This is a genomic window from Streptomyces roseus (genome assembly GCF_001044425.1).
Taxonomy (GTDB): Bacteria; Actinomycetota; Actinomycetes; order Streptomycetales; family Streptomycetaceae; genus Streptomyces; species Streptomyces roseus.
In genome coordinates, this window is record NZ_LFML01000060.1 from 1 (window position 1) to 54,676 (window position 54,676).

Below are 54,676 nucleotides of genomic sequence, written 5' to 3' on the forward strand. Positions count from 1 at the left end.
CCCCGATGCCCGCGTCGGACTTTCGTGGAACAGGTGGTCGGCCTGACCGAGCCGCGGCGCCGTTCTTCGATGGCGGCGCGGTCGGCGAGGCGATCGGTCGCGGTGGAGCTCGGCGGCCGCCCGGGCGCACGTCTCTGCGCAAAGCTGCGGCTCTACGGCCGGCGGGCGGCGGGATGATCACCTCGCCGCCCGCCCCCCCCGTACCTGCACCTCGACCTGCTCCCCTACGTCACCGGCGACCTCCACGGCGGCGGCGGACCACCACCACCAGCCCGGCGATCACAGCGGCGGCCGCCAGGAGCGGCGTCCGGTTGACGCGTGCGACCCTCGCTGCCCGACCCGTCTTCTCCAGCAGCGGGTCAGGGGACTTGTCCGCCGCGTACCGCCCGGCGCGGGCCGCGCTGTCCCATGCGTGCGCGGCGGCCTGCGCGGTCTTCTCCAGCAGCGGCTCGGGGGTCCTGTCCCGTACCAGGTGGGCGGCGCGCGCCGCCTTGTCGCGGATCTGATCGGCGATCAGGGAGGCCTTCTCGGCGGTCTGATGCATCATGACAGCGGTGTTCTCCTTGTGCGTGTCGTGGTCGAGGCGCGCTTACCCTGTCATCGCCTCAACACCCCCGACGCGCGGGAGCTCTGTGCGGGTCGGCAGGGGAACAGGCCAGGGGACCAGCCGGTCGGGACGGTGAGGGAGGTCGCCGCTCCCCCATTCGGAGGGCCTGCCGTTCGGGTAAAGGCACGGCCGGGCCGGGATGGCGGCAGAACAGCGGGTACGTGTGGGGTATGAACTCACGCTCACGCACCTTCGACACCTCACCGACGTCCGGGCCGACCACGGTTCTCGACGCTGCCTCGACATGCTGGCTGAAGTCCTTGGACCGGCTCGAACGGACCACAGTGGCCGATCCCGCCATCGGAGCGCTGCAGCGGGCGATCCGCTCACTCCCCCTGGGCACCGTGCGGGATCTGCTGCGCGGCAGGCCGTTGGGGCACCCTGTGCATCCCGTGCTCGTGCAGGTGCCCATCGGGTGCTGGCTGTCGGCCTCGGTACTCGATGTCGTACCCGGGACACACCACGCGACGACCACCCTCACCGCTGTCGGACTGGCCGGTGTCGGACCGGCCGCGGTCGCCGGGTGGGTGGACTGGGCGGACCTGCCGCCCGAGCAGGCCCGGGTCGGCCTGGTCCACGCGGCCTCCAACTTCGCCGCGGTGGGCTGCTACGCCGCATCGCTGGTCGCGCGGCTCCGCGGCCGCCCGGCGAAGGGCCGGTTGTGGGCCCTGGGCGGGATGGCTGCCGTCGCCGTGAGCGGTGCGCTGGGCGGGCACGTGGCCTACCGGCAGAGCGTCGGAGCGCACCCCGCTGCCTGAGTACCCCGCGCCCGCCGCGGCGCGTATTCCGTCAGGAGGAGGGCGTTGCGGTGTGGTCGGGATGGTCGTGGGTGCGGCGCATCGTTTTGAGGCGGGCCTCCAGGAGGTGGTCCCGCCCGCCGGCCACCTCGTCGACGATGTCCCGTTCCAGTGCGCTGAAGGGCTGGTAGTAGGTGGAGTTGTAGGCCTCGATGATCTGGAACGTCCAGTGGCCCGGAATGACGTTGCGGCCCACGATCTCACGCTTCACTCGGTCGGCCTGTTCCTCGTGCCCCGCCTCGCGCAGGAGCTTGACCGCGTCGTCGAGCTCGAAATCCGCCGTCCCGGTCAACTGGTGGAACCCGTAGAGGTGCCCCCGGGCCCGCTCCGTGGTTTCCAACGCCTTGGAAAGCGCGCCCAGAGCACGCACCGTCTTCTCGTCGACGCCGTCCGGAACCTGGTGTGCCGGATCCATCTCGTTATTGCTGTCCATGGAGGACGTTCTTCCCGTAAAGCGCTTCACTTGTCCGGGGATTGGGCCAACCGGCGGAAGGTCTTTTTGCCGACTGGTGCTGTAGGACGAAGTGCAGTTCAGACACTGCACGGTGGCGGCCGGGCACCCCTCCCACCGCCAGTGGTCGATGGCCGCCCCGGACCGGCATTTCGATCGGGGTGCGTGAACTCGCAAAGGCGGGGAAGGCGGAGTCTGGGCGGAACGCAGCACTACCGCCGAACACGACGTACGGAACAGGGAGACCGGTGGAGAGTTCGTCCTTTCGCCGTCCCCCGTTGACCGGAGGAGTTGTTTTTCGCGTGACTGAGAATGTGTGGAGCTACCAGCCGACCGCAGGCCACCTGGCCGGTACCGATCTGACCGGCTACAAGGTCGAGGCGACCGACGGCAGCATCGGCAAGGTCGACAAGCACTCCGACGAGGTCGGTGACGCCTACCTGGTCGTGGACACCGGTGTATGGATCTTCGGCAAGGAGGTCCTGCTGCCGGCGAGCACGGTCATCAGGATCGACCCGGAGGAGCGACAGATCTTCGTCGCCAACACCAAGGAACAGGTGAAGAACGCGCCCGAGTTCCACCGGGACAAGCACCTCGGTGACGCCGGCTACCGGGAGGAGCTGGGTACGTACTACGGCACCGGCGCCCCCTTCGGCGGCCGACCCGCCTGATCGCCTTCCCGTACGACGACGTAGGTGCCCACACCCGGGCGGGTGTGGGCACCTACGTCGTCTGCCGGGGAACCGTACCCTCAGGGCCGGCGCACGGGGCACTGGCTGGCCCCCGCCACCATCGGCCGTGCATCCCCGCAATGCGACGGCAGCCGTGCTGGGCCAGGCATTCATCGGACACCGGCATCGAAGCGGTCTGGCGGCTGAACCGCTCCGCGGGCCAACTGATCGTTTCAGAATGAGATGGGCGCGTCTGCCGCGTCGGAGCGCCGACCCGGGGCCCACGCGCGAGCCCGCAGCCTCTCGATCAGCATGTTGTCGTCCCTCTCCCCAGTCTTGGGCTCAGGGAGGGGCTCGCGGCAACGTGTCGCGGGCGTGTCGGATGGGGGGTAGGTCATGCGCCGGGAGCTTACTGCCGGGCTGTGACTGCGTGCCGGAGCCGCCGGTGGCAGATGATGCTGCAGGCGAGTTCGAGCAGACCGTGATGAAGGTGGGCGCGCTGCTCGTATCGGGTGCGAAGTCGTATGAACTAGTGGAGCCACGCGAAAGTCCGCTCTACGACCCATCGGGTGCGCCCGAGTCCAGAGAAGTGCTGCGTGCAGGCGGGGCCAGAGGTCAGCCTCGGTCCAGTCCCTCAGACGACGCCAGGCGGTCACGCCCGAGCAACCCGCAAGCTGGATGGACACCTCGCGCCAGGCCACTCCCGTGCGCAAGACGTAGAGGATGGCGCTCAGCGCGACCCGGTCAGGCACAGGGCACGCAGAAGGTCTGACGGTCCGGGGGCCGGGGGCCGGTCAGCGGGTGTGGCGGTGCCTTCCGTGCCTGTGGTGTTCGCTGGTCGTCAGCAGCACGAGGGCCAGTCCGAGAGGCAGCAGGAACAGCAGCATCAGAGTCATGCCACTGCGTGTGCCCACTCGGGAACGGCCGACACGGGGCCAACGGGCATCCGCGGAGCGTGCACCGGATCCCGCGGCCTCACGGCGTGGGCCGCTCCGGCCGGCATCCATGGATCATGTGGGTGGAGTCAGCTGTCGGCGCAGCCATTCGGGATCGGGGTTGACGTGCGGCCGGCCTGCGACGACGACGGTCGGCACGGTCTCGTCGCCACCGTTTGCCGCCCTCACCGTGACCGCCCCCGCCGGGTCGCTCCAGATGTCGACCCAGTGCAGTCGGCGCGCGTCGCGGCCCAACCGGACACGCAGACGCAGGCAGTACTTGCAGCCCGCCCGCCAGTAGACGATCGGTCGGCCGTCAGCTTCGCTGCGGCGTTGCGCCTCCACCGCGCCGAGCGAGCGCGGGAACGCCAGCGGCGAGAGCAGTGCCGCGAGCAGGACGAACACCAGCAGGAGCGCAGTGGCAGCGGCCGGGGCCCCTCGGGCGAACAGAGCGGCCACGGCAAGTGAGCCGCAGACCGAAAGCAACGTCGGCAATGTCCAGGCGCGCATCATGATGACGCAGGTTATCGGGCCACCGCTGAGGGGCCCGGCCGTCGGCGGTCAGGCGACCAGTGCGTAGATGCTGCGGGCCGTCAGCCACAGGCCGGCGAGCAGGGAGAGCGTGACGACCAGCTGCTCCTGGTGCCGCTCCAGCCAGCTCCGCAGGGCGTTCAGCCGGGCGTCGGCCGCCGCGGGGGCGCGGAGCGCGTACGTCTCCATGACGATGAGGCTGAGCGTGGCGAGCAGGCAGTAGCCGGTGAGGGCGAGCCAATCGGTGGGAGTGGACAGGTCCGCGTCGATGGCGGTCGCGGCGCCGGCGCCGACCAGTGCCCAGGGCTGCAGCAGCCACGCCAGGCCGGCTGCGGTGGCCGGGGAGGCGTTGTCGCTCCGGGCGGCCCACCGAGGTGGGCCGCCCGGACGGGGTGGGCGGCGGTGCCGGTGGACGCCGTACAGCACCAGAACCACGCCGATGGCGAGTTTCGCGGCGATCGCGGCGGTCGAGGGCGCGCTGTGACGGGCCGGGGGCTGTCCGCCGGTCAGCAGCATCACGCAGACGATGACCGTGATCAGGTTCGCCAGCCACGACAGCATGAACGCCAGGCCCTGGCGGACGCCTCGCCGCGAGGAGAGGAGCAGGATGAAGGCGCTGTTGTGCAGGGGTCCCAGGGTGACGGCCGTACCGATCACCACCAGGTCGAGGACCATGGAATCACCCGCTCCTGAACGTCGGGGCCGTCTGCCACGTGGGAATGGGCGGGAGCGGTCAACAGGGTCGCTGTGGTGGGGTGGTGGTGCCCCGACTCTGCCGGTGGCGGCCCGGCTGGTCAAGCAGGCCACGCCCGGGTCTTCGTCCTCATCCATCCGGTCCCTTCGGACCTCCGCCCGGGAGTCCGGTGACGGCGGAGGCCGAGTCCTCGGCGTAGTACCGCCGGAGGAGTTCCCGCTCGGCGTCCCGGTGCGGGAACATGAAGAAGACCAGCAGCGCACCCAGGGCGATGGCGGCCAGGCCGACGGTGTACGCCCAGTCGTCGCCGTGGAGGAACGACTGCCGTGCGGCCGCGACGATCTGGTCGGCGTACTGGGGGTGCTGCTGGGCGACCTGCCCGGCGGAGGCGAATGACTTCGTCAGCTCGCTCTGGACCTGGTCCGACACCTCCTTGCTCTCGGCGGATGCAGCGATCGCCGCGCTGAAGGCCGAGGCGTATCCGGCGGTGAGGAGCACGCCCATGACGGACTGCATGACGGCCCCACCGAGGTCCCGTTGCAGGTCGGCGGTGCCCGAGGCCATGCCGGCCCGTCGCACGGGCACCGATCCCGTCAGCGAGTGGGATGCGGGCGTCCCGGCGAAGCCGGAACCGATGCCGATGAACACGTAGGCGAGGCCGATCTGCCAGTAGCTGCTGTCCTCGCCCCAGAACAGCAGCATCCAGGCGAAGGCGAGGAAGAGGAACGCGTAACCGGTCAGCAGGGTCGCGCGGGCGCCCCGCGTCTCGACCAGCTTCGCGGACCTCGGTGCCACGAGCACCATCATCACGGCGAGGGGGAGGATGGCGGCGCCGGCTTCGACGGGGTTGTACCCGAGCACGTTCTGCAGGTACTGCTGGCTGACGAACGCCGACCCCATCATGGAGCCGAACACGATGATTCCCGCGCATGCGGCGACCCAGAAGGTGCGCCGGCCGGCGATGTGGAGGTCGTACAAGGGGTTGGGAGCCCGGCGCTGACGCCAGACGAACCCCGCTCCGGCAGCCAGGGCGATCACGACGAGGCCGAGGACCAGTGACCCCTCGCCGGGGACGACGGCGAAGTTGATCGCCAGCACCAGTCCCGCGATCAGCAGGACGGACAGGATGCCGCCGAGGTCGTCCACCGGTTCGGCCGATTCGTTGGCGTGCGCGGGGACGAAGAGCAGGGCCATGACCAGCGCGACCACGGCGAGGGGCAGGGTGACGAGGAACACCGACCCCCAGTAGAAGCGTTCGAGCAGCGCGCCCGCGATCACCGGCCCCAGCATGGAGATGCCTCCGCCCAGGGCCGACCACAGCGCGATCGACTTCGTCCGTCCCGCCCCCGACCACAGGGCCGTGATCAGCGCCAGGGTGGTGGGGTAGGCCATGCCGGCGGAGAGCCCGCCGAGGATCCGGGCCCCAGCGAGGACGGTGTCGGTCGGGGCGTACGCGGCGAGCAGGCAGGCGGGGACGGACAGGGCGATGCCGAGGAGGAGCAGCAGCTTGCGCCCGTGACGGTCGCCCACCGCGCCCAGGTAGAGCACGGATGCTGCCAGGCCGAGCGAGTACCCCACGGCGATCAGGTTCAGCGCGGTCTGGGAGGAGTCGAAGGCCCTGCCGATCGCGGGCAGTGCCACGTTGGCCACCGACAGGTTCAAGTTGGCCACCGCGGCGACGACGATCAGGGAGGCCAGAACGAGCGGCGCGCGCGCCGGGGCCTCGGGCTGAGCATCGGTGCGGGGCGCGCCGCTCTTCGACATGGAACCTCCGGGACGGGTTGGGGCCGGCCAGAGTCAGGCCTGGTCCACCGTGCCGTGCCGCGCGTCGCCCCACGCGGATGACACGCCCACCGTCGCCGGCGGGGACGTGGTGGCCTCCCGGACCGCGGTCCGTGGACCGGCAGCCTCCGCGCCGCACGTCAGCCGCCTGCCGCCTGCCGCCCCTCCCCCACCAGCGTTCGCCCTTGCGTCAGGTGGGGGTGTGGACCGCCTTGTTCGTCGTCGTGCCGTCTTCGTCCTGGGCCCCCGACGCACCGGGCTGCCGCGAGGCGGGCGGGGTACGGATCAGCAACGCGACCAGCACCGCCAGGGCGCCGAGCACCGCGCCGACGCCGAATCCCCACCGGACGCCCGTGGCGAGGGCCGCGGTGGTGTCCGCGCCGTCCGCTGCCGCCGTGGCGGCGTGTCCCGACATGACACTGATGACCAGGGCGGTACCGGCGGCGGCCGCCACCTGCTGGAGGGAGCCCAGGATCGCCGAGCCGTGGGGGTAGAGGTGCGGCGGCAGTACGGACAGGCCCGAGGTGAAGACGGGGGTGAAGACGAACGCCATGCCCGCACTCAGGGCCACGTGAAGGGTCAGGACCAGCCACGGCGAGGTGTGTTCGCCGGTGAAGGTGAACAGCGCGAGGCAGAGCGCCGTGAGTGCGGCTCCGGGTACGACCAGGCGGGGCGCGCCGAGCCGGTCGTAGAGCTTGCCGACCTGGGGTCCGAGCAGGCCCATGGTGAGGCCGCCGGGGATGAGGAGCAGCCCAGTCTGCAGTGAGGTCAGGCCGCAGACCTCCTGAAGATAGATCGGCAGCAGGATGAACGCACCCATGAGGGCCATGAACGACAGGCACATCAAACCGAGCGACACCGAGAAGTGACGAAAGGTCAGGGCACGCAGGTCCAGCAGCGGGGCGGACGAGCGCTGCAGTGCCAGCTGTCGCCATACGAACAGGCCTACGAGCACCGCGCCGACCAGGGTGATGGCCAGCGGAGGCACGGGGGCCTGGCCCGCGTTCTCGGCGCCGAGCCCGCTCAGGCCGTACACCAGGGCGCCGAAGCCCGCTGCCGCCAGGGGGACGGACATCCAGTCGATCGGGACGGCCCGGGGCGCTCCGATGTTCACCAGTTCGCGCCGACCGAATATGGCCATGGCTCCGGCGATGGGAATCACGGCCAGGAACAGCAGGCGCCATGAGCCGAGCTGCAGCAGCACACCGGAGACGGCGGGGCCGAAGGCGGGGGCGACGGAGATGACGAGGGTGACGTTGCCCATGACCCGGCCGCGTTCGTGCGGGGGCACGAGGGTCATCAGCGTCGTCATGAGCAACGGCATCATCACGGCGGTGCCACTGGCCTGGATGACACGGGCGGCCAGCAGTACGGGGAAGGCGGGCGCGGCCGCGGCCAGAGTCGTACCGGCGAGGAACAGTGCCATGGCGAGCCCGAAGGCGGTACGGGTCGTCACGCGCTGGAGGAACCACCCCGTCACCGGGATGACGATGGCCATGGTGAGCATGAAGGCCGTGGACAGCCACCCGGCGGCTGCCGCGGTGACCTCGAAATCACGCATGAGTCGCGGGATCGCGTTGACCATGATCGTCTCGTTGAGGAGGACGACGAACGTGGACAGCACGAGGATCCGCAGCACGGCGGTGACGCGGGCGGGCGGTGGGCTGGGCGTTTCGTGTGGTGCGGACATGATGCCTTCCGTCATGTGAGTGTCCTCCGCGCGTGGCGGTCACATGACAGACTGCGGCGCCGGGAAGAACTCATCGGTCTTCCCCGATCCTGTCGGCGCCGCTGCCCGAGCACACCTGATTTTGCCGATCCAGGACGGGCAGGGGGGTGGATTCCGGAGCCGGCCGGCAGTCCGCGACAGCGCGTCCATGCCGTGTCAGTCAGGGCCTCAGCAGTCCGCCCACCCACCAGTCGTGCGGCTTGCCGTCGTTGGCGATGCTGCGGTTGCGCAGTGTCCCTTCGACGGTGAAGCCGAGCTTCTCGGCGACGGCACGCGAGCCGGTGTTCCCGGCCATGGCCCACCACTCGATGCGGTGCACGTCGAGCGTGGCCCAGCCCCAGTCGCACAGGGCCCGAGCGGCCTCCACCGAGTACGAGCGTCCGCGCTGCTCCTTGACCGCCCAGTAGCCGAGCTCCCAGACGCCGCGACTGATGAGGGTCAGGCAGTACGAGCCGACCAGGGCACCGGTGTCCTTGCGGAACGCACCGAGGGTGTAGTCCTTGTCCTCGGCCCACTGGGCGGGCAGTGTCTCGCCGACGAGCTTCTCCGCGTCCGCACGCCGGTACGGCACCGGTACAGGGGTGTAGAGCTGGATGTCCTCGTCCTGGCAGGCTTCGTACACCGCGTCCACATCGGCAGGCGTGAAGGCCCGCAGCAGCAGACGGTCGGTCTCGAGCGTCACTGGATCCATTGCCGCAGTATGACCACCACCGACAAGTGGCGACCAGCGAATATCCCGACCGAGCACCGCCACCGGCTGACGTCGGTACGGACGGCAGCCGTACCTCGGGCGCCGTAAAGACCGGTCGCTCGCCCCGGACCGCTCGCACCGGCCGCAGCGGGTCGGGACAACTCCCCTCCAGGGCTGGGAAGTTCACGCACTCGCCAGTAACATCCGGGGCCCGCAGCACGCTGCCCGAGCTGCCACCCTCGAAGGGGTCTCTCCCGCATGCGCTTGACCTCCCGCGTCGCCCCCGGCACCCGTATCGCCCCCGGCGCCCGCCCGGCCCCCGGCACCCGTATCGCCCTCGCCGCGGCCTTGGCCGCCCTCCTGCTCGGCTTCCTCCCCGCTCCGGCTCAGGCCCGTCCCGGACGCGCCCCCGACCGGGTGACGGTCGGCGACCGTACCTTCATCGCCGACGGCCGGGGCCGCGCGCTCCAGTGGCGCGGCTTCAACCTCGCCGACAAGACCAACCGGGGCACCGACGCGTTCGCCGACATCCACGAGAGCGACCTCGAAGGGATGGCCGCCCGGGGCTTCAACCTCGCCCGCCTCGCGTTCTTCTGGGACGACCTCGAACCCAGCCCCGGGCACTACGACCGCGGCTACCTCTCCAAGATGCGACGCATCCTCGACTGGGCCGACCGGTACCACGTCAAGGTCGTCCTCGACGCCCACCAGGACGTGTACGGGCCCCACTTCGGCTCTCGCGGCGTCCCCGACTGGGCCACGCGCGACGAGGGGTTGCCGTTCACACCGATACCCGACGACTGGTTCTCCGAGTACTTCGAGCCCTCCGTACAGACCGCCTTCGACCACCTGTACAAAGACGCCGATCTTCGCGCCGCGCACGCCCGCATGTGGATGACGGTCGCCGCCGCCCTGGGCAAGCACCCCGCGCTGCTCGGCTACGACCTGATGAACGAGCCGTTCGCGAAGTTCCTCGAGGGCGAGGACCTACCCGCCGCCGCGGCCCGCTTCGAGGCAACCGAGCTCACCGACCTGTGGAACCGCCTCGCCGGTGCGGTCCGGTTGGTCGACCGGACGTCGTGGGTGTTCGTGGAACCCACCGTCATCGTCGGCCTCGGCGTACCCACCCGTATGGGCCACATCGACGACCCGCACGCCGGCTACGCGCCGCACTTCTACGAGACGGCGATGGAAACCGGCGCCGACTACGACCCCGACGGCACGTTCATCCCTGCCTACGAGGCCGCGATCAGCGACTACCCGACCCGCAACCGCATGCCGGTGCTGGTCGGGGAATGGGGCGGCAACCCGTACGTTCCGCACGCCGGCCGGTTCGTCACCGACATGACGGCCGCCCTCGACCGCTTCTCCAGCGGCTGGACGTGGTGGCAGTGGTGCCGGGGCGGCGGCTACTGCTTCCTCGACGCGGCGGGCGCCGTGAAACCCAACGCCCGGCTGCTCGTCCAGCCGTACGCGCGGGCCGTGGCGGGCGACCCGCTGGCCTTCGCGTACGACCCGGCCACACGCACCTACACGCTCACCTTCCGCACCCGCGACAACGCCGAGGGCCCCACCGAGATCACCGTGCCCGCGGACACGTACCCGGGCGGCTACCGCGTCGAGGTCCGAGGCGGCAAGGCCAGGTGGGACGGCCACGCCCAGACCGTCACCGTGAGCACCCACGGCAGGCCCGGAGCCACCTACGAGGTCACGATCAGCCCGAGGTAGCACCCCCTATGACCACACGGCCGCACCTCGTTCTCCATCGGACGTGACACCCGGTAGCCGTCCGTACACGCGGACGGACGCGCGTGGGCACCGGGCGGGCCGGGCTCGCCGGGCGCGCCGGGGGCCCGGTGCCGACGCGGCAGCGGGTATGGGGGGACCATGGACGGGTGCAGCAGGTTCCAGGGCATGACCAGGGGTCCGAGCCGTCCGAACCGCCCGCGCCCGCCGAGGGCGTCGAGGGGGCCGATCAGCGGGCACTCGGCGAGGCCCTGGTCAAGGCCGTCGCGGCCGCGGGGGCGTCCATCGGCATGCTCTACCTCCCCGACCCCGCCCGGCGCGTCCTGCACCTGGCGATGACCCTCGGACTGGCCCGTGAGTTCGCGCTGCCCTGGTCCCGGGTCGTCATGGACGATCCCATCCCGGTGGCCGACGCGGTGCGCGAGGGGCGGTTCGTCTGGCTGGGCGGCCGGGAGGAGACGGCCCGGCGCTACCCGCGCCTCGGCCTCGTCCTGCCGTACGACTTCGCCCTCGCCGCCGCCCCGCTCGAACCCGATCCCGCCCCCGAGGCGGCGGAGCCCACCGGGGCCGGTCTCGTACTCCTGTGGCCCGGCTCCCACGCGCCCTGTCTGACCGACCGGGAACGCGAGGCCGTGGACTCGGCCCGCGCCCTCCTCGCGAACCACCTGCGCCGGGCCGCCGCCGACGGCCACCCCGTCCAGCCGCCCGCGCAGCCGGTCATGCTGCGACCGCCTCCCCCTCCCACGCCGGGACCGGCCGAGGCGGCCGCCGCCATGGCCTTCATCCGCCGGCTGCCCGGAGGCAGCTGCGCCCTCGATCTGAACGGCACGATCACCTTCGTCACCGACGACGCGGCCGACCTGCTCGGCGCACCCGTCTCCCGGCTCCGCGGTGCCCTGCCCTGGCAGGCGCTGCCGTGGATGGACACACCCGTCATCGAGGACCACTACCGGGCCGCGGCGATCAGCCGGCTGCCGCGCAGTTTCACCGCCGCACCCCCGATCGGCCGCTACCTGCGCTTCGACCTCTACCCGGACGACACCGGGATCAGCGTGCGCATCACGCCGGTCCCCGCCGACGGGCCCGTACCGCCGCCCGCCCAGCCCACGGCCGTCCCCGCGGAACCCTCACCCAGCCGGGCCACCGCCCTCTATCAGCTGATGCACCTGGCGGCCGCCCTGACGGAGGCCGTCCACGCCCGGGACGTCGTCGACCAGGCCGCCGACCTCCTCGTCCCCGCGCTCGGCGCCCAGGCCATGGCCCTTCTGGTGGCCGAGGAGCAGCGGCTGCGCATCGTCGGTTTCCGCGGGTACACGGCCGAGCTGATGGCCCGGTACGACGGCATCCCGCTCGGCGTCCACACGGCCACCACCCACGGGCTGCACACGGGCGAGCCGCTGTTCTTCGCGGACGCGGGCGAACTCGCGGCCGCGTTCCCGGCCGTCGTGATCGGGGACGGGATGGCGGCGTGGGCCTTCCTGCCCCTCATCGCGTCCGGCCGGCCCATCGGCACCCTGGTCCTGGCCTACGCGCGCCCCCACGAGTTCGTCCCCGGTGAACGGGCGATCCTGACCTCCCTCGCCGGGCTCATCGCCCAGGCCCTGGACCGCGCCCGCCTGTACGACGCCACCCACCAGCTCGCCCACAGTCTCCAGACCGGCCTGCTGCCGCACGCCCTGCCGGACGTACCCCACCTCGACGTGGCCGCCAGATATTTGCCGGCGGCGCACGGGTTCGACATCGGCGGCGACTTCTACGACCTCATCCGGATCGACGACACCACCGTCGCGGTCGCCGTCGGCGACGTACAGGGCCACAACGTGAACGCCGCCGCCCTCATGGGCCAGGTCCGCACAGCCGTCCACGCCTCCGCCGGCGAGCACCCGGCGGAGGTGCTCGCCCGGACCAACCGGCTCCTGACCGACCTGGAACCCGGGCTCTTCACCAGCTGCGTGTACGCGCACATCGACCTCACGGCCCGCACCGCCCATCTGGCCACGGCCGGCCACCCGCCTCCGCTGCTGCGCCACGCCGGCGGCCCGGCGAAGATGCTCCACCTGCCGCCCGGGCTGCTCCTCGGCATCGACCCGAACGCCTCGTACACGGCCGTCGAGGTCCCCTTCGAACCGGGCACCCTGCTCACCTTGTACACCGACGGGCTCGTCGAGGTTCCCGGCGAGGACCTGGAGAAGGGCATCGCGGCCGTCGCCGACCACATCACCGCGACCCACGAACGCCATCCGGTGGGCACGCTGGCGGACGACCTCATGGACCGAGCCCGCGGCCGAGCACCCCGTACCGACGACATCGCGCTGCTCCTGCTGCGCTTCGCCCGGGAGGAGCGGCGAGACCTCGGGTGAGTCGCCGGTCAGGGTCGCATCCGGTCGGAGTGCTTCACAGAGCGCCGTCGGTGGGGAGGAGGTCGGCGACGAGGACGGCGAATTCCTCGGGGTCGAGGATGCGGATGCCCAGTTCCTCGGCCTTGGCCCGTTTGGAGCCGGCCTTCTCGCCCGCCACCAACAGGGTCGTGCGCTTGGACACGGAGGAGGATGCCTTTCCGCCGGCCCGTTCGATGAGTTCGTTCATCTCGTTGCGGGACAGCACCGCGAGCGGGCCGGTCATGGAGCCGGTCACCACGACGGCCTGTCCGGCCAGCGGGCCGCCCTCCGTGCCCTCGCCGTCGGTCGCGTCGCTCGTGTCGCTCGTGTCGCTCGCGGGCTTCTGCGGCTCGGTGACCTGCGTACCGACCCGCTGGGCCTGGAGTCTGTCGAGGAGCGGGGCGAGTTCGAGGAGCTCGGCAGCGATGACGCGGGCCTTCTCGGTGCCGATGCCGTCGACCTCGGCCAGGGTGTCCGCGTCGGCGGCCCGGATCGCCGCCATCGAACCGAAGTGCGCGGCGATCCGGCGGGACATCGTGCGCCCGGTGCCGCGGACGCCGAGGGCGCAGAACACTCGGCTCAGTGCGGCCCCGCGGGCGGTCTCGATCGCGGTCAGGAGGTTGGTGGCGCTGGTCTCGCCCATCCGCTCCAGGCCGAGGAGCTGCTCGCGCGTCAGGGTGAACAGGTCGGCGACGTCCTTGACCAGACCGGCTTCCACCAACTGGACCGCGCGCGTGCCGCCGAGACCTTCGATGTCGAGCTGGTCCCGCCCCGCCGCGTAGATGACCGAGGCCACGGCCTGACAACTCCTGCCGCGCACGCACCGCCACCGCTGCTCGGAGGCGTCGATCGCGTCGCCGCAGCGGGGGCACGCCTCGGGGAGGGGGATCGGGCTCTCGGCGCCGGTGCGCTGGTCGACCAGCGGTGCCTCGACCCTGGGGATGACGTCCCCGGCCCGGTACACGTACACCTGGTCGCCGATCATGAGCCCGCGCCGGGTGATGTCGGACGGATTGTGGAGCGTGGCGTAGGTGACCGTCACCCCGTCGATGACCACGGGCTCCAGAACGGCGCGCGGGGCGATGATCCCGGTCCGGCCGACGTTCCACTCGACCGCCAGCAGGCGCGTCACCTTGTGCTCGGCCGACAGCTTGCGGGCCACCGCCCACCTCGGGGCGCGCGAGCCGTTGCCCGCCCGCAGCTGGTCCTCGGCCGCGTCGGCCTTGACGACGACACCGTCGATGCCGAACGGCAGCTCTGCGCGCAGGCCGGCGATCACGTCGATGCGTTCCTGCACCTGCTCCATGGTCGCGCACCACATCGGGGCGGCGGCCGTGCCGGCGGCAGTGCTCGCGCCGAGCGCGGCCAGCTTCTCCAGCAGGGCGGTGTGGCCGAGCTCGTCCAGGCCGATCGCGCCGTAGGCGAAGAAGGTCAACTCGATGCGGTACGGGCGGTCCTTGGCCCGCAGGGTGCCGGCCGCTCCGCTGCGGGGGTGCGCGAAGGGCGTGGCCGCGTGGGCGAGCCGGATCCGGTTGGCCTCCTCGAACTGCGATGTCGTCAGGAGCACCTCGCCGCGCAACTCGACGTCGATCGGTTCCGTGAGGACCGGCGGCAGCCCGAGGACGGCGGCGGCTGCGTGGGTGATGTCCTCACCGGCCAGGCCGTCACCGCGGGTGAGCACCTGGACGAGCCGGCCGCCCCGGTAGCGGGCGGCCACCGCGAGGCCGTCGAGCTTCGGCTCCACGCACCACCCGGCCACAGGGCGCCCGAGACGCCGCTCCAGCCCCGCGGCCCATTCGGCGAGCCCATCGGCGTCGAAGACGTTGTCGAGGGAGAGCATCGGCACCGAGTGCGGCACGTCACCCTGCACCGCCCCGCCCGCCACCTTCCCGGTCGGCGACTGCGCGAGCACCTCGTCCGGGTGGGTCTCCTCGTAGGCCGCGATGGCGCGCAGCAACTCGTCGTACTCGTCGTCGCCGAGCGGCGTGGTCCCGTCGCCGTAGTACGCGGCCGACGCCGCCACGGCGGTGGTCACGGCCTCCGCGTAGGCCTGGGGAGAGGGCAGGGCGCTGTTTTCGGTCATGAACGTCATCATCCTGCCCCCCACTGACAACGCCCCCGCCCGGCCCGTCTCACGCCGGCCGCTCGCCCAGCTTTGGAAGGGCCGTCGGTGGATCATCCAGCCGCACCCCATGACCTGCGGTGATGCCGCCGTCCCGACATGTGGCGCCGTTCTCGCCGGCCGGCCGTGAGCGGGTATCTTCGTCCGGTCTCGGACGGGAACCGGACCGTCTGCTCAACCCAGGGGAACCACCATGACCGATCTCCACTCGCTGCGGACCAGCCTCGTGTCAGGCGAGCACGAGTTCGCCGACACCCTCGCGTTCGTCGCCGCGCACTACGAGTATCAGCCGAAGGCGTTCCGCAACGGGGAACTGGAAAACGCCGCGGGTGAGAACGAGGGTTCCTGCAAGACGCTGGGACTGGCGCTGCTGGAAGGGCTGAGCGACCAAGAGGCGCTGCTGGCGTTCGGTGAGCACTACCGCAGTGTGCTGGCGACGCCGAACGACACGGACCACGGCAACATCCGCAACCTCATGGCCCATGGTCTGGCAGGGGTGAGCTTCGCCCGGCAGCCGTTGGCCCCCAAGGCCTGAACGGCGTGGACCGGGCCCCGGTGCGGCGGACGCTGCCGTCCGTCAAGACGGTCCCGGCGTGGGCCGCCGGCCCGCACGGAACGGCAGACGCCCTCCTGTCGATCGCAAACCGTACGGCCGGTAAAGCATCGGCCCCTATGGAGTGAATCGCGCCGCAACCCCGTGACCCTTGGCCGGAACCCTTCATACGGTTGCCCCTCTTCGCTCATCACCACAACTGGGGGGGCCGGTGCGCAACCACCGACTCGTAATGACCGCTGCCTTCGTGGCGGCCGGTCTCGGCATCATCCCGGGCATCGCGCGGGCGGCGGATCCCGTGCCTGCCGCGGCCGGCGTGGCCGAGGCGATCGCCAAGGCGTCCACGTCCGAGGGCTTCCACAGCCCGGCGGACCGCACCGTCCGCACCACCCTGCCCACCGCCGCCGCGGCCGGGGGGAAGACCATGGCGAACGCCGAAACCGCCGCCGCGGCCGCTGCGACCGAGCAGGCCGCACTCGACGCGGGGGCCAACCCGGCCCTCGCGGTCGATGTCAGCGGCACCAGCTACACCGCGCACGGCATCGAGCTCACCGCCCTGATCACGAGCGCCGACTTCACGCTCGACATCGTCATCGACTGGGGCGACGGGAAGACCGACACGGCAACCGCCCGGGGCAACCACGAACTGCACCTGTCGCACACGTACGACAAGTCCGGCGAGTACCAGGTGCAGGTCAAGGTGACCGACACGGTCAATGCCGTCCAGGCCGCCAACGGCGGGGCGTTCCTCACCCCCGGCGCCGACTTCACCCCGCACGCCCCGACCCGCCTCCTCGACACCCGCAACGGAACCGGAGCCGCGCTCGGGAAGGTCCCCGGCCAGGGCTCCACCCGCGTCAAGGTCGCCGGCAACGCCTCCGTCCCGGCGGGCGTCACCGCCGTGGCCCTCAACGTCACCGTCACGGAGACCGTCGACAGCGGCCACGTGACCGTGTGGCCCGGAGCCGGCCACGAGCGCCCGAACACCTCGAACCTGAACTACACGGCCGGCCGCTCCGTCCCGAACATGGTGATCGTGCCCGTCGGCGAGGACGGGTACGTGGAGCTGTTCAACGGCGGCTGGCAGCCGGTCGACCTGATCGCCGACGTCACCGGCTACTTCACCCGGGCCTCGGCGAACGGCTACACCTCGATGACGCCCGCCCGGTTCGTCGACACCCGCGAGGGCGTCGGCGCGGCCCGCGGAAAACTCGCCGCCCGCAGCGCGTTCACCACCCGGATCGGCGGGTTGCAGGGGGTGCCGCAGAACATCAAGGCCGTGGCGCTGAACGTGACGGTGACCGAACCCGAGGGGCCCGGCCACATGACGGCCTTCTCCGGCACCGGGCCGGTACCGACGGCGTCGAACCTGAACTTCGTACCCGGACAGACCGTGGCCAACGCCGTGATCGTGCCGGTGGCCGCGGACGGCACGATCAAGATCTTCAACGGGGCCTGGTCCCCGACCCACGTGGTCGTCGACGTCGTCGGCTACTACAGCCCGGACAGCAAGGCCGCCTTCCTGCCCTTCGCCCCCTTCCGCACGCTCGACACCCGCCAGGAGGCGTACGGGTGGCCCGGCGGCAGGTTCCGGGCCCGGGAGTACATCACGCAGGGGTTCACGCCCGAGGCGGCGACGGGGGTCGAGGCCTACGTACTGAACGCCACCGTCACCGAGACCCGCGGCACCGGATTCCTCTCGGTCGCCCCGAGCCCGTACGCGCTGCCGGCGGCGGGTGAGCCCGCCGCACCGGCCGGACCGCGCCCGGTCTCCTCCACCCTCAACTGGACGACCGGGGACACCGTCCCCAACCTGGTCCAGGCGAGCGACGGCGACCACGGCGTCATCACCTTCTGGAACCAGGGCCACGAGGACGCCGACCTGGTGCTCGACGTCTTCGGTGTTTACCAGACGAAGTAGCGAAGTAGCCCCGGGGGGGGTGGCGCGCGCCCGAACACGCCACCCCGGCCGGGGCCCGTTGCCCCGGCCACCGCCGGGACGGGGCGTGACCCCGGCACCCTTTCCTTTCGTACGCCCACGGGCGACTTCGGGCCGAGCGCGTGACGGCGCGGTTGCGGGGTAGTCGCCTCGTGACGACGACCTGGGCGTCGCAACCCTGAACGGCATCGCCTCGGTCAGGCTCGGCGCCGCGCCGCGCCCCGCCCAGGACCCAGCGGCGCTGCCCGGAACGCCGGACCGATGTGTCGCCCGTTCGAACAGATCGAAGAAGGGCAGGGTGTTCCCATCATGACCACGGCAGAACGGCAGCCCCACGTCGCCGACGACTCGGTGGGCGTGCTGGTTTCACGCGCCTCGCAGCAGATTTCCGAGCTGGTGCGCGAGGAGATACAGCTGGCCCGGGTGGAGATGACGCAGAAGGGAAAGCGGTACGGCAAGGGCGGCGGCCTCTACGGCGCCGCAGGTCTGGTCGGCCTTCTGGCGCTTCAGGCCCTGACGGCAACCTGTATCGCCGCGCTCGCGCTCGTTCTGCCGGTCTGGGCCTCCGCCCTCATCATCACCGTCGTACTGGGGGTGGTGGCGGGCGGGACCGCCCTCGCAGCAAAGAAGCAGATCGCCCGGGGCGGTTCCCCGGCTCCCGAGCAGACCATCGCCAGCGTCAAGGCCGACCTGGCCGAGATCAAGGAGAAGGCACACCGATGAACGACGACGCCCGAACCAACATCGGCACCCCCGCCCCCGCCCCCACCCCCGGGGATCCCGGCTCCGCGGAACTTCGCGACCAGGTCGAGCGGACCCGCGACGAGCTCGGCAAGACCGTCGAGGCCCTCGCCGCGAAGGCCGACGTCAAGGCGCAGGCGAAGGAGAAGGCGGCGCTGGTCTCCGACCAGATCCGCGAGAAGGCCGGTGACGCCGCCCAGCTGGTGAAGGACAAGACCCCCGACCCGCTCCTGGAGAAGGCGGACCAGGCGGCGACGGCCGCACGTGCCAACCGCACCCCGCTCCTGCTGGTCGGAGCCGCCGCGGTCGTCCTCCTGCTGATCCGCCGCAGCCGGGGGCGCCGCCGGTGACCGCGTACCGACCCGCTCCTCTGTGACGGGTCGGCGCGGGCGCCGCGATGCACGCTGACGGCACGGAGACGGGCGCGCCCAGGTGGGCGCGCCCGTCGTCGTCTGTCCGGACGCGGTCCGGCATGACCGGCCCGCCCTCGTCCGCTCGCTTATGGACACGAGTAGGGCGCACACCGCCTCCATGTCCTCACCGGCCTCCATGTCCTCACCGGCGCCCGGGAGTATGATCAACCCTAGTTGTTGAATATGAAACCAGCTGGGGGAAGGGGCCGGGACATGGCTGCCGCGGAAGTCCAGATCCTCACCGGGCGGGACGTCCCACTGGGCGGACCACGGGCGATGACGGTCCGGCGCACACTGCCGCACCGGTCCCGGACGCTCATCGGAGCCTGGTGCTTCGCCGACCACTACGGCCCCGACCGGGTCGCCGACTCCGGCGGCATGGACGTCGCACCCCACCCGCACACCGGCCTCCAGACGGTGAGCTGGCTGTTCCGCGGGGAGATCGAGCACCGCGACAGCCTGGGCAGCCACGCCCTCGTGCGACCGGGCGAACTCAACCTCATGACCGGTGGCCACGGCATCAGCCACACGGAGGTCTCCACCCCCGGCACGGCCGTACTGCACGGCGTCCAGCTCTGGGTGGCCCTCCCCGGCGAACACCGCGACGTCCCGGGCGACTTCCAGCACTACGCGCCCGACCCGATCCACATCGACGGCGCGCAGCTGCGGGTCTTCCTCGGCTCCCTCGCCGGCGCGCTCTCGCCGGTGCGCACTTTCACCCCGCTCCTCGGCGCCGAGGTCCTCATCGACGCCGGTGCCACCGTCGGCCTGGGCGTGGACCCGGAGTTCGAGCACGGGCTCCTCGTCGACCAGGGCGAGGTCCGTCTCGACGGCGCCCTCCTGCGCCCCGCCGAACTCGGCTACGCCTCCCCGGGCCGCAGCGCCCTCACCCTCACCAACGCGTCCGACCGGCCCGCCCGGACGGTCCTGCTGGGCGGCCCGCCCTTCGAGGAGGAGATCGTGATGTGGTGGAACTTCGTGGGCCGCAGCCACGAGGACATCGTCCGGGCGCGGGAGGAATGGGAACGGGCCTCGGACCGCTTCGGCACCGTCGAGGGCTACCCCGGCCCCCGGCTCCCGGCCCCCGCGCTGCCCAACGCCGTCATCGCGCCCCGCAAGAACCCGTCCCGCCACTGATCGCCGTACCGAAAGGACCTCCGCCATGAGCGAGTCCCCCACCACCGCCCCCGTCGTCCGCCACAACGACGCCCGCCACCGCTACGAGATCCTCGTCGACGACAGCCGCGCCGGCCTGACCGCCTACCGCGACCGCGACCACCAGCGGGTCTTCTTCCACACCGAGATCGACGACGCCTACGCCGGCCAGGGGCTCGCCGCCGTCCTCGTCCAGCAGGCGTTGGAGGACGTCCGCGCCTCCGGGCGGCGGATCGTGCCCGTCTGCCCGTACGTGGCCAAGTTCCTCACCAAGCACCGGGAGTTCGCGGACATCACCGACCCCGTCACCCCCGAGGTCCTCACCTGGCTCGACTCCCGGCTGGGCCGCTGAGGGGTCGCCGGGCCGCGTCTTCAGGCGGGGAGGGCCATCAGGAGCGGGGGCGGCGGTGGGCGGCGGGGAGCCGCCCACGGGTCCGAGGGTCAGGCCGGCGGCGCCGCGACGGCGGCTGCCACCCGTTCGGGTGGGGGACCAATCCGCTCGGCCCGCGGAGGCGAATGCCGGGTGTGAGCAGCATCCACACCACCCTCCTCCGTACCGCCCGTGGGGCCTCGGCCAGGCTTCTGGCCGGCTTCACAGCGCTGGCCGTCGCCGAGCTGACCGCCGGTCTGGTGCGGCCGGCCGCCGGGCCGGTGACGGTGGTCGGCGGCGCGGTCATCGACCGGACACCCGCGGGGGTGAAGGACTTCGCGATCGCACGTTCGGGGAGAACGACAAGATCGTCCTCCAGGGCGGGATCCTGCTCCTGCCGGCACTCTTCGCGGTCGTCCTGGGAGTCGTGTCGCTGCGGTACCGGCGTGCGGGGGCGGCGGGGGTCCTGGTGTTCGGGGTCGTCGGCGCGGCCGCGGCCCTGAGCAGGCCCGATTCCGCGGGCGTCGGCGACGCGCTCCCCTCCGTCGTGGGCGCCCTCGCGGCCGCGGCCGTCCTGTACGGCCTGGCCGGCAAAGCCGCCTCCGTCGGCTCCACTTCGGGTGACACGGGCACCGGGAGCGGCTGGAGTCGACGGGGGTTCCTCACCACGGCGGCCGTGACCGCCGCTGCCGCCACCGGAGCCGGGGTGGCCGGTCGGGCTCTGTCCGGGCGGCGCGGCCTCCCGCAACAGCCTCGCGCTGCCCGCTCCCGCCTCACCGGCGCCCGCCGTCCCGGCTTCGGCGCGGCCGGGTATCGCGGGCATCAGCTCCTTCACCACACCCGCTCGGGACTTCTACCGGGTCGACACCGCCCTCGTCGTACCCGGGATCGACGCCGGCGCCTGGCGGCTGCGGATCCGGGGGAAGGGCGTCACCCGGCCCCGCAGTTACACCTTCGCGGAACTGCTGGCCCGGCCGCTGATCGAGCGTGACATCACCCTGACGTGCGTGTCCAACGAGGTGGGCGGTTTCTACGTCGGAACCGCCCGCCGGCTCGGGGTCCCTCTGGCCGGCCTGCTCGCGGAATGCGGTGTCCGGGCGCCGTCGAAGGGCGGCGGGGCCGACCAGTTGGTGGCCCGCTCCGTGGACGGAATGACCCTTGGATCCCCCGTCGAGGACGTGATGGACGGGCGCGACGCGATGCTCGCCGTCGGCATGAACGGCGAGCCGCTGCCCTTCGCGCACGGCTACCCCGTCCGGATGGTCGTACCGGGCCTGTACGGCTACGTGTCCGCCTGCAAGTGGATCACCGAGATCGAGCTGACGACGTTCGACGCCTACGACCCGTACCGGGTCAAGCGGAAGTGGGCGCCGCGGGCGCCGATCAAGACGCAATCGCGGATCGACCGCGCCACCGACGGCACCGCGGCGGTGCAGACCGAGGAACGCGCGCGGACGATCCCCGACGGTGCGAGCGGCCGGCACAGCGTCTTCGTCACCGTCCCCTGAGACCACCGGACCGCCGACGGGCCGGGGGGCGCGTCGAGATCGGATCATGTAGGGATGGACCACTCCTCATCTGTGCCACCGACAGCGGTGCGCCTCACGCGATACACGAAGATCGAGCAGGCGGAAATCCTCGGCGAGGGGGCCGATCCGTTCGGCGTCGCCGACACCGGCTTGGCATGGCTGCCCAAGAACGAGCACTTCGGCATCAGGCTGGAGGGCCGGCTCGTGGCGCATACGGGCCTGCTCCGGCTGCCCATGTCGGTCGGTGGCGCCGAGGTCGAGGTGGTGGGGGTCGGCGGGGTGGCCGTCGCAGCGGACGTACGCGGACGGGGACTCGCCCGCCTCGTCATGGCCGCGGCCCTCGACCACGCCCGGACGATGGGCCCCCGGCACGGACTCCTCTTCTGCCGACCGCCGCTCGTCGCCCTGTACCGGCGACTGGGCTGGCGGGTGCTGGACCAGGACGTCAGCGTGGAACAGGAGGAAGGTCCCGTGATCATGCCGTTGCGCACCATGTGGACACCGCTGCACGAGGACGCGGACTGGCCCCCCGGAGCGGTACGACTCCTCTCGTACCCCATGTGACGCAGGACCCCGCACGACGTGCCCGCGCGCTCATGATCCGGCCCGCCCGGGGCACACGGTCGGCACCCACCGGAAAGGAGCCCTCCATGCTGGGCATCGCCGCCGCAGTCCTGTTCTTCATCGCCTTCCTCATCAACGCCGCCCACATCGCCACCAACGACGTCCTGAGTTCGACCAACTTCATGCTGATCGGTCTCGCCGCACTCGCCCTGCACGTCGCCGGCATAGGCAGCGCGCGGCCCGCCCGCGGCTGGGGCCGCCGACGCTGACGGCCGAGGGGTGACATCGCCCGCGGAACACGGCCGTGTGGCGGGGGGGTTTCGCAGGTCGGTGATGACGCCCTGCCGGGCGGTCGCGGCCGGTCCGATACGTCACGAGGATGTCCCCGATGCCGGGCCCCACCGGGAGGTGCAGCCTGCGGTTCGGCCATCAGGTCGTACCGGTCGGCAGGCCTGCGGCAGTCTGCTCCGCCGCCCTTGAGAGTGTTTGGAAGACGACATCGGGGCATCCACACAACTCAGCCTTAGCCAGCCGACAGGAGACAGCAAGTGACCACCTACGTCATCACCGTGCCCGGCACGTTCCTGACGGACGTCGACGACGCAGCACGCTCGAAGCTGGCACGGAAGCTGGCTTCGCACCACACCGACCTGAGCGAGACCGAGGACGTGGAGCTGCTCACGGTCCACGAGGGGGGCACCTTCTCCGTCCGGCTCGAGGTCGAGGCCTCGGACCGGGCCGCGGCCGAGGACAGCGCCGTCCACCTGCTGGCCGGGGCCCTCGGGGAGCTGGGGCTGACGGAGAAGGAGGCACCCCTGGGACCGCCGGCGGTCACCGGTGTCGACGGCGAATCCTGACCGCGCCCACCCGGCTCGGGGTTCGGGCACGGGCTCGCGTGCGAGCTCGCTGACCGCATCCGGCCCCGTGCGGGGCGTCGTTCGCCCTTCCCCCACCCGCCCGTCGGCGTGGGGGGCCGGGGACGAAGCACCTCCCCTTCGATCCCGCGCCCCCAGGGCATCACGCGGCGGAGCGGACCTTTCTCGTCTCATTGACGATATGAGCGCCCATCCATTATCGTCGCATCGACGAAATGAAGGGGGTTCGCCATGGCCGACATCATTCGGCGCTTCGGCTGGCGTCATCTGCGCTCCGCACCCACCGCTCACATCCGCCACCACAAACGCGGCCGGCTCGTCCACGACGGCCGGGGGCTCAGCTTCTGGTACCGGTCGCTGTCGGCGGCGCTGTCCGAAGTGCCGGTCGACGACCGGGAGCTGGCCATGGCCTTCCACGCCCGGACGGCCGACTTCCAGGACGTCACCGTCCAGGCCACCGTGACCTACCGGATCAGCGGACCGGCCGAGGCGGCGGACCGGCTCGACTTCTCCGTCGACCCGGACACCGGGAGCTGGCGCGGCGCCCCCTTGGAGCAGATCGCCACCCTTCTCACCGAGACGGCGCAGCAGCACTCGCTGGACGTCTTGGCCCGGACCCCGCTGGCCGTCGCCCTGGTGGACGGCGTCACCTCCGTGCGTCAGCGGGTCGCAGACGGCCTCGCGGCCGAACCCCGGCTGCCGGACACCGGCATCGAGGTGGTGGCCGTACGCGTCGTGGCGATCCGCCCCGAGGCCGAGGTGGAGCGCGCCCTGCGCACCCCGGCCCGCGAACAGATCCAGCAGGAGGCGGACCGGGCCACGTACGAGCGGCGGGCCGTCGCCGTCGAGCGGGAGCGCGCCATCGCCGAGAACGAACTGGCCAGCCAGATCGAACTGGCCAGGCGAGAGGAGCAGTTGGTCGAGCAGAGGGGCATCAACACCCGCCGCGAGGCCGAGGAGAAGGCCGCGGCGGACGGCGTACGGACCGAGGCCGAGGCGGCGCGCAAGGTCCGCCTGGCCCACGCGGACGCCGAGGCGGAGCGCGAGACGGGTGCGGCGCGCGCCGAGGCCCGGGCCGCCTGGCTGCGGGTGCACGGCGAGGCCGACCCGAGCACGCTGCACGCCATGGCGGTGACCCGGCTGGCGGAGAACCTGCCGCGGATCGAGAGCATCGCCCTCTCCCCGGACGTGCTCAGCGGGCTCCTCACCCGGCTCGGGCGTCCGCAAGGCGGAGCGGGCTCGTGAGCCTGGCCCCGCGGGCGGTGCTCGTACACCGCAGGACCGAGTACGAGGAACTGCTCACGCGGCACGGGACACACGGGCAGGCCGCCTTCTTCCTCTCCAGCCGGGGCCGGTCGATCGACGAGGTGGTCCGCCGCCACGACCGCACGCAGCAGGCGCTGCGGGAGGTGGCGGCGGCGGTGCCCCTCACCTGGCGCAGCTCCCGGGTGGAGCGGGCGGACCTGGACCGTTTCCTGTTCGCCCCGCAGGACGTGGTGGTCGTGGTCGGCCAGGACGGGTTGGTCGCCAACACCGCCAAGTACCTGGGCGGGCAGCCGGTGGTGGGCATCGACACCGACCCGGGGCGCAATCCGGGGGTCCTGGTCCGTCACCGGTGCGCCGACACGGCCGCCCTGCTGCGCGCCGCGACGGCCGGCGGAGGCCGGACGGAGGAGCTCACCATGGTCGAGGCAGTCGCCGACGACACCCAGCGCCTCCTCGCGCTGAACGAGATCTACCTGGGCCCGCCCGGCCACCAGACCGCCCGCTACCGTCTGGGCCCCGACGGGGAGAGCGACCCGGGCGAGGCCCAGGCGTCCTCCGGAGTGCTGGTGGGCACCGGCACGGGCGCCACCGGCTGGCTTCGGTCCCTGTGGCTGGAGCGCGGCAGCACCGCCGAGCTGCCCGCGCCGTGCGAGGCGCGGCTCCTGTGGTTCGTACGCGAGGCCTGGCCCTCGCCCGCGACCGGAACGACGCGGGTCGCCGGCGAGCTCGGGCGGGGGCAGGGACTGCGCCTGACCGTGGAATCGGACCGGGTCGTGGTCTTCGGAGACGGGATGGAAGCCGACGCCCTGGAACTGACCTGGGGTCAGAGCGTCCGGCTGGGCATCGCGGAAACCTCGCTGCGCCTGGTCGCCTGAGCCTGCCGCGGCACGCTCCGCGCGCTCGGGCAAGCGGCCGGGCGTGTTCCGGCGCAACGATTCCCCAGTTCGTGAGGCGGGGACACGATGTGCGCCCGAAGTGGGGGCGGACCGTCGTGTCTGCCGCCTCTCCTCGAACACTGCACCGAGTATGGGCACGTCGGGTCGGGCCGCTCGGTCCGTACGAATCGGAGTCAGGCGATGGTGCACGACGTGGCGGAAGCAGGCGGGCGGTGACGGCGGGGGATGGGGGCCCGGCGGTGCTGCAGGGGCTGGGGCCCGTTCTCGCGTGGATTCTTCGGCGCTCCCACAACGCGTCGGCCGCGCAGATGGCCGGTCTGATCAGTGAGGGGGCGCGGGGGCTCGGGCTCGTGGGGACGCGGCTGTACCTCTCGGACGTCCAGCAGCTCAGACTCGTCCCACTGCCTCAGCACGGCCTCCAGGCCGTGGAGGACCGGGGCTTCGAGATCGACGGCTCGCTCGCCGGGCTGGCGTACCGCACCGAGCGCGTCCAGAGCGCGCCGAACGAGGACTGCGCCTGGTTTCCGATGGTGGACGGTGTCGAGCGGATCGGCGTCATGCAGGCGATCGGCCTCGGGCACGGGGCCGCGGACGGCCTGCTGGAGGCGGGCCAGGCCCTGGCGAGCCTGGCGGCCCTGCTGGTGGTGTCCAAGTCCTCGCACCACGACCTGCTCGTCCTGACCGAGCGGACACGCCCGATGACGTTGCAGGCGGAACTGCTGTGGGCGTTCCTGCCGCCGCGGACCATCGGCATCACCAGTGCGACGTCGTCGGCGGTGCTGGAGCCCGCGTACAACATCGGGGGCGATGCCTTCGACCACAATTTCATCGACGGGGTCCTGCACGTGAGCCTCGTCGATGCGATGGGGCACGACCTGGCCTCCGGAGGGGCCAGCGCCGCCGCGCTGGCCGCGTGCCGTTTCGTACGGCGTTCGGGCGGCACCCTCGCGGACATCGTCTCCACCGTCGACCGCACCCTGGCGGACTGGATTCCCGATCGGCTCATGACCGCCGTCGTCGCCGAGCTCGACACCCGGCACGGTGACTTCGCGTGGATCAACTGCGCCCATCCGCCACCGCTCCTGCTCCGCGAGGGCCGCGTCGTGCACCGGGCCCTCGAACGCACGGCCCATCTCCCCCTCGGCTTCGGCTACCACGTCTCGAAGCCCCCCGTCCAGGAGCACGTCCGCCTCCAACCCGGCGACCGCGTCCTCATGTACAGCGACGGCGTCACCGAAGCCCGCTCTCCCGACGGGAGCCTCTTCGGCGAACAGCGCCTCGCCGACGCGGTCATCCGCTCCATCGCCTCGGGCGAGAGCGCCCCGGAAGCACTGCGCCGTCTCGTCCAGAGCCTCCTCACCCGCCGGCAGCACCGTCTCCGTGACGACGCGACCATCGTGTTGGCGGAGTGGCATCCCCCTTCCGACCGGATCACGGGATGAGGGGGAAGCGGCAGGCGCCCGCGCGGCCGGTACGACCGCGGTCTCGGCCGGGGCGGGGATCGCGGTGTACCCGCGTCGCGATCCCCTCGCCCGGGACCGGGTCAGCCTGCGTAGTACTTGCTGATCTCCTGGCGGTAGTCCGGGTCGCGCAGGTGGTTGTCGCGGTGGAATTCCGGCGCGGCCTTGATCTGCTCCTTGGTGCGCTCCAGGTGGACGGTCTTGTTCTCGCTGTCCACGCGCAGGATGGTCCCCGCCGGGATCAGGACCTCCTTGCCGAAGATCCATACCCCGGTGTCCACCACGATGTAGGCGTCGGAGACCTCGTTGGAGTGCTTGTCGACCTTGCCGATGTGGCCGTCCGCGGCCTCCACGCGGTAGCCGGTCAGGTCCTCGCCCGTCGGGTGGATGATGCCGGAACGGTAGGCCCACATGTCGTCGGTCATGCCGAATCTCCTTCACGGTGTCGTCGATGTGCGTCTGTCGCGCACCGTCCCGCCTGCCCCACGCTCCGGACTCCACACGTCCGCTCCCGGAAGCGAACGGACGGAGCGGACCGAGCGGACCGAGCGGACCGAACGGACCGCAGGCCCCGCCCACGGCGGTCGGGAGCGGCAGGCGCGAGGGTCGGACGCATACTTTCGACCGGTTTCAGCATCCATCGCGCCGATGAGGACGGAACTGGTTGCAGCAATTCGACGCCGGGGACCGAGGAGACCGCCCATGACCGTCCCGCACTGGCTGTTCGGTGACCAGCTCGGGCCGCATTTCCTGCCCACCGGGTCCGACGGGCCCGTGGTGATGATCGAAGCCCGCTCCGTCCTGCGACGACGCCGCTTCCACCGGGCCAAAGCGCACCTGGTGCTGTCCGCGATGCGCCACCGCGCCGCGGAACTCGGCGACCGCGTCCGCTACGTCCGGGCGGAGACCTACCGCGAGGGGCTGCGCGAGGCCGTCGGTGACGCTCCGGTGACCGTGCACCACCCGACCTCGTACGCGGCGCTGCGGCTGGTGGAGTCGCTGGACTCCGTGACCGTGCTGCCGGCGCGCGGGTTCCTCGTCGGGCACGACGAGTTCCGCGCCTGGGCCGACGGGCACGGCGGACGAGGGCTGCGGCAGGAGGACTTCTACCGCTGGGTGCGGCATTCGCACGACCTGTTGATGGACGGTGACCGTCCGGTGGGAGGCCGGTGGAACCACGACCACGACAACCGCGAAGCCCCGCCCAAGGGGGCACGGACCCTCGGCTCCCCCGCGCCCTACCGGCCGAGGGAGGACGAGATCGACGAGGAGGTGCGCGCCGATCTCGACCGGTGGGAGCGCGACGGCTCCGTCGCCTTCGTGGGCGCGGACGGCCCCCGCATGTTCCCGGCCTCCCGGCGGGAGGCGCTGGCGGCGCTGCGCCGCTTCGTGGAGCACCGGCTCGCCGCCTTCGGTCCGTACGAGGACGCGATGCTGGCGCAGGACCCGGTGATGAGCCACAGCCTGCTCTCCTCCTCGCTCAACCTCGGCCTGTTGGACCCGGCCGAGTGTGTGGAGCGGGCGGAGGGCGCATGGCGGGCGGGCCGGGCTCCGGTCAACAGCGTCGAGGGCTTCGTGCGCCAGGTCGCGGGGTGGCGCGAGTACGTGTGGCAGCTGTACTGGTACTTCGGCCGGGAGTACCGGCACAGCAACGTCCTGCGGCACCACGAGCCGCTCCCGGACTGGTTCCTGGAGCTGGACGCGGACGCGGTGCGGGCACGCTGCCTGTCCACGGCCCTGGCCCAGGTGAGGGACACCGGATGGACGCACCACATCCCCCGGCTGATGCTGCTCGGCAGTTACGCCTTGCAACGGGGCTGGGATCCGGAGGCGGTGACGGACTGGTTCCACCGCTGCTTCGTGGACGGCTACGACTGGGTGATGGTCCCCAACGTGGTCGGCATGTCGCAGTACGCCGACGGTGGGCGCATGACCACCAAGCCGTACACCTCCGGCGGTTCTTATGTGAACCGCATGAGCGACCTGTGCGGGGGGTGCGTCTACCGGCCCGGCGAACGGACCGGTGACCGGGCCTGCCCTTACACCGCCGGGTACTGGGCCTTCCTGCACCGGCACCGGGCCCGTCTGGAGGGCAACCCCCGGATGGCGCAGCCGGTCAAGGGCCTGGACCGGCTGGCCGACCTGCGGGAGGTACTGCGCCGGGAGCACGGGCGCGGCGACGGCCCGCCGTGAGCGGCGCCTGCGGCTCCTTGCCACTGCCGCCGGTGCGGACGTCCTCTCCGCAGGCCCGGGGACGGGTGCGAGGAGGACGTCCTGGCGCAGCGGTCGAGGTGCCGGCGGGGTAGGGCTGCCGGTCAGCAGCCGCCGCAGTTGTAGAAGGTCACGTCCCAGTGGCTCCCCTCGTCGGCGTAGACGTTGCCTGCGCCGGACTTCCACTGCGGGGCGCCGTCGCCCCGCAGGCCGATGTAGCTGAAGGTGTTCTTGATGTAGGTGCCGAGGCAGGTGTACTTGCTGAAGTCGAGCTTGTAGCCGTTCCAGTGCGAGTAGGTGCCGCTCGCGTGGCCGGTCTCCGTGCCTCCGGTGATGTTCAGGGCGCAGCCGCTGGCGCTCTTGAGGGTCTGGGCGCCTTGCGCGGTCGCGAGGTTGAGCTGGTCGAAGGACGTGCAGGTGGCGTTGGAGCGGTCCGAGCAGCCGCCCGAGGAGGACCAGGTGATGCCGGAGGCGCGGAACATCGAGGTCGCGGTGGCGTGGCTGATCTTGGTGGCCGCGTGCGCGGCGGTGGCGCCGCCGAGGACGCCGACTCCGGGGGCGAGCAGCGCCCCCAGGACGAGGGTGAGAGCGGTGAGGACCGAACGGAGCTTCATCGGGATCGTCTCCTGCTGGTGGCCGTGACGGACGGGACGGCGGTGCGGACGAGCAGGGTGTGCTGATCGGGCAAGGAGATGGTGGCGCAGTTCTACGCGCGTCCGCCAGAGGGCGGACGGAACGTTTCCGCAACGCGTTTGGCCGGGAGGGCTCCGGCGACCATCTCGTCCTCCGCCCCGTCCGGGACCGTCAACGAGGCCGTCAACGGGACAGGGTGTCCCAGAACCGGCAGTGGTGTGCGGTGTCCGCGTCCACGGGGTGGATCGCTCCCGAACCGGGAGCCAGCGACTGCACCGGCCCGCTGTAGGGCGACGCCGGGCGCAGGGCGGACCAGGCCGGTGAGCCGGGGCCGTTCGGGGTTCCGGTGCGCGCGAAGTTCGTCCAGTAGTCGGCCATCTGCCCGGACAGCGCTTGCTGCGCCTCCGTCAGCGGCCGCTCGGTCGGGATGGAAGGGAACAGGTACGGCAGCTCGAAACCGTGCGCCGCTCCGTAGGGGAAGTCGGGGTTCGGCGGGAGACCCGTGGGGGTCGGGGCAGCCGGATCGCCGAACTCGTAGCCGTAGAGGGGCAGGCCGGGGGCGTGCGCGGCGATGGCCCGGTCGGCGGCCAGCGTCGTGCACGCCAGCGAGCGGTCGGTCAGCACGGCGGCCCAGGCCAGGGCGGGCGTGGGGTGCTCCGCCGCCGGGTACTGGGCCTCCACGGCCGGGGCGCTGCCGCCGAAGGCGTCCGTCAGGCGGGCACGGTAGTCCTCCTCGCTCCGCAGGGGGAAAGCGGCGAGCGACAGCCCTACGAACATGCGCATCTCATCGTGGTTGGTGCCCTGGACGAGTGGTACGCGGTGGAAGCGTCCCGCCCTCAGTGCCTCGTCCGGTGCCGTGGGCAGCAGCGCGTTGCCGTAGGCGGGCCGGTTGAAGGACTGCATCAGCAGGGGCGTGGCGAGGCGGTCCGTACTGGTTCCGCGCAGGCACGCCAGCACCTCGCCGGCGTCGCCGGCCGTGCAGCCCAGTTGCCGGGCGGCCTCCGCGCCGGCCGTCTCGACGTCGCGCTGCGGGGCGAACGGCTCGTACGCGGGTGTGGCGGGTCCGAGAGCGCCGCGCGGGAAGGACATGAAGCAGGAACCGCTCTGGAGCACGGCCCGCTGGAAGAGGCCGGCCGCCGCCGGTGAGGTGAGGTGCGCGCAGATGCCGAGGGCTCCGGCGGACTCCCCGAACAGCGTGACGTTCCGCGGATCGCCGCCGAACTGCGCGGCGTTGGCCTTCACCCAGCGCAGGGCCGCCTGCTGGTCGGCCAGGCCGAACGGGACGGCGGAGCCGAGACCGGGGTGGGCGAAGTAGCCGAAGACGCCCAGCCGGTAGTTGACGGTCACGACGACCGCGTCACCGCGGACCGCGAGGTGTTCGGCGCTGAAGTCGTTGCCCGAACCGCCGAGGAACGCGCCCCCGTGCAGCCACACCAGCACGGGTCGCTTGCGGCCCGCCTGCGGGGGTGCGGAGGCGGCCTTGCGCGTCGGGGCCGTGACGTTGAGGTAGAGACAGTCCTCGGACCCGGCCACCGTGGCCGCACCGGGTGCCGGCATCTGTACGCAGCGCTGGGCCCGAGCCGTAGCATCCCGCACGCCGCTCCACGGGGCGGCGGGGGCCGGGGGCCGCCAGCGCCGCGATCCCGTCGGGGGTGCCGCGTAGGGGATGCCGTCGTAGGCGGTGTACGAGCCGTGCGGAACTCCGCGTACCAGGCCGTGATCGGTCCGTACGACGGGGCCGTCCCCGCCGGGGGACCGCGGGGGCACTGCGGTCGCCGGCACGACGGTCGCCGCGAGGACCGCGACCGCGCTGAACAAGGGAACCAGCACCGCGCGGATTCCCCTTCGTTGGCGTACGGACCATGCCGGCAAAGCTGGAGACATGCGGACACACCCTTCATCGGTGGAAACGGGCCGCACCGGGCCCGGCCCGGTGCGGCCGGGCCGGCGGGAATCCTGTGGCTCGGCAGCGGCGTCGGCCGGCGCGGTCAGCTCGTACGCTAAGACCTCCCCCGCACTGGAGGTTCAAGGGTCTGTGACGCACACCACCTGGAGCATCGGCGAACTCGCGGACGGCACCGGGGTTCCGGTGAAGACCCTCCGCTACTACTCCGACAGCGGACTGCTGCCGGTGGCCGGGCGCAGTACCGGGGGCCACCGGCGCTACGGGCCCGACGCCTGGGAGCGGATCGGCCTCATACGGCGGCTACGCGCGCTGGACACCCCGATCGCGGCCATCACGCAGGTGGTCACCGGCGAGGCCTCCCTCGGCGAACTGGTGGCGACCGAACTCGGGGCGGTGCAGGAACGATTGGTCGAACTGCGGTGGCGCGAGGCCACGCTCCAGGCCCTGGACGACTGCCCGGGCGAGGAACGCCTGCGGCGTCTGGAGATCCTCGCCCGTGTGCAGCAGCTCCCGCAGGCCCATCGCACGCTCACCGCCCACTGGGGTCGTGAGCTGTCCGGGAGCATGCCCGAGCGGCGTCTCGACATCATGGTCGCCATGCTGTCCCCGGAACCGCCCGCGGACCCGGTTCCCGCCACGGTCCTGGCCTACGCGGAGCTCCATCTGCTCATCAACACACCCGGTTTCACACGCTGGACCCAGGACCACGACGAGGAGATGCGAGGCGGCCCGGCCTTCTACGCGGAGATAGACGAGGCTGCCGTCCTGACGGCCGCCGCGGTCTCCCGGGGTCTGCCGCCGCATGCCGGGGAGGCGGTGAACGCCTTCGTGTCCGCCCACGCGCGAGCCCGGCGGGAGAGCGACACTCCCGCGTTCCGCGCCTTCCTGCACGGGGTGGTGTCGAGGTCGTCCGGCTTCGATCCCCGCTTGGAGCGGTACTGGGGCCTGGTCGGGACGGTCACCGGCGGGCGCGTGCTGAACATGACCGTGGCGCACAGATGGCTGACGGAGGGACTGTCGATCTCGATGGCCGAGGCTGCTCGGCCGAAGAGGGTGTTCTGAGCCTGCTGCCGCCCGTACGGGCCGCAGGACCGCCGCTGCCCGGCAATCGAGAGTCCGGCTGGGGGCGTTCGGCGCGCGGCGCGGTCATCGGGTGGCCGGTCCGCTGCGGCCGCACGATCCGCCGGCCACAGCCGTCCAGCTGCCACGGCTGTCGTTCCCTCGGCGGCCATGCCGATGTTGGCGACGCAGTCGCCCTCGGCCTTGGTGCCTGTCGACGTCCGTCGCGACGGACGCTTCCCTGGCGGGGTCGCCGGCGTCGTCCAGGGCCTTGCGGCTCAGCGGTGCGTCCGCCCCGGTCACCACGGTGACGGAGGAGGCCGCCGAGCCGCTGCCGCTCGCCTTGTCCTCGCGGGAGAAGGATCTCCTCGACGGCGACCTCACGTCCGAAGGGGCCGGACGAGTTGCGTACGACGACTTCAAGCGGGTAGGCGGGCCTCATCGGCCGCCAGTGGAGGAGGACCCCGCATGCCGGCACGGCCCGTCCCCGCGTACGCGGTACCGCCTGAATGCGACACCCTGCTGGCTGGTCGCTACCGGCTTCAGGCCCCCATAGGCTCCGGTGGTACGGCGGACGTGTTCCGTGGCACCGATGAGGTGCTGGGGCGGGAGGTGGCCGTCAAAGTACTGCGCGCCGACACCGACACGGTCTCCGCCGAGGGCTTCTACGCCGAAGCGCGCACGCTGGCCCGGCTCTCCCACCGGCCCTGGTCACCGTCTACGACTTCGACGCCGGCCGGGACGGCCAGGCCCCCTTCATGGTCACGGAGTTGATCCGCGGGGTCACCTTGCGCGCCCGGATAGACGCGGGCCCGCTCAGTGCCGTCCAGGTGACACGTCTCGGTGCCGAGATCGCCTCCGCCCTCGACCACGTCCACTCCCACGGCATCGTCCACCATGACGTGAAGCCCTCCAACGTCCTGCTCGGTGATGCCGGTTCGCCGCACCTGGCGGACTTCGGACTGTCGCGGAGCGTGCGCGACCGGTCCCGCGAAACCTCCGAGACGCTGGTCGGCACGCTCGCCTACATGGCCCCCGAGCAGTTCCTCGGGGAGGCCGCGAGCCCGGCCAGCGACATCTACGCCCTGGGGCTCACCCTTCTCGAAGCGCTCACCGGCCAACGCGAGTACAGGGGAACGCCCGTGGAGGTCGGCACCGCCCATCTGCTCCACGGCCCGCGGCTTCCCGAGGGTCTGCCCGGCGATCTCGGCAGGCTGTTGAAGGCGATGACCGACCAGGACCCCCAGGCACGTCCGGACGCCGCCCGGGTCCACCTGCGTCTGCGGGACAGCACGTGTGCGCCCGTGTTCCGCGCCGCGCCGATGGTGCCGGTGCGGGCGCGGGCTCCCATGCAGGGGCCGTCGGGGCCGTCGCCGGTGCTGGCCTCGGTGCCTGCGTCCCTGCCGGTGCCGGTGCCGGTGGACTCGCCGACGCACCGCACGGCGTTTCCGCCCCTGGCCATCGCCCGCCGGGCCGTCCAGGCCGTACGTCCTCCCGCGTCCGGGCGCAGGCGCGCCCCGGCGCGGCGGCGCGGGGCCGCGACGGGCATCACGGTGGCGGGTGTCGCCGGGGCCTGCGCGCTGCTGGTGGGCGGCCTTCCCTCCGGGGAGAGGACACCTCCCGCCTCGACCTTCGCCGACCACTCGCCCGTACCGGCGGCAGCCGAGGCACCGGCCCCCCGGTCCGCGCCCGCCTCGCCCTCGACGTCCTCGGTGGTCTACCTGACGCCCGCGGTGTCCCCCGCCGCTCCGCCGGTCCGGCCGTCCGCCACCCCGACCGACCCGCGCTCCTGCCCCTGAGCCGTCAGCCCGCCGCCCTCTTCACGAGCGCCCTTACACTGCCGCCTCCCAAACGAACCCGTCCGGGTCGGTGAAGGTGTCGGCGGTGCTGCCGAGGGCGATGCGGTGCGAGCCGGTGCCCTAGGCGGGGACGCCGAGGTCCTTGGCCAGGGCGCTGCGCTTGTACAGGGCCAGTTTGACGGGGCCGGCACTGCCGGAGGCGAACTCGGTGTACTTGCCGCCGAAGCTCTTGGCCACGGTCAGGCCCTTTCCGACGTAGAACTGCCGGGTGGCCTTCACGTCCGCGACACCGAGCAGCAGGACCAGCTCGTCGATCTCGCGGGTGTCGGGGCCGGTGTCCTTCTTCGCCGAGGTCGCGATCTTCCAGATCGTCCCGTCCGGGGCCTGGACGACGCCGCCGTAACCCCACAGCGACTTCGCGGCCGGCTTCAGTACCGTGGCGCCGGCGTCCACGGCCGCACCGAGGAACCCGTCGACGGTGGCCGGTCCGGACACCGTGAGCCCGAGGGTGAAACCCCGGAATCCGGCCGAGTGGCCGTCGGAGGCCCGCAGGCGTACGTACGTGTCCACACCGAAGGCGGTGTAGAAGCGGTGGGCGGCCCCGGGGTCGGCCACCTCCAGGGTGACGGAGGCGAGGGACATGGGGGCTGCGGTGGAAGCGGTGGTTGCCATGGACATCACGCTAGGGGTGGGGCAGCGTCCGGTGCTTCTCGATTCCTGACCGGTCGCGCGGGTGCCCGGGCATTGAGGCAGCGCGGCCGCCCCGGGGCCGAGTCGACTCAGACGCAACTTCTTCGCATTAAGCTGTACGCATGAGTGCCCGAGCGACCACACGCCCCGGCGGGCGCAGCGCCCGCGTCCAGCAGTCCGTACACCAGGCGGTCCGTGATCTGGAGGCGGAGGTGGGGCGGGACGCGCTCACCGTGCCGCTGATCGCCGCCCGCGCGGGAGTGACGCCGTCCACCGTCTACCGGCGCTGGGGGGACCTGCGGGAACTGCTGTCGGACGTGGCGGTCGAGCGGCTGCGCCCGGACACCGCGCCGGCCGACCACGGCGGCCTGCGGGCGGACCTCGAGGCGTGGGCGGCGCAGTTCGCGGAGGAGATGTCCTCCACGGCGGGCCGCACGTACATCCGCGACGCCTTGCTGGGCGACCCCGGGCAGGGCAACGCGGTTCGCTGCTCCGACTACGCCGTCGAGCAGCTGAAGGCCATCGGCGTGCGCGCGGCGGGGCGCGGAGAGGCCGTGCCCGATGTGGAGACCCTGCTGGACGTCCTCGTCGCCCCCCTCATGTACCGCATCCTGTTCCGCCCCTCGGACCTGTCGACGGTCTACACCGACCACCTCGTGGCGGCGGCGCTCGGCCGAGGTCCGGCGACCCCCCAGACCAAAAGCTAATCGTTTGCGTTTTGGGCGACTCGGGATCTACTCTCACTAAAGCAAAGCCTTTGCCTTTAGGTCTGAGAGTCCATCCGAGAGGCCCCTCCCATGAGCACCGCCACGCCCCGTCCGGCCCCCTCCCCCGCCAGCACGGGATGGCGCCTCGGCGACATCACCGTGCGCCGCGTCGACGAGATCGAACTCCCGCACCAGACCGGGCCCTGGCTGTTGCCGGACGCCACCAAAGAGGTGCTGGACGAGGCCTCCTGGCTGCGCCCCGACTTCGCCGACGCCGACGTCCCGCGCCTGGCGAGCCACAGCTTCGCCGTGGAGGCCGGCGGGCTGCGGATCGTCGTCGACACCGGCATCGGCAACGCCAAGCCACGCGCCAACCCGGCCTGGAACGGCCTCGACACCGACTTCCCGCAGCGCCTGGCGGCGGCCGGCTTCCCGCCCGAGTCCGTGGACCTGGTGATCACCACCCACCTGCACACCGACCACGTCGGCTGGAACACCCGCCTCGCCGGTGAGGACTGGGTCCCCACCTTCCCCAACGCCCGCTACCTCACAAGCCGCACCGAATGGGACCACTGGGCCCGCACCGATCTGGACGAGGCCCGCCGCCAGATGTTCCGCGACTCGGTCACCCCGGTCCGCGACGCCGGACAGTACGAGCTGGTCGACGTGCCCGAGCAGGGGCGCGAGGTGGCACCGGGCATCCTGCTGCTCCCCGCGCCGGGCCACACCCCCGGGCAGGTCGCGGTGGAACTGCGCGGCAGCCACCGCCGCGCCCTGATCACCGGCGACAGCGTCCACCACCCCGTACAGCTGTCCCACCCCCACGTGAGCAGCTGCGTCGACATCGACCCCGCCCTGGCCGTCCGTACCCGCGCGCGGCTGCTCGACGCCCTGGCGGACACCGACGCACTGCTGCTGGGCACCCACTTCCCGCGGCCCACCGGCGGCACCGTCCGCCGGGAGAACGGGCGCTACCGGCTGCTCGCCGAGCACGGCGTCGAGATCCCGGCCACCGCGGCCTGACCTCGTACCCGGCTCGCTCCGCGTGGCCGGCGTCCCGGCCGCCGGGCAATCGCGGCGTCCGCACCAGCTGCCGCGACCGCGGCGCCAGCGGCGCCTGCGGAAACCCAAAAGCGAATCCTTGGCCTTGAGGCCTCGACCACTCCGCCGCTCCGGCTTCCACCGAGGGAGAACCTCCATGTCCGCCATCGAACTCACACCAGCCGAGGCCGCACGCTGGGCCGCCCGCGCCGGACTCGTCCTGCCCGCCGAACGCCACGCCGCGGTCGCGGCGGTCGCCAACCACATCCAATGCGTCGTGGCGGTCCTGCGCGAGCTGGACTTCGCGGACGTCCCGCCCGCCTCGGCGTACCGCGCCGGAGAGGAGAAGCACGATGGAGCCGTATGAGCTGTCCCTCGCCGCCGCCGCGGACGCGATACGTGCCCGGCGGCTGTCCCCCGTCGAACTGGTCGACTCCGTCCTCGACCGCATCGAGGAGGCTGAGCCGCACCTCGGCGCCTACGTCACGGTCACCGCGGAGCAGGCGCGCCGGGCGGCGGCTTATGCCGAGCAGGAAGCGGCGCGAGGCCGTTGGCGGGGACCGCTGCACGGCATCCCGATGGGGCTCAAGGACCTGATCGACGTCGCCGGGATGGCCACCACGGCCAGTTCCCGGGTCCGCGCCGAGCACCGCGCGACGGCGGACAGCACCGTCGCGGCGCGACTGGGCGCAGCCGGCGCGATCCTGCTCGGCAAGACCCACACCCACGAGTTCGCGTTCGGCCTGACCACCCCGCAGACCCGCAACGCCTGGGACCGCGGCCGGGTCGCCGGTGGTTCGAGCGGCGGTTCCGCGGTCGCCGTCGCGTCCGGCACCGCCACCTTCGCCCTGGGCACCGACACCGGAGGGTCCATCCGGGTCCCCGCCGCGCTCAACGGGGTCGTGGGCCTCAAGCCGACCTACGGCCTCGTCCCCCGTCACGGCGTCACCTCCCTGTCCTGGTCGCTGGACCACGTCGGCCCGATCACCCGCACCGTGGAGGACGCGGCCCTGGTCCTCGCCACGCTGGGCGGACACGATCCGCGCGATCCCGCCTCGCTGTCCGTGCCCGCCGCGGACTACCGGCCCGGTGCCGACACGGACCTGACGGGGCTGCGCGTCGGCCTGCCGCGCTCGTACTACTTCGACCACGTCCACCCCCAGGTGGAAACCGCCGTCAGGAACGCCATCGGGCAGCTCGAAGCCCTGGGCGCCCAGCTCGTCGAGGTCGACATCCCGATGACCCGCTACATCCGGGCCACACAGTGGGGCCTGATGGTGCCGGAGGCCGGCGCCTACCACGAAGCCGGCCTGCGCACGGTCCCCGAGCTGTACCAGGAGGACGTACGCATCCTCCTGGAGGCGAGCGAAATGATGAGCGCGGGTGACTACCTGCGCGCTCAGCGCTCGCGCACGCTGATGCGCGCGGAGTGGTCACGGATGCTGGAGGAGGTCGACGTGATCGCCGCCCCCGGCGTCCCGATGACCGCGGTCGGGGCCGCCGAGGAGACGGTCACCTGGCCCGACGGCACGATCGAGAGCGTCTCCGACGCCTACGTGCGCCTGTGCGCCCCCGCCAACATCACCGGAGTACCCGCCCTGACCGTCCCGGTCGGCCATGACGCGGCGGGCATGCCCATCGGCATGCAGTTGCTCGGCCGGCCCCTCGGTGAGCCCACGCTCCTGCGGGTGGGTCACGCCTACGAGCAGACGCAACCCGCCCGGGCACTGGCCACAGCGGCCTGATCCTCCGCACTACCCGGGTGTGAGGGGCCGCCTCGGTGCGCGAGGCGGACCTTTGGCCTGGCGCACCGTGTCCGCCGCATGCCTGTTCGGTTAGGCTGACCTTCCCTGGCGTGCGGAGACCGGCGTACGGGTTCGGGTTCGGGTGTCACAGGTGGCTGCGGCAACCCACGGAGCGGAACGGGCAGAGGCGGGCGCAGGTGAGGGACGATGACCGGACTCGAGCGCGTCGCGCGCCGGGTGGGGCGGGGACGCTCCCGCGGGTGAGGGGGGACGCGGGTTCCGGCCCTGCGCCCGGGACGAGGTGCCGTGGATAAGGTCGCGCTCACGGCCGGGGCCCTGTACGCCATCGTCCTGCTGCGCGCGGGAGGAACGTTCGCCGTCGGGTGGCTCGCCGGTGCCGGTGCCCGGCGTACCCGGTTCGCCGGGCGCGTCTCCTCGGCCAAGTTCCGGCGCGCCGAGCGGGCGATCCAGCGGTGGGGCGCACCGGTGGTCGCCGTCTCCTTCCTGACCGTCGGTTTCCAGACCGCCGCCAACTTCCTCGCCGGCAGCATGCGCATGCCGTTGCCGCGCTACCTCCCGGCCCTCTTCCTGGGCGGGGCGGCCTGGGCGCTGATCTACGCGACCGCGGGGCTCGGCGTGCTCGAAGTACTGGGGAGGCTCTTCGCCCGGCACACGGCCCTGGGAGCCTCCGCCGTGGCCGTCCTCCTCTTGCTCACCGTGTGCGGGGTGGTGGCCTACCGCAGAAGGGCCGTCCCGGCGCCCGGTGACACCGTGGCCGAAGAATCATGAGCTCCGGCACCGCGCCGATTGCGGAGCGGCGGCGGACGACCACGTCGAACGGTGGCCTCCCGTCGGGCTCCGTCGGACGGTTGAGCGTACCGAGGGGAGACCGGCGGGAGGGCGAGCCAGGGGCGTGAAGGACGGCTAGCCGATGCCGCCGAACAGTTTCACGACCCCCATCGCGCTCGCTTTCATCTCCTCCGTGATGGGGTGGCCGACCTCCGACTGGGCGAGCTGCTCGATGCCCGCCAGGCCGCCTCCCGAGACGAAGAGGTTGGTCGCATCGACGAACTCGGCATCGGCACCATCACTGATGGGCCCGTCCGACACCCGGGCGAAATCGGTCATCATCTGTTCCTCTCGTGCGCACTGACGCGCGAATCGCGTCACCCACTACCGGTTCCCGGACCACGCCGACGGCCAAGCATCCGTCAGCCACATGGCCGCTCCGGTCCTCGGCCCCCAGTCCCCCCGCGGACCGGCCACCGGGGACCGGAGCCGGGGCGCAGGGGGTGTCCGGACGTGGATGAGGGGCAGGTTGGGTCACATGGACCAGGAACGAGAAACCCACGTGCCCGCGACACCGGAACCGGAGCTGCCCCCGAAGGTTCCCGAGAGCGCGGACGCCGTCACTCCCGACCTTCCCCCGCTGGACCCTCCCGCGCCCGACCTGCGTGCGGCCAAGGAGTCGCACGACGAGGGGAGCGCACCGCAGACCGAGAAGGCCCATCCTGTCGAGGAACCCGCGCCCGAGGAGCCCACGGGCTGAGCTCCCGGCTTGAGGGCTCGGCCTCAGCCGATGGTCTTGCGGTCCTGGACGTCGCAGTCGATGTAGACCGGCGGCCTGGTCATCAGCGCCGAGAGCTGCTGAGCCAGCTCGTTGGTCTCGGGCGCGTTGCTGTTGGCCATCGCGGCCTCGTAGGAATCGAACTCGACGACGGCAAGGTAGCGGTTGGGGTTGGCCCGGTCCTTGAGCAGGGTGCGGGAGTCGGGGGCACCGGTCCGTCCCTGCGAGCGGGCCTGCTCCTCGTAGGAGCGCATGAGATCGCGCACCTCGTCGATGCGCTCGGTCTCGAAATCGATGATCTGGGCGAACTTCATGCTTCCGGTTCCTCCTGGCGCGTGCCGGCCTCGCGGGTGAGGGCCTTGCTGGCGCCAGCAAACACCGCCGCGCGGGCCACCCGCGGCCCCCACGCCCGTCACGCGCCGCGATTCCACGAGGTTGGCCGGTAGCGGGCGAACCCGGTCATGCGGGCCCGGGCGATGGACTCGGACCGCGGCGGCGATCCGACCGCTCCCGGCTGCCGCTCCGTACGGACTGCGCGACCAGTGTCGCCATCCGCCCTGGGGTCGGGAGCGCCGGGGGGTGAGTACGGCTACTCATGACCGGCGCTCGGCAGCGGCCGACGATGTGGGAACCACCGGAACCGGTGCGGAACCCACCCGAACGAGGCCCTCCATGCTCAGCCGAATCGCCGCCGCAGTCGTCCCCGTTGCCGGACGGCTGACCGTCACCTCCGAAACCGCGGCGGGTCCCGGCGCCGGCAGCATCCTGGTGGCCAACCACACCTCGCTCGCCGATCCGGCCGTCGTGATCGCGGCGCTGCGCCGCTACCGGGTCGAGCCCGTCGTCATGGCCACCGCCGGCTTGTGGCGGCTGCCACTGCTCGGAGCGGCGCTGCGCCGCGAGGGGCACATCCCGGTCCGGCGCGGAACCGCCCGCGCCGCTGAGTGCCTCGACGCCGCGGCGGCCGCACTCGCGGCCGGGCGCTGCGTCCTGCTCTACGGAGAAGGCCGGCTGCCCGAACGCACCGACGTGGGCGAGGCCGCGCCCGGGCCCTTCCGCAGCGGCCCGGCGCGACTGGCCGCCATGACCGGAGCACCGCTGGTCCCGGTCGGCCAGGCAGGCTCGCGGCGGCTGTGCTCCGGCGGCGTGGCCAAACAACTCGCGGGAGCCGTGACCGCGCCGCTGCGACGGCCCGGCCTGCACGTGCACATCGGCGTGCCGATGCGCGTTCCGGGCCCGCTCCCGGAAGCGACGCTCCGCATCCGGGCCGCCGTCAACTCCGCGTGGGAGAGCGCGATCCGCGCCCAGAGCCGATAGCGCCCCGCAGGGTGTCGTCGCCCGCGCGCCGGCCGCGGGGATCCCGTTACGCCTGCCAGGGCGGCCGGGGGCCGTGACGCATCGTCTCGTCGCGGATCACATTGCGGTGTTCCTCGTAAACCAGCCTCGCGTCATCGCTCGGGAGCGCCCCGGTGGCGAGGCCGCAGGCGCAGGTCACGACGGTGAGACCGCGGGGCGTGCGCGGCGTGTGCCCCTCGGGACCGGCCCCGGTTTCACCGGCGGGGCTCTCGTACCGGAGGCTGTGGCGGTACAGCGGCTTACGGGCCTCTCTCGGGGTACTGGCGGTGTCGTCGTGGCCGTTGTAGCCATCGGCGCTGTCGGTGCTGGTCAGGTCAACGGGGAAGCGGTGCTCGGTCATGTCCACAGTGTGGCCGCCTGCGAGCGACCCCGGCTGCTCCCACCCCACGTCCCCGTCATCCGCGCGCCGGTATCCGGCGCAATCCGGGCTTCCGGGTCCGGTCCTCGACGAGCGGGACCGACCACGACCTGTGTCCGCGCGGTTCCCGCACGTTCCCGCGCGTCTTCCGGGCTCCGCGCCGCATCATGGAGACATGGGCGACCGCGAGGACTTCCTGACCTGGATCGAGACCGATCTGTACCGGGCGGAGACCGCGCTGCACGACGGCGACCCGGAGCCCAGGCGGGCGCTCTGGTCGCACGAGGAACCGGTCAGTGTGCTGGGCGCATGGCGCAATGCCCGCGGCCTGGCGGAGGTCGACGCCCTCTTCACCGCCCTCGGTGCATCCTTCTCGCACTGCACCTCGTACGCGTTCGAGCTACTGGCGTACGACGTCGTGGGCGACATGGCCTACACGGCCGGCCTGGAGCACGTCAGCACCTCCGTCGACGGGAAACCGCGCACGTACACGCTGCGGGCCACCCAGGTGTACCGCCGTGAGAACGCGGCGTGGCGGGTGGCCCACCGCCACGGAGACACGGTCACGCAGTGACGGCAGGGACGGAACGGCGGGACGGGATGCGGCCACAGCTGACGGCCGAGTCGGGCAGCTCAGCCGGTGGCGAGTACGGAATCGTCCAGCGGGCCCGCGCCCGGCAGGTGGTGTCGGGCGGCGATCAGGGCCGCGTGCACGTCCGTCGTGCCGGTGGCGACGCACAGGGCTCGCTCGACGTCCTCGATCTCCTTGCGTACGGGCGAGCCGCCTTCCGCCGCGTCGAGGAGGGACAGCGCCCAGTAACGGTCGACGAGCCCGGGGAGCACGGCCGGGTGAGCCATCAACATGGGCGGTTGCCTTTCGCCGGGGATCGATCATGTGACCGTCGCATACCCAGTCGATCACCGTCGAACCCCCGCCCAGCCGACTCGTTCGCATGGCGCGCCAGCGGGTCGGAACGACTCCGGCGGACCGGTTCGCCAAGGTGAGGCATGGGTGCGGCGGCACAGGAAGAACGAGACCACGTCACTACGCGGTAAGGCTGGACATGGACGAGAAGAAGCAGCAGCCGAAAAGCCCGGATGATCCGGAAACGCTCTCCGACGAGGAGATGATGAGAATGATCAATGAAATCCTCGACAGCGTCCCACCCGAGCAGGCTGAGGACTGCCTCCTCGCCATCGCCGACGGGAGGGCCGCTCCCCACAGCGTCCCGGTCGAACTGACCCCCGGCCAAGCCAACAACCTCCTCCTCTTCCTCCACCGCGGCGGCGGCTGATTCCGCAGCCGCAGGCCGGCACCGGCGGTGCCACAGCGGGAGCCGGAGCCGGTACGTCATGGTCGTGTCACCGGTGCGATACAGCGCCGTCCCCACGGGAACTCCCGCGGCCCGCTCCACCGTGCCTGTCGGCGTGCGGGCCGGCACGGCACCGGTCGCCATCCCAGGGAGGTTCCCGATGCAGTACACCGAAGGCGTCCGACGTACCTCGTCCGTACTGGTGCTCGCGGCCGCGGCCGCCGCCCTGATGACGGGCTGCACCCCCACCGGCGACGCCGGCGCGGCCGACGGGCCGACGCGATCCGTCCGGTCGCCCGCCCCCGGGACCGCCGCGGGCGGCAGCGGCTCCGGCGGCACGGGAACGGCGAAGCCCGCCGTCCCGGCCTCCCCCACCCCCGCCGTGTCCGGCGGCAAGACGAAGCCCTGCACGAGTGGCGACGTGAAGGTCGCCGAGGCCCGCCAGGCTGCCGTCCGGCCCCCGGGGACGGGAACGGGCGCTGCGGTCGTCGCCGTCGCCAACGTCTCCAAGAGCACCTGCACGCTCCAGGGATTCCCCACCGTGGCGGGCGCGGGCAACGGGTCCCCGGGCAAAAACGTACCGCTGGCCACGACCCACAGCGGCTCGGTCGCCACGGTCTCCCTTGCCCCGGGTGCCCGCGCCTGGACCAAACTCACCTTCGTGAACGTGCAGGGCGAGGCCGACGGTTACTGCGTCTCCGGCGCGACGCCCGCCTCGTTCCCCACGCTCGTCGTCGGGATCCCGGGGGCGGGCGCGCACCAGACCGCCCTCGATGACGGAGTCTTCGCCCTGTGCGACAACAAGGCCACGGTCACGGCCTATTCGGCGACGAAGCCCTCGTGACGCCCTTCGGTGCGCCCTGACCCCCCGGCGGGCAGCGCGTACGCACGTCAGCGGCGGCTCAGATCTCCTTGGTGGCGTTCAAGCGGGTGATGTCCGCCGCGTAGGCGGCGGTGCGGAGCGTGGCGGTTCCCGATACGTACAGGCCGGTGCCGAGGATCGCGAAGGGGAGGGAGAGCAGGAGGCCGGCGGTGATGGGCCCCCAGTCGCGCTCGGCGTCGCAGCGCTCCCCCGTGTCCGCGCGGTAGGACACCGCGAACCTCCCGTCCTGGTGGAAGGCGCGGGACTCGCACTCGACGGACTTCAGGTGCGCGCCCTCGTCAACGCTGAAGGGGAAGACGAGCAGGTAGCCCAGCCAGAGCCAGATCAGCACGGCCGCGGCCATCAGCCCCCGGCCCCAGCCTTGTTGGCGCAGGCCCCGCACCCGGAATTCCCGGTCGTACACCTGCGCCAACGAGTTCATGGGGGTGACATTCATGGGAGCGAACCTAGCGCAGGCCCACGCCGTCAGCTGCGGTCGGCCGCCGTGCGGGCCCGTACCTCCTCCGGGGTGAGGTACTGGTCCGTGTACTCGAAGTCGCGCAGGGTCCCCGGCTTGTACGTCTGGAAGCCGGTCCGGACGAAGTCGTCGCCGGCCACGGCGTTCAGGAGCCAGTTCGTCATCACCCGGGTCTTCGCGGCCCCGGTGCGCAGCGCCGCCCAGTGGTAGCCGCGGGCCACGGCCTGGGCGGGCATGCCGCGCAGGTCGATGCCGAGCGGCCGGGAGACGCCGTCGCGGCCGCCGAGGTCCACGACGAGTCCGAGGTCCTTGTGGACGTACGAACGCAGTGGCGTGCCCCGCACCGCGGCGATCACGTTGTCGGCGGCGACCCGGCCCTGGCGCTCGGCGTGCTGCGCGGTGGGCGGGCACACGGCGCCGTCCCCGTCGGCGGCGAGGTCGGGCACGGCGGCAGCGTCGCCGAGCGCCAACACGCCGTCCGCCCCCGGCACCCGCAGGTCCGCGGTGACCACGAGCCGGCCGCTCTTCGCGGTCTCGGCGCCGAGCGTGGCGATGAGCGGGCTCGCTGCGACGCCGGCAGTCCAGATGAGGGTGCGGCAGGGCAGCACGCGCCCGTCGGTGAGGGTGACGTCCTCGGGTCCCACCTTGGCGACGGAGGCGCCGAGCGAGACCTCGATCCCCCGGCGGCGCAGCACGTCGAGGGCGGCCCGGCCCAGCCGGTCACCGAGCTCGGGCATCAGCTTCGGGGCCACGTCCACCAGGTGCCAGCTGATCTCGCGCCGGTCGAGCCGGGGGTAGCGGTCGACGGCGTTCGTGGTGAGGCGCTGCAGGGCGGCGGCCGTCTCCGTACCCGCGTAGCCGCCGCCCACCACGACGAATCCGAGCCGTGAGACCCGTTCCGCCGAGCCGGGTACGGCGGCGTCGGCCAGGTCGAGCTGGGCGATCACGTGGTCGCGCAGGTGGGCCGCCTCCGCCAGCGACTTCATGCCGCGGCCGTGCTCCGCCAGGCCCGGGATGTCGAAGGTGCGGGTCACGCTCCCCGGCGCGAGCACCAGGTGGTCGTAGGGCTGGTCCACCAGCTCCCCGGTGATCTTCCGGATGACGCAGACCTTGGCCCGGGTATCCACGCCCACGGCCCCGCCGGGCACGATCTGGGTCCGGTGGTGGCGGCTGCGGCGCAGCGACACCGCCACGGACTGGGGGGTGAGGACCCCGGACGCCACCTGCGGCAGCAGGGGCAGGTAGAGCTGGTAGGAGAAGGGGGTGACCAGCAGGATCTCCGCCTCCCCCGGTGACAGCGTGCGCTCCAGGCGGCGTACGCAGGAGACGCCGGCGAAGCCCGCGCCGACGACCACGATCCTCTGTCGTGCCATGGTGTCCGTCCCTTCTCGGGTGTACGGGTCTCCCGCACGCTTTCCCCGGCACGCCGTTCCATGCACGCGGATGCCGATTGGCCGGCTGGTGACCACCATGCTCGACGAGCACACCGCCGCAGGGGACGACGCGGCATGAAGACGCGCCAGTCCCTTAAATCGGATGACCGGCGCACCACAACCGTGCAAGCCTGGTGCGGATGTGAACCGTACCGAAAGGGAACTCCTCGTGGACCAGGATCAGGACCAGCTTCCTCCGCACCCCGACACGGAGCGCTACTCCGTGACCGTCTGCCCGCCCGCCGTCACGATCGTCTCCGAACTCGTCGCCGCCAGTGGCGTCAGCAAGTCGGACGTCATCAACCGGGCCATCCTCCTGCTGGGCTTCGTCGAGCGGGAGCGCGCCAAGGGCCACGACCTGATGATCCGTGACACCCAAGGCGCGCTCGAACGCATTCACATCATCTGAGCGGGGTCAGGTCTGCGCCGGGCCCTCTGGAATCGCGTGCACCTCGACGGGGTCGCTGCCGGGCTTCCCGCCCGGACCGGGACACGCCGATGCACGTGCGGCGATCTCCAGGGCCCGGTCCTCGCTCGCGACGTCGACCAGCCAGTAGCCGGCCAGGATGTGTCCCGGCTGCGCCGGTCCGTCGCTCACCTGCGGCCGTCCGTCGCTCCCCGCCCGAACCGTCTTGACCCGTGAGGGTCCGCCGAGCCCCTGCCCGTCCACCCACTCCCCGGCGGCCGTGAGCTCCGCGTTCAGGGCACTCATGTGGGCGAACATGGCCTGCATGTCCTCCTCGGAGTAGGAGGACATGACGGCGTCCCACTGATCGGCCGGCACGTTCATCTGGATCATGTACTTCATGGTCTTCGCCCTTCCCGGGGTGGCTGCGGCGGGTTCTCGGTCCTACGGAAAGGCAGACCCCGACCGGCCGCGGAACTCATCGGGGGTCCCCGGTGCGAGTCCGGGCCGGCCGTACGGTCCGGTCCGGTCACCTCCGCCAGAACAGGTGGTGCGTCACGCCGCTCGGGCTGGGCACGACCTCCATGTGGAACCGGTCGAGCAGCTCGTCGGGGGACTCCCAGAGTCGTACTCCCGATCCGAACTTCAACGGCGATACCGCCACGTGCATCGTGTCGACGAGGTCGGCGTCGAGGAACTGCCGGATGGTGTTGACCCCGCCGCCGAGGCGGACGTCCTTGCCCTGCGCCGCCTCCAGCGCCTGCTCCAGGACCGTGGCCGGGGCTCCGTCGACGAAGTGGAACGTGGTGTCGGAAAGGGTGAACGACGGCCGTTCGTGGTGAGTCATGACGAACACCGGGGTGTGGAACGGGGGCTCGTCCCCCCACCAGCCGCGCCACTCGTCGTCGAGCCAGGGCCCGCGCTGGGGTCCGAACTTGTTGCGGCCCATGATCTCGGCGCCGATGTTGCGTGCGTAGTCCCGCGTGAAGTAGTCGTCGAGCCCCCGGCTCCCTCCGGGATCGGTGCGCATGGGCCAGCTCGCGGTGGCGCCGGCCCAACCGAAAAGCCTCTCGGGGCCGGGGAGGCCGAACGGATTCTCCAGACTCTGGTCCGCGTCGTTGCCTGCGCCGATCCCATCGCTCGAGACGTTGAAGTTCTGGACCCTCACCAGCTGAGCCACGCGTTCCTCCTGTGGTGTAGACGACGGTGATGAGACTCTCCGGGCCGGGAAAACTCATCGGTGCCGCCGTGGGCGCACGGCCGCCGCCGCGGAGGGCACCTCACTATCCGCTCACGGCGACCAACCCGCGCAAGGCCTCGCCGCTGCCCGCCACTGACCACCCACCCGGGTGATGTCGGACGGAGGCGCCGGCCCGCCGGGCGAGCCCGGCCCGACCGCCCCGCGCAGCGGCAGCAGCACGTCCGGTGCGCAGACGGGGGTACAGGGGGTGGTGCGCGCATGACCGCGCGTTCCCGGGTAACACGCCGTCAATGAGCAACGCAACCGACGCGGGCATCAGACCCGGCCGTCTTCTTCTGCTGCCCCTGCAGGCGGCCTGCGTCGCGGGCCTGGGCCTGCTGGTGACCGGCCCGCTGGCCGGCCTGGCACCGCTGTCCTCCGAGGACGGGGTGAACGGCGCACTGGCCGCCCACCGCGCCGTGCCCGCCACGACCTTCTCGGACGCCATGTCCCTGCTGGGCAGCACCGGAAGCGTGATCGCGCTGACGATCCTGGCCTGCCTCGCACTGCTGTGCGTACCCCGCGTCCCCCGGTGGCGCGAGGCGCTGTTCCTGGCGGTCTCCGTCGCCGCGCAGTCCGCCGTGTTCGTACTCGTCACGCTCGTGGTGGACCGGCCCCGGCCCGATGTGCCCCACCTGGACCCGGCGCCGCCGACGTCCAGTTTCCCCTCCGGGCACGTCGGGGCCTCGATGGCCCTCTTCGGGGGGCTGGCCGTGCTCGCGGCGGGACGACTGCGCGGTGCCCGGCGCAACATCGTGGTGGGTCTGCTCCTGCTGCTCCCACTGGCCCAGGCCTGCTCCCGTATGTACCGGGGCATGCATCATCCCTCGGACGTGGTGGCGGGGCTGCTGAACGGGGCCTGCGCCCTGCTCGTCGTCGCGTACGCCCTGCTGCCGGGGATCTGGGCCGCAGCGCGGCCGACGGCCGGTGACGCTCTGCCCGCGGCCCGGCCCGGTGGCGGCGGCAGGACCTCGACCGGGGTGCGGGGCCGGGTCGTGGTGGTCCGTCATCCGCACGCCTGCGGCTCTGAAACGGCGGCGAGCGTGCGCGCCGTGCTGCGCCGCCACGGGTACGCGGACCAGGTGTGGGCGCAGACCTCCGCCGATGAGCCGTGCGGGGCGCTCGCCGCGCGACTCGCCGGGGCGGACACATCTCTGGTGGTGGTCTGCGGCGGGGACGGCACGGTACGGGCCTGCGCCGACGTACTGGCCGGCTCCGGGATCCCCCTGGCGATCGTGCCCTGCGGGACCGGCAACCTCCTCGCCCGCAACCTGGGGCTGCCGTCCGGTCCTGCGGCCGCCTTGGAGGAGGGCTTGTCCGGTCAGGCCGTCGGGCTCGACGTGGGCCGGCTCGACGGCGACGGGTTGACGCCGACGAGGTTCGTGGTCATGGCCGGTGCGGGTTTCGACGCGGCCATGGTGCGGGACGCATCGGAGCGGCTCAAGGCGCGCCTGGGCTGGGTCGCGTACGTGGTGGCGGCCCTGCGCCATCTGCGCGATCCCCGGATGCGGTTGTCGATCCGGCTGGACGGGGGTGCCCCGCTGGAGCGGCGGGCCCGCATGGTGGTCATCGGCAACGTCGGCTCGCTCCAGGGCGGGCTGCCGCTCCTCCCGGACGCGCGGCCCGACAGCGGCCGGCTGGAACTGGTGTTGCTGGACCCCCGAGGGCCCGGTGGATGGCTGGCGGCGGCGGGGCACCTGGCCTCCCGCGCGAAGAGCGGGTCCGCCCGGCCGGCTCCCGACGGCGGCTCGGGGCGGCCGGAGGCAGGCGGCGCGCTGGAGTACTTCAGTGCGGCCCGCATCGAGCTCCGCTTCACCCGCGCCCAGCCTCGGGAGCTCGACGGTGAGGCGTTGCCGGCCGGTACGCGGGTGACCGCCGAGGTCGAGCCGGGGGCGCTGCGGGTGTGCCTGCCGGTGCCCGCGCGCGGCGGCACGCCGCGGGAACAGGTGCCGGAACGGGTGCCGGAAGGGGCGGAGCGGGCAGGGGTCACCGACGGGGCGGAGGGGGCGGCCGCCCTCACCGTCCGCGACTGATCCCGTACGCTCGCGCGGACATCCGAGGAGAGAGGAGGAAGGTCATGGGCACCGCCACACGGGTACCACAGCGCCGTGAAGTAAAGGCAGTCGAAGCCGAGTTGCGCACGCAGGGCGAGGAGGGCGACGAGGACCTCTCCGGAGAGGAGGCATGGGCCGCGCTGCGCCGCCACGGCGGCTGGAACCTCGTACGGGACTCGTTCGTCCGGTTCCGCTACGCCGACGGGTTCAGCCACTCCCGGGCCCTGGCCCTCCAGACGGTCCTGTCGATCCTGCCGCTCGCCATCGCCCTCATCGGCCTGTCGGGAGTACTGCACACGGAGAACATCGGGCACATGGCCGAGCTGACGATCCGCCGGATCGTCAGCGGGCCCAGCCAGGACGTCGTGGACGACGCCCTGCGCGAGAGCCGCAGCCGGGCCGGGGACGGGGGCGAGGCGGCCCTCTGGTTCGGGCTGCTGTTCTCGATCGTCAACGTCACCACGGGCATGTGCCAGGTGGAGCGCGGTGCGAACCGCATCTACGGCGTGGAGCGCGACCGCCCGTTCCTCCACAAGTACAGCCGCGGCCTGGTCATGGCGGTGCTGGCCGGGCTGCCCCTCGGGCTCGCCTTCTCGCTCACCGTCCTCGGCTCCGATCTGGGCATGGCCATGACGGAGACCTACCACCTCGGCCCGGCCACGCAACGGGTGTGGGACCTCCTGCACTGGCCCGTCGGGATCCTGCTGGCGGTCGCCGCCGCCAGCGCGGTCTTCCGGCGCTCGCCGCGACGGACACAACCCGGGTACACCTGGCTGGCGTTCGGCGCCGGCGTCTACCTGGTGCTGTGGCTCGGCGCGACGTGGGGGCTGAGCCTGTACGTCGGGGCGAACGGTTCCTTCACCACGGTGTACGGGCCGCTGAGCGCGTTCATGTCGCTGCTGCTGTGGTCGTACCTGACCTCGCTCGCCCTCTTCCTGGGCCTGTCCTTCGCCGCTCAGCTCGAAGCCGTACGGGCCGGGGTGACCGGCCCGATCACGAAGGATCCCGGGGTATGAGGCGCCACAACGGGCCCGATGCCCGGTTCGGGGCGCGGCTGGCGATCACGTCGGCCGCCACCGCCGTGGCGGCCGTACCGTTCTCGCTCGCGCTGGTCCTGGTGGAGTCGCAGTGGGCTCCGTTGCACCGGATCGACCAGGGGGCGGCCGAGCGGCTGCACCACCATGTCCTCGGACACCCCTCCTGGCTGGGGGTGCTGGACTTCTTCACGCACATCGTCTGGGATCCGGTGACCATGCGTCTGCTGGTGGCCGCGGTGGTGGTGTGGCTGCTGCGGCGGCGGGCGCTGCGGCTGGCCGCCTGGGCGGCCTGCACGGCGATCACCGGAGGGCTCGTGGGCCTGCTGGCGAAGAACGCGGTCGAGCGGGCCCGGCCGCACCTGCCCGATCCCGTCGCCCACGCTCCCGGGTTCTCCTTCCCCTCCGGACACGCGATGACGGCCACCACGTCCTGCGCCGTGCTGCTGCTGGTGCTGCTCCCCGTCATCCCGAAGGCCTGGCGGCCGCTGGCGTGGGCCATCGCCGTGGTTTCGGTGATCGGGGTCGGGTTCACCCGGGTCGCGCTCGGCGTGCACTGGGTGAGCGACGTGGTCGGCGGCTGGCTGCTCGGCATCGTCGTGGTCACCGCCACGGCTTTCGCCTTCGAGGCGTGGCGCAGCGACATCGGCCGTCCGCGCACCACTGCGGCCGAGGGCCTGGAGCCCGAGATCGCGACGGCCGAACCCGAACCCCCGGCCGGGGCGGTCACTGAGCGCTCGCCGCAGGACGGACGACGATCTCGTTGACGTCGACCTCCGGCGGCTGGGACACCGCGTACGCGATGGCCTCCGCGACGGAGGCGGCGGGCAGCGCCACGGCGCGGTAGGCCTTCATGGCCTCCCGCGCCACGGGATCGGAGATGTGGTCGGCGAGTTCGGACTCGGTCACCCCCGGGGAGACGAGCGTGACCCGTACGCGGCCGTCGGACTCCTGCCGCAGCCCTTCGGAAATCGCCCGCACCGCGAATTTGGTGGCGCAGTACACGGCCGCGGTGGGCGAGACCTCGTAGGCGCCGACGGAGGCGATGTTCACGATCTGCCCGGCCCCCTGGGCGCGCATCACGGGCAGGGCGGCGGCGATCCCGTGCAGCACTCCCCGTACGTTCACGTCGATCATCAGGTCCCACTCGTCGACCGCGAGCGCGTCCAGCGGCGAGAGCGGCATCACTCCGGCGTTGTTGACCATCACGTCCAGCCGCCCGTACCGCTCGGACGCCGCGGCCACGAAGGCCCGTACGTCGGCGGCGTCCGTGACGTCGAGCCGGCGGAACGCCGCCGTCCCGCCAGCCGCGTTGATCTCCCGTGCCAGTGCTTCCAGTCGCTCCGTGCGCCGTGCCCCGAGGAGCAGCGGATGCCCGTCGGCGGCGAGCCGCCTGGCGGCGGCCTCCCCGATCCCGCTGCTCGCTCCGGTGATCGCCACGACTCTGGGTTCGTTCCTCATGCCTGCTCGACTCCTCGACGACGGTCGCAGGTCCGTCCTGCCCGACCGAGTCTTCGCGAGCCGAGGGCGGGCGACCAGGACGCGGGTTGCCCGGGTGCGGGTTGCCCGGGTGCGGGCTGCCCGGGTGCGGGCTGCCCGGGTGCGGGCTGCCTGGGTGCGGCACACCCAGGCAGGGCACATCGCCACGGTCTAGCCTGTGGCCATGACCACGACCTCGGCGGACCGTGCCCTCGGCGAGTTCCTCCACGCGCGCAGGGCGGCGCTGCGGCCGCAGGACATCGGGTTGGCGAGCTGCGGCGTGCGCAGGGTGGCCGGGCTGCGCCGCGAGGAGGTCGCCGTCCTGGCCGACGTCAACGTGGACTACTACGCCCGCCTGGAGCAGGGCCGCGAGCGCAACCCCTCCCCGCAGGTCCTCGACGCGCTCGCGCACGCCCTGCGGCTGCGCCCCGACGCCCACGCCCACCTGCACCGCCTGGCCGGTTCAGCGCCGGCCGACCGCCCGACGACCGACCGGGTCGACCCGGCGCTGCTGCGGCTCCTCGACGGTTTCTCCGGCTGCCCGGCGTTCGTCGTCAACGCCGCCCTGGACATCCTGGCGGCCAACCCCCTTGCTCAGGCCCTGCATTCGCCGTTCACGCCGACGGACAACCTGGCCCGCATGGTCTTCCTCGACGAGGCCGGCCGGGACTTCTACATGGACTGGGCCTCGGCGTCCCGGGGCACGGCGGGCCACCTCCGCGAGGCCACCGGCATCGCCCCGGACCATCCCCGCCTGCGCGATCTCGTCCGTACCCTCACGGCCGGGAGCCCGGAGTTCGCCCACCTGTGGACCACGCACGAGGTCCTGGCCAAGACAGGGGACGTGAAGCACCTCCACCACCCGGCGGCCGGCCCGTTGACCCTGACCTACCAGTCCTTCGACGTACGCGCCGCCCCGGGCCAGCAGCTCATCGTCTACCAGCCGGCCCCCGGCACCCCGACCGCCCGAGCCCTGTCCCGGCTGGCGGCCGCCGCCGGCGGCCACGGAGACCGGGGGTGATCCGCCGGTCGCGCCGGTCGGCTACGCCGCGTGCGTGCCGTCGGCCGGGGACGGCACCTCCAGGACGAAGAAGAGGAAGCACGGGCCGGCCGAAAGGGCACTGAAGTCGTCGGCCGGCGTACTCGTCGGCCTCCTCGGCGGCGGCCGCGCGGCGTCCGAGGCCTCGGCGTCTTCGCGCGGCGGCTTGACCGATGGAGCCGCGGCGACGTAGTTTCTGCCCCACTGACTCGTGAGCTGGCGGAAGGGGGCGAAACCGGATGTCGACCGTCTCCGAACTGCTTCGCCCCGCCCACCAGGTCGCCTGGGCTCCGGGTCGTGTCGCACACGGCTGCTAGCAGCCCTTCTTCCCGGCGTGCCCGTTCGCGGCCCCGGTTCTTCGCAATTTCTGTCACCGCCTCGGCACCCGATCGCGTGCCGAGGCGCGCACTCCGGGTTCTGGAGATGCGCCACCGAATCAGAAGGCTCCTGACATGGCGACTAGGACGACCGGTTCCACCGCGCACCGAAACGAGGACGTGCCGTGGTAGCGGCGCGGATCACGGTCAACGGGAAGGAAGCACCGATCTCCCCCGCGGCGCCCCACACCACGGTGCTGGACTTCCTGCGCGAACGCGGCCTCACCGGCACCAAGGAAGGGTGCGCCGAGGGCGAATGCGGCGCCTGTTCGATCTTGGTGGCCCGTCCCGGGGTGGACAAGCCCACTGACTGGGTTGCGGTCAACGCCTGCCTCGTCCCGGTCGCGGCGCTCGACGGTCAGGAGGTCGTCACCTCCGAGGGTCTCGCCACGGCCGGCGAGCCCGGCACCGCGCCCACGCTGCATCCGGTGCAGGAGGAGATGGCCGTCCGCGGAGGATCCCAATGCGGCTACTGCACACCCGGATTCATCTGCAGCATGGCCGCCGAGTACTACCGGCCCGACCGCTGCGCGAAGGCGAACGCGAACTCGGACTCGGACTCGGACTCGGCTCACGGCAGCGCTGATCCCGAGCACGGGCCGAACGGTTTCGACCTGCACGCGCTGAGTGGAAACCTGTGCCGCTGCACCGGCTACCGCCCGATCCGCGACGCCGCGTTCGCCGTCGGTCCGCCCACCGAGGACGACCCCCTGGCCCGGCGCCGGGAGCGACCCGCCCCCGAACCGGTCGCCACCGCATACGTCCGGGACGAGGCCTCGTTCCTGCGGCCGGGCACCCTGACCGAGGCACTGCGGCTCCTGCGCGAGCGGGCCGACGCGGTGGTCGTCGCCGGCAGCACCGACTGGGGCGTGGAGGTGAACATCCGCTCCCGCCGGGCGAATTGCGTGGTGGCGGTGGATCGCCTGCCCGAATTGCGGCAGCTGAGCATCGGATCCGACCACGTCGAGATCGGGGCGGCGATGACGCTCACCGA

General features: G+C 72.3%; 55 protein-coding genes and 3 pseudogenes (1 of these 58 cut by a window edge). 36 read left to right on the top strand and 22 right to left on the bottom strand.

All coding sequences use genetic code 11. The annotated features are described in order from the left end of the window. Positions 1 to 229: 229 nt before the first annotated feature. A complete protein-coding gene (locus ACS04_RS15510; protein WP_048477192.1) occupies positions 230 to 547 on the bottom strand; it encodes a hypothetical protein in 318 nt (105 codons plus the stop codon). Between the two features lie 230 nt (positions 548 to 777). Here ACS04_RS15510 and ACS04_RS15515 point away from each other — a divergent pair, with 230 nt between their 5' ends. Continuing rightward, positions 778 to 1,365 (top strand): DUF2231 domain-containing protein, encoded by a 588-nt coding sequence (locus ACS04_RS15515; RefSeq protein ID WP_158977288.1) that lies wholly within the window; start codon positions 778 to 780, stop codon positions 1,363 to 1,365. A 31-nt stretch (positions 1,366 to 1,396) separates the two neighbouring features. Here ACS04_RS15515 and ACS04_RS15520 read toward each other — a convergent pair whose 3' ends face one another. After that, the gene (locus ACS04_RS15520; protein ID WP_048477193.1) at positions 1,397 to 1,837 is read right to left on the bottom strand and encodes a hypothetical protein; all 441 of its coding nucleotides are present in this window, start codon (positions 1,835 to 1,837) and stop codon (positions 1,397 to 1,399) included. A gap of 320 nt (positions 1,838 to 2,157) precedes the next feature. On the opposite strand from ACS04_RS15520, the gene ACS04_RS15525 reads away from it, so the two are divergent. Beyond that, complete coding sequence (locus tag ACS04_RS15525) at positions 2,158 to 2,526, top strand: PRC-barrel domain-containing protein (protein ID WP_048477194.1); 369 nt, start codon at positions 2,158 to 2,160, stop codon at positions 2,524 to 2,526. A gap of 409 nt (positions 2,527 to 2,935) precedes the next feature. Here the strand turns inward: ACS04_RS15525 and ACS04_RS36270 are convergent. The 6 genes and pseudogenes from ACS04_RS36270 to ACS04_RS15550 form a co-directional block, all read right to left on the bottom strand. Beyond that, positions 2,936 to 3,320, bottom strand: a pseudogene (locus ACS04_RS36270) (transposase); the annotation flags it as partial. Between the two features lie 216 nt (positions 3,321 to 3,536). Continuing rightward, on the bottom strand, positions 3,537 to 3,974 hold the full coding sequence (locus ACS04_RS15530) for a thioredoxin domain-containing protein (RefSeq protein ID WP_048477195.1): 438 nt from the start codon (positions 3,972 to 3,974) through the stop codon (positions 3,537 to 3,539). A gap of 48 nt (positions 3,975 to 4,022) precedes the next feature. Further along, on the bottom strand, positions 4,023 to 4,667 hold the full coding sequence (locus ACS04_RS15535; protein ID WP_048477196.1) for a GAP family protein: 645 nt from the start codon (positions 4,665 to 4,667) through the stop codon (positions 4,023 to 4,025). A gap of 148 nt (positions 4,668 to 4,815) precedes the next feature. After that, on the bottom strand, positions 4,816 to 6,450 hold the full coding sequence (locus ACS04_RS15540; protein WP_048477197.1) for an MFS transporter: 1,635 nt from the start codon (positions 6,448 to 6,450) through the stop codon (positions 4,816 to 4,818). A 208-nt stretch (positions 6,451 to 6,658) separates the two neighbouring features. Further along, positions 6,659 to 8,158: a DHA2 family efflux MFS transporter permease subunit gene (locus tag ACS04_RS15545; RefSeq protein WP_048477270.1), complete on the bottom strand. Its 1,500-nt coding sequence runs from the start codon at positions 8,156 to 8,158 to the stop codon at positions 6,659 to 6,661. Positions 8,159 to 8,357: 199 nt separating this feature from the next. After that, on the bottom strand, positions 8,358 to 8,888 hold the full coding sequence (locus ACS04_RS15550) for a GNAT family N-acetyltransferase (RefSeq protein WP_048477198.1): 531 nt from the start codon (positions 8,886 to 8,888) through the stop codon (positions 8,358 to 8,360). A gap of 258 nt (positions 8,889 to 9,146) precedes the next feature. On the opposite strand from ACS04_RS15550, the gene ACS04_RS15555 reads away from it, so the two are divergent. Continuing rightward, entirely contained in the window at positions 9,147 to 10,616 is a 1,470-nt protein-coding gene (locus tag ACS04_RS15555; RefSeq protein ID WP_078864793.1) for a cellulase family glycosylhydrolase, read from the top strand. 167 nt (positions 10,617 to 10,783) lie between these two features. Beyond that, positions 10,784 to 12,994, top strand: a complete 2,211-nt coding sequence (locus tag ACS04_RS15560) for a PP2C family protein-serine/threonine phosphatase (RefSeq protein WP_245236407.1) — start codon at positions 10,784 to 10,786, stop codon at positions 12,992 to 12,994. A 34-nt stretch (positions 12,995 to 13,028) separates the two neighbouring features. Here the strand turns inward: ACS04_RS15560 and ligA are convergent, their stop codons facing one another. Beyond that, positions 13,029 to 15,104 (bottom strand): NAD-dependent DNA ligase LigA, encoded by a 2,076-nt coding sequence (gene ligA / locus ACS04_RS15565; RefSeq protein ID WP_048477199.1) that lies wholly within the window; start codon positions 15,102 to 15,104, stop codon positions 13,029 to 13,031. Positions 15,105 to 15,327: 223 nt separating this feature from the next. On the opposite strand from ligA, the gene ACS04_RS15570 reads away from it, so the two are divergent. The 13 genes and pseudogenes from ACS04_RS15570 to ACS04_RS15630 all read left to right on the top strand — a co-directional run bounded on the left by ACS04_RS15570 (position 15,328) and on the right by ACS04_RS15630 (position 26,877). Next, positions 15,328 to 15,669 carry a HopJ type III effector protein gene (locus tag ACS04_RS15570; protein WP_048477200.1) on the top strand — a complete coding sequence of 114 codons (342 nt, stop codon included), beginning with the start codon at positions 15,328 to 15,330 and terminating at the stop codon, positions 15,667 to 15,669. 250 nt (positions 15,670 to 15,919) lie between these two features. Further along, positions 15,920 to 17,608, top strand: coding sequence for a PKD domain-containing protein (locus tag ACS04_RS35290; protein WP_053080786.1), 1,689 nt, complete (start codon positions 15,920 to 15,922; stop codon positions 17,606 to 17,608). Between the two features lie 327 nt (positions 17,609 to 17,935). Continuing rightward, positions 17,936 to 18,349 (top strand): phage holin family protein, encoded by a 414-nt coding sequence (locus ACS04_RS15580; protein ID WP_048477274.1) that lies wholly within the window; start codon positions 17,936 to 17,938, stop codon positions 18,347 to 18,349. Further along, positions 18,346 to 18,717, top strand: a complete 372-nt coding sequence (locus tag ACS04_RS15585; protein ID WP_048477201.1) for a DUF3618 domain-containing protein — start codon at positions 18,346 to 18,348, stop codon at positions 18,715 to 18,717. The genes ACS04_RS15580 and ACS04_RS15585 overlap by 4 nt, the downstream gene beginning before the upstream one ends. Positions 18,718 to 18,993: 276 nt before the next feature. Then, positions 18,994 to 19,917 (top strand): pirin family protein, encoded by a 924-nt coding sequence (locus tag ACS04_RS15590; protein ID WP_167352588.1) that lies wholly within the window; start codon positions 18,994 to 18,996, stop codon positions 19,915 to 19,917. 25 nt (positions 19,918 to 19,942) lie between these two features. Continuing rightward, on the top strand, positions 19,943 to 20,287 hold the full coding sequence (locus tag ACS04_RS15595; RefSeq protein ID WP_048477203.1) for a GNAT family N-acetyltransferase: 345 nt from the start codon (positions 19,943 to 19,945) through the stop codon (positions 20,285 to 20,287). Positions 20,288 to 20,451: 164 nt separating this feature from the next. Then, positions 20,452 to 21,813, top strand: a pseudogene (locus ACS04_RS15600) (molybdopterin-dependent oxidoreductase). Positions 21,814 to 21,867: 54 nt separating this feature from the next. Then, positions 21,868 to 22,398 carry a GNAT family N-acetyltransferase gene (locus ACS04_RS15605; protein ID WP_048477204.1) on the top strand — a complete coding sequence of 177 codons (531 nt, stop codon included), beginning with the start codon at positions 21,868 to 21,870 and terminating at the stop codon, positions 22,396 to 22,398. Between the two features lie 86 nt (positions 22,399 to 22,484). Beyond that, complete coding sequence (locus ACS04_RS15610; protein ID WP_048477205.1) at positions 22,485 to 22,667, top strand: hypothetical protein; 183 nt, start codon at positions 22,485 to 22,487, stop codon at positions 22,665 to 22,667. 279 nt (positions 22,668 to 22,946) lie between these two features. After that, positions 22,947 to 23,255, top strand: a complete 309-nt coding sequence (locus ACS04_RS15615; RefSeq protein WP_048477206.1) for a hypothetical protein — start codon at positions 22,947 to 22,949, stop codon at positions 23,253 to 23,255. 249 nt (positions 23,256 to 23,504) lie between these two features. After that, positions 23,505 to 24,518 carry an SPFH domain-containing protein gene (locus tag ACS04_RS15620; protein ID WP_048477207.1) on the top strand — a complete coding sequence of 338 codons (1,014 nt, stop codon included), beginning with the start codon at positions 23,505 to 23,507 and terminating at the stop codon, positions 24,516 to 24,518. Beyond that, positions 24,515 to 25,414, top strand: a complete 900-nt coding sequence (locus ACS04_RS15625) for an NAD(+)/NADH kinase (protein WP_048477208.1) — start codon at positions 24,515 to 24,517, stop codon at positions 25,412 to 25,414. The genes ACS04_RS15620 and ACS04_RS15625 overlap by 4 nt, the downstream gene beginning before the upstream one ends. Before the next feature lie 260 nt (positions 25,415 to 25,674). Beyond that, positions 25,675 to 26,877 (top strand): PP2C family protein-serine/threonine phosphatase, encoded by a 1,203-nt coding sequence (locus tag ACS04_RS15630; RefSeq protein ID WP_245236408.1) that lies wholly within the window; start codon positions 25,675 to 25,677, stop codon positions 26,875 to 26,877. Between the two features lie 101 nt (positions 26,878 to 26,978). On the opposite strand, the gene ACS04_RS15635 is transcribed toward ACS04_RS15630, so the two are convergent. Then, positions 26,979 to 27,320, bottom strand: coding sequence for a PRC-barrel domain-containing protein (locus tag ACS04_RS15635; protein ID WP_048477209.1), 342 nt, complete (start codon positions 27,318 to 27,320; stop codon positions 26,979 to 26,981). A gap of 277 nt (positions 27,321 to 27,597) precedes the next feature. Between ACS04_RS15635 and ACS04_RS15640 the strand changes: the two genes are divergently transcribed. Then, on the top strand, positions 27,598 to 29,088 hold the full coding sequence (locus ACS04_RS15640; protein WP_048477210.1) for a cryptochrome/photolyase family protein: 1,491 nt from the start codon (positions 27,598 to 27,600) through the stop codon (positions 29,086 to 29,088). Between the two features lie 122 nt (positions 29,089 to 29,210). Here the strand turns inward: ACS04_RS15640 and ACS04_RS15645 are convergent, their stop codons facing one another. Both ACS04_RS15645 and ACS04_RS15650 read right to left on the bottom strand, forming a co-directional pair. Beyond that, a complete protein-coding gene (locus tag ACS04_RS15645) occupies positions 29,211 to 29,720 on the bottom strand; it encodes a hypothetical protein (RefSeq protein ID WP_048477211.1) in 510 nt (169 codons plus the stop codon). Between the two features lie 202 nt (positions 29,721 to 29,922). Further along, positions 29,923 to 31,569 (bottom strand): carboxylesterase/lipase family protein, encoded by a 1,647-nt coding sequence (locus tag ACS04_RS15650; RefSeq protein ID WP_245236409.1) that lies wholly within the window; start codon positions 31,567 to 31,569, stop codon positions 29,923 to 29,925. A 205-nt stretch (positions 31,570 to 31,774) separates the two neighbouring features. On the opposite strand from ACS04_RS15650, the gene ACS04_RS15655 reads away from it, so the two are divergent. Both ACS04_RS15655 and ACS04_RS40035 read left to right on the top strand, forming a co-directional pair. Further along, a complete protein-coding gene (locus tag ACS04_RS15655; protein ID WP_048477212.1) occupies positions 31,775 to 32,707 on the top strand; it encodes a MerR family transcriptional regulator in 933 nt (310 codons plus the stop codon). A gap of 755 nt (positions 32,708 to 33,462) precedes the next feature. Beyond that, positions 33,463 to 34,503: a protein kinase domain-containing protein gene (locus ACS04_RS40035; protein WP_053080787.1), complete on the top strand. Its 1,041-nt coding sequence runs from the start codon at positions 33,463 to 33,465 to the stop codon at positions 34,501 to 34,503. Positions 34,504 to 34,536: 33 nt separating this feature from the next. On the opposite strand, the pseudogene ACS04_RS15665 reads toward ACS04_RS40035, so the two are convergent. Further along, positions 34,537 to 35,181, bottom strand: a pseudogene (locus tag ACS04_RS15665) (glyoxalase). A 134-nt stretch (positions 35,182 to 35,315) separates the two neighbouring features. Here ACS04_RS15665 and ACS04_RS15670 point away from each other — a divergent pair. From ACS04_RS15670 to ACS04_RS15690, 5 genes are all read left to right on the top strand, one after another. Next, positions 35,316 to 35,900 (top strand): TetR/AcrR family transcriptional regulator, encoded by a 585-nt coding sequence (locus ACS04_RS15670; protein ID WP_048477213.1) that lies wholly within the window; start codon positions 35,316 to 35,318, stop codon positions 35,898 to 35,900. 90 nt (positions 35,901 to 35,990) lie between these two features. Further along, on the top strand, positions 35,991 to 36,923 hold the full coding sequence (locus ACS04_RS15675; protein ID WP_048477214.1) for an MBL fold metallo-hydrolase: 933 nt from the start codon (positions 35,991 to 35,993) through the stop codon (positions 36,921 to 36,923). Positions 36,924 to 37,098: 175 nt separating this feature from the next. Beyond that, positions 37,099 to 37,308, top strand: coding sequence for a hypothetical protein (locus tag ACS04_RS15680; RefSeq protein WP_048477215.1), 210 nt, complete (start codon positions 37,099 to 37,101; stop codon positions 37,306 to 37,308). After that, the gene (locus tag ACS04_RS15685; RefSeq protein WP_048477216.1) at positions 37,295 to 38,686 is read left to right on the top strand and encodes an amidase; all 1,392 of its coding nucleotides are present in this window, start codon (positions 37,295 to 37,297) and stop codon (positions 38,684 to 38,686) included. Before ACS04_RS15680 ends, ACS04_RS15685 begins: the two co-directional genes overlap by 14 nt. A 306-nt stretch (positions 38,687 to 38,992) precedes the next feature. Then, positions 38,993 to 39,475, top strand: a complete 483-nt coding sequence (locus ACS04_RS15690) for a DedA family protein (protein WP_048477217.1) — start codon at positions 38,993 to 38,995, stop codon at positions 39,473 to 39,475. 135 nt (positions 39,476 to 39,610) lie between these two features. On the opposite strand, the gene ACS04_RS15695 is transcribed toward ACS04_RS15690, so the two are convergent. Continuing rightward, a complete protein-coding gene (locus tag ACS04_RS15695; RefSeq protein ID WP_158977291.1) occupies positions 39,611 to 39,814 on the bottom strand; it encodes a hypothetical protein in 204 nt (67 codons plus the stop codon). A 199-nt stretch (positions 39,815 to 40,013) separates the two neighbouring features. On the opposite strand from ACS04_RS15695, the gene ACS04_RS15700 reads away from it, so the two are divergent. After that, positions 40,014 to 40,235, top strand: a complete 222-nt coding sequence (locus ACS04_RS15700) for a hypothetical protein (RefSeq protein ID WP_048477219.1) — start codon at positions 40,014 to 40,016, stop codon at positions 40,233 to 40,235. Positions 40,236 to 40,258: 23 nt separating this feature from the next. Here ACS04_RS15700 and ACS04_RS15705 read toward each other — a convergent pair whose 3' ends face one another. Next, positions 40,259 to 40,567 carry a hypothetical protein gene (locus tag ACS04_RS15705; protein WP_048477220.1) on the bottom strand — a complete coding sequence of 103 codons (309 nt, stop codon included), beginning with the start codon at positions 40,565 to 40,567 and terminating at the stop codon, positions 40,259 to 40,261. A gap of 358 nt (positions 40,568 to 40,925) precedes the next feature. Here ACS04_RS15705 and ACS04_RS15710 point away from each other — a divergent pair, with 358 nt between their 5' ends. Next, positions 40,926 to 41,570, top strand: a complete 645-nt coding sequence (locus ACS04_RS15710) for a lysophospholipid acyltransferase family protein (RefSeq protein ID WP_048477221.1) — start codon at positions 40,926 to 40,928, stop codon at positions 41,568 to 41,570. 46 nt (positions 41,571 to 41,616) lie between these two features. Here ACS04_RS15710 and ACS04_RS15715 read toward each other — a convergent pair whose 3' ends face one another. Next, positions 41,617 to 41,949: a hypothetical protein gene (locus ACS04_RS15715; RefSeq protein WP_158977294.1), complete on the bottom strand. Its 333-nt coding sequence runs from the start codon at positions 41,947 to 41,949 to the stop codon at positions 41,617 to 41,619. 193 nt (positions 41,950 to 42,142) lie between these two features. On the opposite strand from ACS04_RS15715, the gene ACS04_RS15720 reads away from it, so the two are divergent. Then, positions 42,143 to 42,541 carry a nuclear transport factor 2 family protein gene (locus ACS04_RS15720; RefSeq protein WP_048477223.1) on the top strand — a complete coding sequence of 133 codons (399 nt, stop codon included), beginning with the start codon at positions 42,143 to 42,145 and terminating at the stop codon, positions 42,539 to 42,541. 59 nt (positions 42,542 to 42,600) lie between these two features. Here ACS04_RS15720 and ACS04_RS15725 read toward each other — a convergent pair whose 3' ends face one another. Then, entirely contained in the window at positions 42,601 to 42,831 is a 231-nt protein-coding gene (locus ACS04_RS15725) for a DUF5133 domain-containing protein (protein WP_048477224.1), read from the bottom strand. Between the two features lie 200 nt (positions 42,832 to 43,031). Between ACS04_RS15725 and ACS04_RS15730 the strand changes: the two genes are divergently transcribed. Beyond that, the gene (locus tag ACS04_RS15730; protein ID WP_048477225.1) at positions 43,032 to 43,262 is read left to right on the top strand and encodes a hypothetical protein; all 231 of its coding nucleotides are present in this window, start codon (positions 43,032 to 43,034) and stop codon (positions 43,260 to 43,262) included. Between the two features lie 178 nt (positions 43,263 to 43,440). Continuing rightward, positions 43,441 to 44,124: a DUF4232 domain-containing protein gene (locus tag ACS04_RS15735; protein WP_053080788.1), complete on the top strand. Its 684-nt coding sequence runs from the start codon at positions 43,441 to 43,443 to the stop codon at positions 44,122 to 44,124. Positions 44,125 to 44,182: 58 nt separating this feature from the next. Here the strand turns inward: ACS04_RS15735 and ACS04_RS15740 are convergent, their stop codons facing one another. Together ACS04_RS15740 and ACS04_RS15745 are read right to left on the bottom strand one after the other, a co-directional pair. Beyond that, the gene (locus tag ACS04_RS15740; protein WP_158977297.1) at positions 44,183 to 44,599 is read right to left on the bottom strand and encodes a hypothetical protein; all 417 of its coding nucleotides are present in this window, start codon (positions 44,597 to 44,599) and stop codon (positions 44,183 to 44,185) included. Between the two features lie 29 nt (positions 44,600 to 44,628). Then, complete coding sequence (locus ACS04_RS15745; RefSeq protein ID WP_048477227.1) at positions 44,629 to 45,993, bottom strand: NAD(P)/FAD-dependent oxidoreductase; 1,365 nt, start codon at positions 45,991 to 45,993, stop codon at positions 44,629 to 44,631. A 229-nt stretch (positions 45,994 to 46,222) separates the two neighbouring features. Here ACS04_RS15745 and ACS04_RS15750 point away from each other — a divergent pair, with 229 nt between their 5' ends. After that, a complete protein-coding gene (locus ACS04_RS15750; protein ID WP_048477228.1) occupies positions 46,223 to 46,462 on the top strand; it encodes a hypothetical protein in 240 nt (79 codons plus the stop codon). Positions 46,463 to 46,468: 6 nt separating this feature from the next. On the opposite strand, the gene ACS04_RS15755 is transcribed toward ACS04_RS15750, so the two are convergent. Both ACS04_RS15755 and ACS04_RS15760 read right to left on the bottom strand, forming a co-directional pair. Further along, on the bottom strand, positions 46,469 to 46,852 hold the full coding sequence (locus ACS04_RS15755) for a YciI family protein (RefSeq protein ID WP_245236410.1): 384 nt from the start codon (positions 46,850 to 46,852) through the stop codon (positions 46,469 to 46,471). Between the two features lie 136 nt (positions 46,853 to 46,988). After that, a complete protein-coding gene (locus ACS04_RS15760) occupies positions 46,989 to 47,639 on the bottom strand; it encodes a dihydrofolate reductase family protein (protein WP_048477230.1) in 651 nt (216 codons plus the stop codon). A gap of 311 nt (positions 47,640 to 47,950) precedes the next feature. Between ACS04_RS15760 and ACS04_RS15765 the strand changes: the two genes are divergently transcribed. The 3 genes from ACS04_RS15765 to ACS04_RS15775 are packed head-to-tail and all read left to right on the top strand — an operon-like array spanning position 47,951 to position 51,554. Further along, positions 47,951 to 49,732, top strand: a complete 1,782-nt coding sequence (locus ACS04_RS15765; RefSeq protein WP_063839272.1) for a bifunctional phosphatase PAP2/diacylglycerol kinase family protein — start codon at positions 47,951 to 47,953, stop codon at positions 49,730 to 49,732. 44 nt (positions 49,733 to 49,776) lie between these two features. Then, positions 49,777 to 50,769, top strand: coding sequence for a YihY/virulence factor BrkB family protein (locus ACS04_RS15770; protein ID WP_048477231.1), 993 nt, complete (start codon positions 49,777 to 49,779; stop codon positions 50,767 to 50,769). Next, a complete protein-coding gene (locus ACS04_RS15775; protein WP_048477232.1) occupies positions 50,766 to 51,554 on the top strand; it encodes a phosphatase PAP2 family protein in 789 nt (262 codons plus the stop codon). Before ACS04_RS15770 ends, ACS04_RS15775 begins: the two co-directional genes overlap by 4 nt. Here the strand turns inward: ACS04_RS15775 and ACS04_RS15780 are convergent. Then, positions 51,514 to 52,248, bottom strand: coding sequence for an SDR family oxidoreductase (locus ACS04_RS15780; protein ID WP_048477233.1), 735 nt, complete (start codon positions 52,246 to 52,248; stop codon positions 51,514 to 51,516). The genes ACS04_RS15775 and ACS04_RS15780 overlap by 41 nt on opposite strands. Positions 52,249 to 52,450: 202 nt before the next feature. On the opposite strand from ACS04_RS15780, the gene ACS04_RS15785 reads away from it, so the two are divergent. Next, positions 52,451 to 53,287 (top strand): helix-turn-helix domain-containing protein, encoded by an 837-nt coding sequence (locus tag ACS04_RS15785; RefSeq protein ID WP_048477234.1) that lies wholly within the window; start codon positions 52,451 to 52,453, stop codon positions 53,285 to 53,287. Positions 53,288 to 53,807: 520 nt separating this feature from the next. After that, positions 53,808 to 54,676, top strand: partial view of a xanthine dehydrogenase small subunit gene (locus tag ACS04_RS15790; protein ID WP_048477235.1) — the 5' portion only. It continues 634 nt past the right edge of the window; only the first 869 of its 1,503 coding nucleotides appear in the window; it begins with the start codon at positions 53,808 to 53,810; its stop codon lies off the right edge, out of view.

What these genes read in the sequence shown, in the direction of transcription:
- ACS04_RS15520 (WP_048477193.1), bottom strand. Translation starts at nt 1,837, where the DNA reads ATGGACAGCAATAACGAGATGGATCCGGCACACCAGGTTCCGGACGGC.
- ACS04_RS15720 (WP_048477223.1), top strand. Translation starts at nt 42,143, where the DNA reads ATGGGCGACCGCGAGGACTTCCTGACCTGGATCGAGACCGATCTGTAC.
- ACS04_RS15680 (WP_048477215.1), top strand. Translation starts at nt 37,099, where the DNA reads ATGTCCGCCATCGAACTCACACCAGCCGAGGCCGCACGCTGGGCCGCC.
- ACS04_RS15620 (WP_048477207.1), top strand. Translation starts at nt 23,505, where the DNA reads ATGGCCGACATCATTCGGCGCTTCGGCTGGCGTCATCTGCGCTCCGCA.
- ACS04_RS15775 (WP_048477232.1), top strand. Translation starts at nt 50,766, where the DNA reads ATGAGGCGCCACAACGGGCCCGATGCCCGGTTCGGGGCGCGGCTGGCG.
- ACS04_RS15515 (WP_158977288.1), top strand. Translation starts at nt 778, where the DNA reads ATGAACTCACGCTCACGCACCTTCGACACCTCACCGACGTCCGGGCCG.
- ACS04_RS15715 (WP_158977294.1), bottom strand. Translation starts at nt 41,949, where the DNA reads ATGACCGAGCACCGCTTCCCCGTTGACCTGACCAGCACCGACAGCGCC.
- ACS04_RS15530 (WP_048477195.1), bottom strand. Translation starts at nt 3,974, where the DNA reads ATGATGCGCGCCTGGACATTGCCGACGTTGCTTTCGGTCTGCGGCTCA.
- ACS04_RS15640 (WP_048477210.1), top strand. Translation starts at nt 27,598, where the DNA reads ATGACCGTCCCGCACTGGCTGTTCGGTGACCAGCTCGGGCCGCATTTC.
- ACS04_RS15610 (WP_048477205.1), top strand. Translation starts at nt 22,485, where the DNA reads ATGCTGGGCATCGCCGCCGCAGTCCTGTTCTTCATCGCCTTCCTCATC.
- ACS04_RS15635 (WP_048477209.1), bottom strand. Translation starts at nt 27,320, where the DNA reads ATGACCGACGACATGTGGGCCTACCGTTCCGGCATCATCCACCCGACG.
- ACS04_RS15785 (WP_048477234.1), top strand. Translation starts at nt 52,451, where the DNA reads ATGACCACGACCTCGGCGGACCGTGCCCTCGGCGAGTTCCTCCACGCG.
- ACS04_RS15700 (WP_048477219.1), top strand. Translation starts at nt 40,014, where the DNA reads ATGGACCAGGAACGAGAAACCCACGTGCCCGCGACACCGGAACCGGAG.
- ACS04_RS15675 (WP_048477214.1), top strand. Translation starts at nt 35,991, where the DNA reads ATGAGCACCGCCACGCCCCGTCCGGCCCCCTCCCCCGCCAGCACGGGA.
- ACS04_RS15540 (WP_048477197.1), bottom strand. Translation starts at nt 6,450, where the DNA reads ATGTCGAAGAGCGGCGCGCCCCGCACCGATGCTCAGCCCGAGGCCCCG.
- ACS04_RS15605 (WP_048477204.1), top strand. Translation starts at nt 21,868, where the DNA reads ATGGACCACTCCTCATCTGTGCCACCGACAGCGGTGCGCCTCACGCGA.
- ACS04_RS15765 (WP_063839272.1), top strand. Translation starts at nt 47,951, where the DNA reads ATGAGCAACGCAACCGACGCGGGCATCAGACCCGGCCGTCTTCTTCTG.
- ACS04_RS15535 (WP_048477196.1), bottom strand. Translation starts at nt 4,667, where the DNA reads ATGGTCCTCGACCTGGTGGTGATCGGTACGGCCGTCACCCTGGGACCC.
- ACS04_RS15545 (WP_048477270.1), bottom strand. Translation starts at nt 8,158, where the DNA reads ATGTCCGCACCACACGAAACGCCCAGCCCACCGCCCGCCCGCGTCACC.
- ACS04_RS15585 (WP_048477201.1), top strand. Translation starts at nt 18,346, where the DNA reads ATGAACGACGACGCCCGAACCAACATCGGCACCCCCGCCCCCGCCCCC.
- ACS04_RS15685 (WP_048477216.1), top strand. Translation starts at nt 37,295, where the DNA reads ATGGAGCCGTATGAGCTGTCCCTCGCCGCCGCCGCGGACGCGATACGT.
- ACS04_RS15645 (WP_048477211.1), bottom strand. Translation starts at nt 29,720, where the DNA reads ATGAAGCTCCGTTCGGTCCTCACCGCTCTCACCCTCGTCCTGGGGGCG.
- ACS04_RS35290 (WP_053080786.1), top strand. Translation starts at nt 15,920, where the DNA reads ATGACCGCTGCCTTCGTGGCGGCCGGTCTCGGCATCATCCCGGGCATC.
- ACS04_RS15710 (WP_048477221.1), top strand. Translation starts at nt 40,926, where the DNA reads ATGCTCAGCCGAATCGCCGCCGCAGTCGTCCCCGTTGCCGGACGGCTG.
- ACS04_RS15580 (WP_048477274.1), top strand. Translation starts at nt 17,936, where the DNA reads ATGACCACGGCAGAACGGCAGCCCCACGTCGCCGACGACTCGGTGGGC.
- ACS04_RS15590 (WP_167352588.1), top strand. Translation starts at nt 18,994, where the DNA reads ATGGCTGCCGCGGAAGTCCAGATCCTCACCGGGCGGGACGTCCCACTG.
- ACS04_RS15740 (WP_158977297.1), bottom strand. Translation starts at nt 44,599, where the DNA reads ATGAATGTCACCCCCATGAACTCGTTGGCGCAGGTGTACGACCGGGAA.
- ACS04_RS40035 (WP_053080787.1), top strand. Translation starts at nt 33,463, where the DNA reads ATGGTCACGGAGTTGATCCGCGGGGTCACCTTGCGCGCCCGGATAGAC.
- ACS04_RS15695 (WP_158977291.1), bottom strand. Translation starts at nt 39,814, where the DNA reads ATGACCGATTTCGCCCGGGTGTCGGACGGGCCCATCAGTGATGGTGCC.
- ACS04_RS15730 (WP_048477225.1), top strand. Translation starts at nt 43,032, where the DNA reads ATGGACGAGAAGAAGCAGCAGCCGAAAAGCCCGGATGATCCGGAAACG.
- ACS04_RS15745 (WP_048477227.1), bottom strand. Translation starts at nt 45,993, where the DNA reads ATGGCACGACAGAGGATCGTGGTCGTCGGCGCGGGCTTCGCCGGCGTC.
- ACS04_RS15510 (WP_048477192.1), bottom strand. Translation starts at nt 547, where the DNA reads ATGATGCATCAGACCGCCGAGAAGGCCTCCCTGATCGCCGATCAGATC.
- ACS04_RS15780 (WP_048477233.1), bottom strand. Translation starts at nt 52,248, where the DNA reads ATGAGGAACGAACCCAGAGTCGTGGCGATCACCGGAGCGAGCAGCGGG.
- ACS04_RS15735 (WP_053080788.1), top strand. Translation starts at nt 43,441, where the DNA reads ATGCAGTACACCGAAGGCGTCCGACGTACCTCGTCCGTACTGGTGCTC.
- ACS04_RS15670 (WP_048477213.1), top strand. Translation starts at nt 35,316, where the DNA reads ATGAGTGCCCGAGCGACCACACGCCCCGGCGGGCGCAGCGCCCGCGTC.
- ACS04_RS15570 (WP_048477200.1), top strand. Translation starts at nt 15,328, where the DNA reads ATGACCGATCTCCACTCGCTGCGGACCAGCCTCGTGTCAGGCGAGCAC.
- ACS04_RS15550 (WP_048477198.1), bottom strand. Translation starts at nt 8,888, where the DNA reads ATGGATCCAGTGACGCTCGAGACCGACCGTCTGCTGCTGCGGGCCTTC.
- ligA (WP_048477199.1), bottom strand. Translation starts at nt 15,104, where the DNA reads ATGACGTTCATGACCGAAAACAGCGCCCTGCCCTCTCCCCAGGCCTAC.
- ACS04_RS15770 (WP_048477231.1), top strand. Translation starts at nt 49,777, where the DNA reads ATGGGCACCGCCACACGGGTACCACAGCGCCGTGAAGTAAAGGCAGTC.
- ACS04_RS15595 (WP_048477203.1), top strand. Translation starts at nt 19,943, where the DNA reads ATGAGCGAGTCCCCCACCACCGCCCCCGTCGTCCGCCACAACGACGCC.
- ACS04_RS15755 (WP_245236410.1), bottom strand. Translation starts at nt 46,852, where the DNA reads ATGATCCAGATGAACGTGCCGGCCGATCAGTGGGACGCCGTCATGTCC.
- ACS04_RS15555 (WP_078864793.1), top strand. Translation starts at nt 9,147, where the DNA reads ATGCGCTTGACCTCCCGCGTCGCCCCCGGCACCCGTATCGCCCCCGGC.
- ACS04_RS15705 (WP_048477220.1), bottom strand. Translation starts at nt 40,567, where the DNA reads ATGAAGTTCGCCCAGATCATCGATTTCGAGACCGAGCGCATCGACGAG.
- ACS04_RS15725 (WP_048477224.1), bottom strand. Translation starts at nt 42,831, where the DNA reads ATGTTGATGGCTCACCCGGCCGTGCTCCCCGGGCTCGTCGACCGTTAC.